Genomic DNA, 56,557 nt, shown 5'->3' with positions numbered 1-56,557 from the left:
TCGCCGATGTACTTGGACGAGTGGAAGTAGGTGATCGATGGGCGGATGCTCAGGAACAGCGCCTCGGCCTTCTTCAGGTCATCCGACTTGGTGGAATTGCTGGGCAGGCCCAGGTAGTGCAGCGCGGCCGGGAGCATTTCGGTCGGCGCATCGAGGAAGCTCACGCCGCAGCTCTTGAGCTTGGCGATGTTCTCGGGCTTGAACACGACATCCCACGAGTCGATCTTGTCCACGCCCAGCGCGGCCTTGACCTTCTCCGGGTTGTAGCCGATGCCGATGGAACCCCACATGTAGGGGAAGGCGTACTTGTTGCCCGGGTCGCTGGCGTCACCGACGGCCTTGAGCAGGTCCTCGTCGAGGTTCTTCCAATTGGGCAGCTTGGAGCGGTCCAGCTCTTCATAGACGCCGGCCTTGATCTGCTTGGCCAGGAAGTTGTTGGACGGGACCACGACGTCGTAACCCGACTTGCCGGCCAGCAACTTGGCCTCGAGGGTTTCGTTGCTGTCGAAGACGTCGTACTTGACCTTGATGCCGGTCTGCTTCTCGAACTTGGCGATGGTGTCCGGCGCGATGTAGTCCGACCAGTTGTAGACGTTCAACACCTTGTCTTCAGCCTGAACAGCGGTGGCCATGGCACCCATCAGGGCGGCGGTCAGCAGCGTCTTGCCCAATTTCTTCATGCGTTATGCTCCAGAATTTATTATCAAGCCATCTGTTCAGCAGCCAGGTCCCACGGGTCACGCGCTGGGCGACTGAAACAGCCGTTAGTCTGGCAAGTTACAAGGCGCTGTTTCAACCGAAGCAGGGCCTTGTAACGACTTAATGTCACCTCGCCAGCCTAGCAGACCGTCATTTGATCGCTTCGTACGTCAAATCCAGGCACTTGCGCGCCTTTTCCACCAGTTCGTCCACCTCTTCGCGGCTGATCACCAGCGGCGGCGCGATGATCATGGTGTCGCCCACGGCACGCATGATCAGGCCGTTCTCGAAGCAATGCGTACGACAGATCATGCCCACGCCCTTGCCCTCGTAACGGCTGCGGGTCGCCTTGTCCTTGACCAGCTCGATCGCGCCGAGCAGGCCCAGGCCGCGCACCTCGCCCACCAGTGGGTGGTCCTGCAGCTCACGCAGACGTTTTTGCAAGTAGGGTGCCACTTCCGTGCGCACCTTCTCGACGATCTGCTCGTCGCGCAGGATGCGCAGGTTTTCCAGGGCCACCGCCGCCGCCACCGGGTGGCCGGAGTAGGTGAAGCCGTGGTTGAAATCGCCGCCTTCGCTGAGTACCTGGGCCACGGTGTCACGCACGATCACACCACCCATGGGGATGTAACCGGAGGTCAGACCCTTGGCGATGGTCATCAGGTCAGGCTTGAGGTCGTAGTAGTCGGAGCCGAACCACTCGCCGGTGCGGCCGAAACCGCAGATCACTTCGTCGGCGACGAACAGGATGTCGTATTTGGCGAGGATCTCCTTGATCTTCGGCCAGTAGGTCTCAGGCGCAATGATCACCCCGCCGGCGCCCTGGATCGGCTCGGCGATGAAGGCGGCGACACTGTCCTCGCCGACTTCGAGAATCTTCTTCTCCAGCTGCTCGGCCGCCCACACGCCGAATTCGTCCGGGGTCATGTCGCCACCCTCGCCGAACCAGTACGGCTGCGGGATATGCACGATGCCCGGGATCGGCAGGCCGCCCTGTTCATGCATGCCGCTCATGCCACCGAGGCTGGCGCCGGCCACGGTGGAGCCGTGGTAGCCGTTGATACGCCCGATGATGGTCTGCTTGTTCGGCTTGCCCTTGAGTGCCCAGTAGTGGCGGACCATGCGCAGCACGGTGTCGTTGCCTTCGGAGCCGGAGCCGGTGAAGAACACATGGGTCATGCCCTTGGGCGCCACGTCGGTGATCGCCTTGGCCAGCTCCAGCGCTGGCGGGTGGGCGGTCTGGAAGAACAGGTTGTAGTACGGCAGCTCGCGCATCTGCTTCTCTGCCGCCTGCACCAGTTCTTCACGGCCATAGCCGACCGCCACGCACCACAGGCCGGCCATGCCGTCGAGGATCTTGTGGCCCTCGCTGTCCCACAAATGCACGCCCTGCGCCTTGGTGATGATGCGCGGCCCCTTCTCCTTCAGCTGCTTGTAGTCACTGAAGGGTGCAAGGTGGTGCTCGCCGCTCAGGGTTTGCCATTCACGGGTTTGCGGGTTGTTGACGCTCATGTGCTTCTCCATTGTCCGGCGGCCGCCGGGCAGGCGGCCTCAGGGTTGATCACACTGCAAACAGCAGGAACTCACGCTCCCAGGAACTGATGACTCGCTTGAAGTTTTCATGCTCGGCGCGCTTGGTGGCGACGTAGCCGGTGATGAATTTCTTGCCCAGGTACTGCACCAGGGCGCGGCTGTTCTCCATGCGCTCCAGGGCGTCCTCGATGGTCAACGGCAGGCGCAGATTGCGGCGCTCGTAGCCACGGCCCTGGACCGGCGCGCTGGCCTCGATGCCCTCGACCATGCCGATGTAGCCGCACAGCAGGCTCGCGGCGATGGCCAGGTAAGGGTTGGCATCGGCGCCTGGCAGGCGGTTCTCGACGCGACGGTTCTGTGGGCCGGCATCCGGCACGCGCAGGCCGACGGTACGGTTCTCCTCACCCCACTCGACGTTCACCGGCGCCGAAGTATCCGGCAGGAAGCGGCGGAACGAGTTGACGTTGGGGGCGAACAGCGGCAGTGCTTCGGGGATGAACTTCTGCAGGCCGCCGATGTGGTTGAGGAACAGCTCGCTCATGCTGCCGTCGGCGTTGGAGAAGATGTTCTTGCCGGTGGCCACGTCGACCACGCTCTGGTGCAGGTGCATGGCGCTGCCCGGCTCGCCGGTCATGGGCTTGGCCATGAAAGTCGCGGCCACATTGTGCTTGAGCGCAGCCTCGCGCATGGTGCGCTTGAACACCAGAATCTGGTCGGCCAGGTGCAGGGCGTCGCCGTGACGGAAGTTGATCTCCATCTGCGCCGTGCCGTCCTCGTGGATCAGCGTGTCGAGGTCCAGCTGCTGCAGCTCGCACCAGTCGTAGACGTCCTCGAACAGCGGGTCGAATTCGTTGGCGGCCTCGATGGAGAACGACTGGCGGCCGGTTTCCGGACGGCCCGAGCGGCCCACCGGCGGTTGCAACGGGAAGTCCGGGTCTTCGCTGCGCTTGGTCAGGTAGAACTCCATCTCCGGCGCGACGATCGGCTGCCAGCCCTTGTCGGCATAGAGCTTGAGGACTTTCTTGAGCACGTTGCGCGGCGACAGCTCGACCGGGTTGCCCTTCTTGTCGTAGGTATCGTGAATCACCTGGGCGGTTGGCTCGATGGCCCATGGCACCAGGAACACGGCTTTCTCGTCGGGCCGGCAGATCATGTCGATGTCGGCCGGGTCGAGCAGCTCGTAATAGATGTCGTCGTCGACGTAGTCGCCGGTCACGGTCTGCAGCAGCACGCTCTCGGGCAGGCGCATGCCCTTTTCGGCGATGAACTTGTTGGTGGGCGAGATCTTGCCGCGGGTGATGCCGGTCAGGTCGCTGATCAGGCATTCCACTTCGGTGATCTTGTGCTCTTTCAACCAATCGGTGAGCTGGTCGAGGTTGTTACTCATAAATACCTCAGGAGGCAATATGGCGCGGTTGACGGGAACCGGCGACCACTGACGCCAGGCGTCGGGCAAAGTCGGCGCGCGCGGCGCCGAGGGGCCTGGACAGGCCCGCGCCTTGATTCTGGATGCTGTGCATGGCTAAAGCAAAAGCCCCCGCGCAGGATGACGGTGGATACACGCCGTGGGAGCGTGTCCGTGGTGATAGCGAAGGGCAGAAAGAAAGGAAGTGTTGCGCTAAAGCGTTACGAGGTATGGCCTTTTCAGGAAAGCCGTCAATTATTGCGGCCAGCGAAGCCCCCTGCGGATGCAGGTGTGCAACGGCCGGAAGGCAACCGGGAGATGTGCCTGAACGCACCGTGCATGCGGTGCTGACAGGTCTCGACAGGCGGACCATGTGACCCTCGTATTATTGTGTTCTGGGTTGTTGCCGAGCTTAGCCTCGTTCATTTTTTTACACAACTCTTCCGTAAAAAATAAAACACGGCCTGCTCGGGATAACCCTTCAACACGAAAATAGCGGATAATGGCACGCCCCGATATGCGGCAAATCTGCCGTGGATGTGCCATTTAAGGGCATCAGGGAGCTGGCTTGACTTCACCTGGTCTTTCCGATTGACTGGGGTTGCAAGCCCCCCTTGATTGATATTTTTAACAACAAAGGTGTTGCATCATGTCGGTACCCCCGCGTGCCGTTCAGCTTAACGAAGCGAACGCGTTCCTTAAGGAACATCCTGAGGTTCTCTACGTTGACCTTCTGATTGCAGATATGAATGGTGTGGTGCGCGGCAAGCGCATAGAGCGCACCAGCCTCCACAAGGTTTACGAGAAAGGCATCAACCTGCCGGCCTCCCTCTTCGCCCTGGATATCAACGGCTCGACCGTCGAAAGCACGGGCCTGGGCCTGGACATCGGCGATGCCGACCGCATCTGCTACCCCATCCCGGGCACTCTCTCCAACGAGCCTTGGCAGAAGCGCCCGACCGCGCAGCTGCTGATGACCATGCACGAGCTCGAAGGCGAACCCTTCTTCGCCGACCCACGTGAAGTGCTGCGCCAGGTGGTGAGCAAGTTCACCGACATGGGCCTGACCATCTGCGCCGCGTTCGAGCTGGAGTTCTACCTGATCGACCAGGAGAACGTGAACGGCCGCCCACAGCCGCCTCGCTCGCCGATCTCGGGCAAGCGCCCACAGTCGACCCAGGTGTACCTGATCGACGACCTCGACGAATACGCCGACTGCCTGCAGGACATCCTCGAAGGCGCGAAGGAACAAGGCATCCCGGCCGACGCCATCGTCAAGGAAAGCGCCCCGGCGCAGTTCGAAGTCAACCTGCACCATGTCGCCGACCCGCTCAAGGCCTGTGACTATGCGGTACTGCTCAAGCGCCTGATCAAGAACATCGCCTACGACCATGAAATGGACACCACCTTCATGGCCAAGCCCTACCCGGGCCAGGCAGGCAACGGCCTGCATGTACACATTTCCGTGCTGGACAAGGATGGCAACAACATCTTCACCAGCGAGGATCCCGAGCAGAACGCCGCGCTACGTCACGCTGTCGGCGGTGTGCTCGAGACCCTGCCCGCTTCGATGGCGTTCCTCTGCCCGAACGTCAACTCGTACCGTCGCTTCGGCGCGCAGTTCTACGTTCCGAATGCGCCGAGCTGGGGCCTGGACAACCGCACCGTGGCCCTGCGCGTGCCGACCGGCTCGCCGGACGCCGTGCGCATCGAGCACCGCGTGGCCGGCGCCGACGCCAACCCGTACCTGATGATGGCGGCCGTGCTGGCCGGTGTGCACCACGGCCTGACCAACAAGGTCGAGCCGGGCGAGCCGATCGAAGGCAACTCGTACGAGCAGCTGGAGCAAAGCCTGCCGAACAACCTGCGCGATGCCCTGCGCGAGCTGGACGACAGCGAGATCCTGAACAAGTACATCGATCCGAAGTACATCGACATCTTCGTCGCGTGCAAGGAAAGCGAGCTGGAGGAGTTCGAGCATTCGATCTCCGACCTCGAGTACAACTGGTATCTGCATACCGTGTGAACGAAAACGCCGCCCTCAGGGGCGGCGTTTTTCGTTGGCCTTCCGGCGACTCCGCCACCCCTGTAGGAGCGGCCTTGTGTCGCTAAAGGGCTGCATGGCAGCCCCGGCGATATCAGCTTGATGCACAAATCCTGGGGGCGCTTCGCACCCCTTTCGCGACGCAAGGCCGCTCCTACAGGGGCCGTATTTGCTGTCAGAGCGGTTTCTCGAAGATCTTCGAGTTGCGCTGGTAGTTGTACAGCGAAGCCCGCGCCGCCGGCAGCCTTTCCACCTCGCTCGGCGAGAACCCGCGCTCACGGAACCAGTGCGCGGTGCGGGTCGTCAGCACGAACAGTGTCTTCAACCCCAGCTTGCGCGCCCGCGTCTCGATGCGCTCCAGCAGCTCGTCGCCGCGCCCGCCATGCCGGTACTCCGGATTCACCGCCAGGCACGCCAACTCCCCCGCCTGCGAATCGGCAATCGGGTACAGCGCCGCGCAGGCGATGATCATGCCCTCGCGCTCGACCACGCTGAACTGCTCGATCTCCCGCTCCAGTACTTCCCGCGAACGGCGCACCAGGACGCCCTGCTCTTCCAGCGGACTGATCAGCTCCAGCAGGCCACCGACATCGTCGATGGTCGCCTCGCGCACCACCTCGAACTGCTCCTGGGACACCAGCGTGCCGCCCCCTCCCCGGGTGAACAGCTCGGTCAGTAACGCGCCGTCCTCGGCGTAGCTGACGATATGGCTGCGCGCCACGCCACCCTTGCAGGCCTCGGCGGCGGCATCGAGCAATTCGGCCTGGTAATCGCTGCCCAGGCGCTGCAGGTGCGCAGTGATGTGCTGCGGGCGCAACTCCCGCACCAGCTGCCCATGCTCGTCCAGCAGGCCCGGCTCGGCACCGAACAGAAGCAGCTTGTCGGCGCCCAGCTCGATGGCGGCGCGGGTGGCCACGTCCTCGCAGGCGAGGTTGAAGATTTCCCCGGTGGGCGAATAGCCCAGCGGCGACAGCAGCACGATGGAACGCTCGTCGAGCAGGCGGTTGATGCCTTTGCGGTCGACCCGGCGCACTTCGCCGGTGTGATGATAATCGACCCCTTCGAGCACGCCGATCGGCCGCGCGGTGACCAGGTTGCCGGAGGCTACCCGCAAGCGCGAACCCTGCATCGGCGAGGCGGCCATGTCCATCGACAGGCGCGCCTCGATGGCCAGGCGCAGGGCGCCCACCGCATCGATCACGCAGTCCAGGGTGGCGGCGTCGGTGATACGCATGCCGCGATGGTAGTGCGGGGTCAAGCCGCGGGCGGCCAGGCGGCTTTCGATCTGCGGGCGCGAACCGTGCACCAGCACCAGGCGCACGCCGAGGCTGTGCAGCAGCACCAGGTCGTGGACGATGTTGCCGAAGTTGGGATGCTCGACGCCGTCACCGGGCAGCATGACCACGAAGGTGCAGTCACGGTGGGCGTTGATGTAGGGAGAAGCATGGCGCAGCCAGTTGACGTAATCGGGCATGACAGGGCCTGTGGATAAGTGAACGGAGAACGAAAAGGCGCACAACGTTCGAAAGTCATCGTCGGAACAGGCTTGCGGTCACGCGCGGTCTCCTCTAGGCAGAAACGAATCAGGTCAATGGACGTTTAATCCAGGCAGTAGTGCCGGATCAGGTCACGCAATAGACGCACGGTAGGCTCGATACGTGACATTTCAAGGTATTCGCCTGGCTGGTGGGCGCAGGCGATGTCGCCCGGCCCGAGCACGATGGTCTGACAGCCAAGCTGCTGAAGATAAGGCGCTTCGGTGCCAAAGGCCACCGCTTCGGCGCGATGGCCGGTGAGGCGCTCGGCCAGGCGTACCAGCTCGCAGTCGGCGACCTGCTCGAACGGCGGCACCTCGGGGAACAGTGGCGCATAGTCGATGCGCACCTCATGGCGCTCGGCCAGCGGCGCGAGCTTGCCACGGATCGCCGCGCGCAATTGCTCGGCGTCCATGCCCGGCAGCGGACGCAGATCGAACTCCAGGGCGCACTGGCCGCAGATGCGGTTGGGGTTGTCGCCGCCGTGGATGCAGCCGAAGTTCATGGTCGGCGTCGGCACGCTGAACTGCGGATTGCGGTACGTTTCCTGCCAGCTGCGGCGCAGCGCCATCAGCTCGCCCATCACCGCATGCATGGCCTCCAGGGCGCTGTGGCCCAGGCTCGGATCCGACGAATGGCCACTGCGACCGAGAATGTCGATACGGTCCATGAGGATGCCCTTGTGCATGCGGATCGGCTTGAGCCCGGTGGGTTCGCCGATCACCGCCGCCCGGCCGAGCGGCTGGCCGGCTTCGGCCAGGGCCCGGGCGCCGGACATCGAGCTTTCTTCGTCACAGGTGGCGAGGATCAGCAGCGGTTGCTTGAAATCGTGCTCGAGCAGCGGGATCACCGCGTCGATGACCAGGGCGAAGAAGCCTTTCATGTCGCAGCTGCCCAGACCGACCCAGCGGCCATCGACTTCGGTGAGCTGCAACGGGTCGCTGCTCCACAGCTGCGGATCGTACGGCACGGTGTCGCTGTGCCCGGCCAGCACCAGGCCGCCGGGGCCGGTGCCGCGGCTGGCCAGCAGGTTGAACTTGCCGGGGCTGACCTGCTGGATCTCGCAGGCGAAACCGAGATCGCCCAGCCAGCCGGCCAGCAAGTCGATGACCGGCCGGTTGGACTGGTCCAGCGCAGGCTGGGTGCAGCTGACGGACGGTGCGGCGATCAGGGCGGCGAACTGGTCTTTCAGCGACGGCAACGGCATGCGCGTACTCCTCGGAAGCGTGGACGCATCATAGCAATGCAGGCGCTTCACTTGGCAATTCGTGGGGCCATCGTGGGAGCGGGCTCGCTCCGCGATGAACGGCACCGGCTTCGTCGGTATCACCGGGCAAGCCCGCGCCCACGATGATGGCGCAAGTGCTGTAGACTGCTCGGCAACGATGCCCCTCCTTCCGAGCCCGCGATGCACAAAGAAACCGAACTCAAACTCCGCGCCAGTCGCGAGACCCTTGCCGCCCTGCGCGAGCACCCCCTGCTGAAGAAGCGCAACAAGTCCGGCTGGCAGACCCGCGAACTGCTCAACCAGTACTTCGACACCCCGGAGCGCGACCTGTCCGCCGCCCGTGTCGCCCTGCGCCTGCGCCGCGATGGCGAGGTCATCATCCAGACCCTCAAGTGCCGCGGCCAGAGCGTCGCCGGGCTGTCCGAGCGCAACGAGTACGAGTGGCACCTGGACAAGGTCAAGCTCGACCTGAAGAAACTCGACGCCAGTTGCTGGCCCGAGCAACTGGCCGAGCTGGACAAGAAGACCATCAAACCGCTGTTCACCACCGACTTCACCCGCGAATACGCCGAGATCTCCTGGGGCCGCGGCAAGGCCAAGGTAGTGATCGAAGCGGCCCTGGACCAAGGCTTCGTGATCGCCGGCAAGCGCAAGGAAGAAATCTGCGAGCTGGAGCTCGAACTGCGTGAGGGCGCCCCCGAGGCTCTGCTGGAACTGGCCGCCGAGCTTTGCGTCACACTGGCGCTGATGCCCTGCGATATCAGCAAGGCCGAGCGTGGCTATCGCCTGCTCGATCCGGACAGCTACGAGCTGGACTTGCCGGGCATCGAGCTGAGCGCCGAAATGCCGCTGGACGATGCCTACGCGGCCCTCGCCTGGCAGTTACTGGGCAGCAGCCAGCGCCTGGCCGAGCAGTATCGCCACAATGGCCACTGGCGCCTGCTGCAGGACTGGGTCCGCTGCCTGGCCGAACTGCGCGCCCTCACCGCCAGCCTGGGCCAGGCCGCGCCGCGTCCGACCACCCGCGCCCTGCGCGCCAGCCTCGATGCGCTGCTGGAAGACTGGCGCCCGCTGGTACTGGCCGGTAATGACGATGAGGACATCCGTCGCGCCGCGCCTGAACAGTTCGCCGAAGAGCTGGAAGATCCACGCTGGGGCCAGTTCTCGCTGGAGACCGCGCGCTGGCTGACCGCCCGTGCCTGGACCGCCGAGCGCAAGGGCCGTGGCGAGCGCCAGGGCAAGGCGCAGCTGGCCAGCTGGCTGCAGCACCTGCTGGGCGAGGAAGCCCGCGCCCTGAAGCTGCCGTTGTACGTGCAGCGCCCGGAGGACCTGGCCGAGCAGCTACCCCGCATCGAAGGCATCCAGACCTGGCTGCACCACGCCCGCCAGGTGCTCGACCTGCCGCAACTGGACCGCCTCTACGGTGAGCTGAACAAGCTGCACGATCTGGCCGAACAGCCACTGGTGGAAGAGGACAAGGAAGCGCTGCTGCAAGCCCGTATCGAGCAGGCCCGTGCCATCGAGCAGAACCGCGCCTGGAAGCACCTGCTCAAGGCGTGAGTCCGCACAGCCTACATCGCGGGGCACGCCCGCTCCTGCACGGTCCCGCAGGAGCGGGCTTGTCTCGCGATCGGCCCCTCAGGGTTTCAGCGGCAGGCTCGTTGTCGACTTGATCTCCGACAACGCCACGATCGAGTTCACTTCCTGGATGCCCGGCACATTCGACAGCTTTTCGAAGAAGAACCGCTCATAGGCCTCGATATCCGAGGTCACGATACGCAGCAGGAAGTCCACCGCCCCCATCAGCACATAGCACTCCAGTACCTCGGGAAAGCCACGGATCGCCTCGGTGAACTCGGCGAAGTTCGAGCGCCCATGGGCATTGAGCTTGACCTCGGCGAAGATCTGCGTGTTCAGCCCCACCTTCTTGCGGTCCAGCAAGGTCACTTGCCCGCGAATGATCCCTTCTTCCCTCAACCGCTGGATGCGGCGCCAGCAAGGCGACTGCGAAAGCCCCACACGTTCGGCGATCTGCGCGCTGGACAGCGACGCGTCCTCCTGCAGCAACTCCAGGATGTGCCGATCATAGGCATCCAGTCCGCCTTGCATAAATAAACCTCATATTGCTCGAAGTTAGAATTGAACAATTCGCAACATCCGCGAAACCACTGAATCATAGCGAAGAAATGCCGCTTACAGCGTGCAAGAATTCTCCCACTTTCGCGGAGATTCAGCATGAACGCACTCGAACGGCCCCTCACTTCGCCCCGTACCGATGCCTGGGCCGCCAACGCCGCTCACAGCACCGTGCACTACCACCTGCAGACCGAGGCCGAGCCAGACAGCCTGTGCCGGGTGCTCAACCTGTTCGCCTTGCAGTTCCTCACCCCACACAGCGTGCAGGTAAACCAGCACGACGACCTGCTGGACGTGACCATCGGCGTCGGCGGCCTGAGCTGGCATCGCGCCGAGGTGATCGCCCAGAAGCTACGCAATCTGGTCTGCGTGACCGACGTCAGCCTCGACAACAGGCCCCACCTGGCGGAAGTCTCGACCTGCTGAGGGCGTGCGCACGCAAGATCCCGAAATCCTTTGCTCTGCTGTCATGGCCCGGCCCGGCTAGCCTTGTCCAGGCAACTCTTCACCTGGCAAGGATGCCGCCATGTTCGCCAACGCCGCTCATGATCTCGACCTCAACCGCCTGCTCGATGCGCTGCTGGCCGAGCAACGGATTGCCGCCAGCGATGCCCTCAAGGCCCTCGAACGGGTCAAGACACATGCCAACGATCATCCGCTGGAGCTGATCGCCGAACTCGCCCTGCCGGACCCACTTCGGCCTGGCCAACTGCTGGACCTGGACACGCTGTGTCGCTGGCTGGCACATCAGGTTGGCCAGCCCTACCTGCATATCGACCCACTGCAGGTCGACCTGACGCAGGTCGCCAACCTGATGTCCGCCGCCTTCGCCCAGCGCCACGGCATCCTGGTCGTGGCCATGGACGAAGGCAGCATCACGGTCGCCAGCGCCCAGCCGTACCAACGTGAATGGGAGGCCGACCTGAGCCACAGCCTGGGCAAGGTTGTCCATCGGGTACTGGCCAGCCCGCGGCAGATCCGCCAGCTGAGCTCGACCTTCTCCGACCTGGCCCGCTCGGTGCGTGGCGCCAGGCACCCGCCGGCGCCCCACCTGGGCGAGCTGGAGCAACTCCTCGAACTGGGCGCCAGCCACGCCCAGGCCGGCGCTGACGATGCCCACATCGTGCATATCGTCGACTGGACGCTGCAGTACGCCATCGAGCAGCGCGCCAGCGATATCCACCTGGAACCCCGCCGCGAACACGGCAACCTGCGCCTGCGCATCGACGGCCTGCTGCATGCGGTGTACGCCTTCCCGGCGGGCGTCGCCCTGGCGATGGTCAGCCGCCTGAAGCACCTGGCGCGGATGAACGTCGCGGAGAAGCGACGGCCGCAGGACGGCCGCCTGAAGAGCCGACTGCCCGGCGGCGCCGAGGTGGAACTACGCCTTTCCACGCTGCCCACGCCCTATGGCGAGAAGCTGGTGCTGCGCCTGTTCGATCCGCAACAGCGGCATGAAACCCTCGCACACCTGGGCCTGGACGGTGAGTTGCTGGGGCAATGGCAGGCACTGCTGCAACAACGCCAGGGCATCCTGCTGGTGACGGGCCCCACCGGCTCGGGCAAGACCAGCACGCTGTACGCCAGCCTCAGGCACCTGGCCACCCCTCAGGTGAACCTGTGCAGCATCGAGGACCCCATCGAGCGCCTGGAGCCCTCGATCAATCAGTTGCAGGTCCAGCCCAGCCTGGACCTGGACTTCGCCAATGGCGTGCGCGCCTTGCTGCGCCAGGACCCGGACATCATCATGATCGGCGAGATCCGCGACCGCGAAACCGCTCAGGTGGCGGTACAGGCGGCCCTCACCGGGCACCTGGTGCTCTCGACCCTGCACACCAACGATGCCTGTAGCGCAATCACCCGCCTGCAGGAGCTCGGGGTCGCGGACTACCTGATCAAGGCCACGCTGATCGGCGTCATGGCCCAGCGCCTGATACGCACCCTGTGTACCGGATGTCGCGATGCCCCAGCAGGCGACGGCCAGACCTGTCGCCAGTGCCGGGGTACGGGCTTCCATGGACGCACCGGGCTGTTCGAACTGCTCAGGGTCAGCGCCCGCTTGCGCGAACGGATCACCCCGGACACGGACCTCGCCGCCCTGCAGCAGCAGGCTCGCGCGGATGGCCTGCGCGATCTGCGGTGCTGCGCGCGGGACAAGATCGAACAGCGCCTGACCTGCGCGCAAGAGGTGATGCGTGTCTGTGGATAAGTGAGAATTCCCCTGTATGGCCGGGAACTTGGCGGTGAGAAAAGGGATCGAATCGGCATCTCAACAGCCCTCATCGACCGAGGTGATTCATCATGCGTTTCAAAACAGCCATCGCAGCCACCCTCCTGTTCTCGCTGCCCATTGGCTCCGCCATGGCCGATGGGTTCTGGCGTAACGTCATCTCCTCCGGTGCGACCACCGCCTCGACCTACCTGACCTTCAAGGACCACAAGCTGATCGTTGCCGCCCAGGATGACGCCGGCAGCTTCGTCGCCAGCGACGGCGCTATCCGCGGGCCCTTCCTGGAAGCCGCGATCCGCCAGGTGCGCGCGGACAATCCGGGCGTGCAGGCCAGCGACATGGAACTGGCCAATGCGATCCTGGCCAAGAACGCCGTTGCCGAGTAACCGCTACCCATCGCGTCATTTTCTTCGCGGGTAAACCCGCTCCCACAGGGATCACCGCTCCTCGCAAGGCTCGGTGATCAACCTGTGAGAGCAGGTCCGGGAGAACGGCAAACGCCACCTCAGCGATACGCCTCCACCGGCACGCACGCGCAGAACAGATTCCTGTCCCCATACACGTTGTCGACCCGGTTCACCGCCGGCCAGTACTTGTGCTGGCGTGTGTGCGCACTGGGGGCGATGCCCTGTTCGATGCCGTATGGCCTGTCCCACGGCGCCAACACATCGGCCAGGGTGTGCGGCGCATGCTTGAGTGGATTGTCCTCGGCGGGCCAGTTGCCCTCCTGCACCTGGGCGATTTCCGCGCGGATCGCCAGCATCGCCTCGACGAAACGATCCAGCTCGGCCTTCGACTCGCTCTCGGTCGGCTCGACCATCAAGGTGCCCGGCACCGGGAACGACATGGTCGGCGCATGGAAGCCATAGTCCATCAGGCGCTTGGCCACATCCTCCTCGGTGATGCCGGTAAGCGCCTTGAGCGGGCGCAGGTCGAGGATGCATTCGTGGGCCACCCGCTGGTTGCGCCCGCGATAGAGCACCGGGAAGGCATCGCGCAACTGGCTGGCCAGGTAGTTGGCCGACAGGATCGCCACCTCGCTGGCATCGGCCAGTTGCGGCCCCATCATGGCGATGTACATCCAGCTGATCGGCAGGATGCTGGCACTGCCCCAGGGCGCGGCGCTGACGGCGCTGTTGTTCGGGTCCAGGCCCGGCACTGGAACCACCGGATGACTGGCGACGAACGGCTTGAGGTGGGCGCGGATGCCGATCGGTCCCATGCCCGGGCCACCTCCGCCATGCGGGATGCAGAAGGTCTTGTGCAGGTTCATGTGCGACACGTCGGCGCCGATGTCCGCCGGTCGCGCCAGCCCCACCTGTGCGTTCAGGTTGGCGCCATCCATGTAGACCTGGCCCCCGTGCTGGTGGATCACCTCGCAGATCTCGCGAATGCCCTCTTCGTACACCCCATGGGTCGACGGGTAGGTGACCATCAGGCACGACAACCGCTCGCCCGCGGCGTGAGCCTTGGCTTTCAGATCATCGAGATCGATGTTGCCCTGCTCGTCGCACTCGACGATCACCACCTCCATGCCAGCCATCTGCGCCGACGCCGGATTGGTGCCGTGGGCCGATGACGGGATCAGGCACAGGGTGCGCCCAGGCTGGTGGCGGCTGCGGTGGTAGCGGGTGATGGCCATCAGCCCGGCGTATTCGCCTTGGGCGCCAGAGTTGGGCTGCATGCAGATGGCGTCGAACCCGGTGATGGCGCACAACCAGCTTTCCAGCTCGTCGATCATCGCCTTGTAGCCCTGCACCTGGGCCGCCGGGGCAAAGGGGTGCGGCTGGGCGAACCCAGGCCAGGTGATGGGGATCATCTCGCTGGTGGCGTTGAGCTTCATGGTGCAGGAGCCCAGCGGGATCATCGACTGGTTCAGGGCCAGGTCTTTGTTCTCCAGCTGCTTGAGGTAGCGCAGCATCTCGGTCTCGCTGTGGTGCAGGTTGAACACCGGGTGCTGGAGGAACGGTGTGCGACGCACCAGCGCGCCGGGTATGCCTTCGGGCAGGGCCTGCTGGTCGAGCGCGGCGATGTCCAGGCCATGATCGACGCCGAGGAAGATGTCGAGCAGCTTCAGCACCGTGGCTTCATCGCAGGTTTCGTCCAGGCTCACCCCAAGGTGGCCGCGCCCGAGGATGCGCAGGTTGACGCGGGCATCCTCGGCGCTTTCGATGATCGCCGCCTGGGTGCCGCCGACATCCAGCGTCAAGGTGTCGAAGAAGTGCTGATTGAGGCGTCTGATGCCCTTGGCTTCGAGGCCTGCGGCAAGGATGAAGGTCAGCCGGTGCACGCGCTGGGCGATTCGCTGCAGGCCCTCGGGCCCGTGGTAGACCGCGTAGAAACCGGCGATGTTGGCCAGCAGCACCTGGGCCGTGCAGATGTTCGAGTTGGCCTTCTCGCGGCGAATGTGCTGCTCGCGGGTCTGCAGGGCCATGCGCAGCGCGGTGTTGCCACGCGCATCGCGGGATACGCCGATGATGCGCCCGGGCATGGCCCGCTTGAAGTCGTCGCGACAGGCGAAATAGGCCGCGTGCGGCCCGCCGTACCCCATGGGCACGCCGAAGCGTTGCGTGGAGCCGAGCACCACATCGGCGCCCAGCTCGCCGGGCGGGGTGAGCACCACCAGGCTGAGGATGTCGGCGGCGACGCAGGCCAGGGCCTGCTGGGCATGCAGCTGCTCGATCAGCGGACGCAGGTCGCGGACCTCGCCGTGGGTATCCGGGTACTGGAGCAATGCGCCGAACACCGAGTGCTTGTCCAGGTTGTCCACGGAATCGACGATCAGCTCGAAACCGAAGCCCTCGGCGCGGGTCTTGAGCACCGACAGGGTCTGCGGGTGGCAGTGCTCGTCAGCGAAGAACGCGTTGCTCTTGCTGCGCGCCACCCGCTTGGCCAGGGCCATGGCTTCGGCGGCGGCCGTGGCTTCGTCGAGCAGCGAGGCATTGGCCAGGGGAAGGCCGGCAAGGTCGATGACCATCTGCTGGAAGTTCAGCAATGCCTCCAGGCGCCCCTGGGCGATCTCTGGCTGATAGGGAGTGTAGGCGGTGTACCAGCCGGGGTTCTCCAGCACGTTGCGCAGGATGACGGTGGGCGTGATGGTGGCGTGGTAGCCCATGCCGATCAGGCTTGTCCACAACTGGTTCTGCGCGGCGTAATCGGCGAGCCTGGCCAGCGCGGCCTGTTCATCGAGGGCCGGCGGCAAGTCGAGCGGGCGGTTGAAGCGGATGCCCGGCGGCACCGTCTGCTCGATCAGCTCGCCACGGCTGGCGACGCCAAGGGCCTCGAGCATGGCCTGCTGCTCCTGGGCATCGGGCCCGAGGTGGCGACGCAGGAAGGGGTTGGTCTCTTGCAGCTGACGCAGGGATGGCGACTGGGACATGGCGATCATCTCTTCCTGGACCAGTTCTCGTGGAGACTTACAAGTCTAGGAAGGGATCGGCGATGTTGCGGGAAAACTTGCTTTTACAATGCTGGCTTCATCGCGGGACAAGCCCGCTCCCATGCATGGGCACGTCAGGGGAGCGGGCTTGCGCGATTCTTACTCGCCGATGGCGGCTTTGTAACCGGCGGCATCCAGCAGCTTGTCCAGCTCGGACGGGTTGCTCGGTTTCAGCTTGAAGATCCACGATTCGTAAGAATCTGTGTTGAGCAGCTCCGGGCTGTCGGCCAGCTCTGCGTTGACGGCAATCACTTCACCGCCGACCGGTGCGTAGATGTCCGAGGCTGCCTTCACCGATTCCACCACGCCAGCGGCGTCGCCAGCGGCGAACACCTTGCCGACTTCGGCCAGCTCGACGAACACCACGTCACCCAACGCTTCCTGGGCGTGGTCGCTGATACCCACGGTCACGCTGCCGTCGGCTTCCAGGCGGGCCCACTCATGGCTTTCGGCAAAACGCAGGTCGGCGGGGATATTGCTCATGTCTTGTCTTCCTCGATTGGGTCAGCGGTCGGCCCGCCGTTAAGTGTTCAGATCAGGATCTTGCCGTGGCGCACGAAGGTCGGCTTGACCACCCGCACCGGGTACCACTTGCCGCGGATTTCCACCTCGGCGCGGTCGCCGGTCGCCATGGGCACGCGTGCCAGGGCAATGGACTTGCTCAGCGTAGGCGAGAAACTACCACTGGTGATCTCCCCTTCGCCAATCCCGGATACACGGACCACCTGGTGGGCGCGCAGCACGCCACGTTCCTCCAGTACCAGGCCGACCAGTTTTTCCTTCACGCCCTGCTCGATCTCGCCAAGCAGGCCGGCGCGGCCGATGAATTCGCGGCCAGCCGGCTCCCAGGCGACACTCCAGCCCAGGTTGGAGGTCAGCGGAGTATGGGATTCGTCGATGTCCTGGCCGTACAGGTTCATGCCGGCCTCCAGGCGCAGGGTGTCACGGGCGCCCAGGCCGCTCGGGGCGATGCCGGCGCCGACCAGGTCGTTGAAGAAGGCCGGGGCCTGTTCGCCGGGGAGGATGATCTCCAGCCCGTCCTCGCCGGTGTAGCCGGTGCGAGCGATGAACCAGTCGCCCTCGGCGACGCCTTCGAAGGGGCGCAGCTCACGAATGAGCGCGGCGCGCGAGGCGCTGAGCAGCGCGGCGACCTTTTCCCGAGCCTGGGGGCCTTGAATCGCGAGAATGGCCAGTTCCGGACGCGCCCTGAAACCGACCTTGAAGCCATCGCTGTGCGCCTGCAGCCAAGCCAGCACCTTGTCGCGGGTGGCGGCGTTGGCCACCAGGCGGTAGCCGTCCTCGGTGCGGTAGGCGATCAGGTCGTCGATGACTCCGCCATCGGCGTTGAGCAGCGGGCTGTAGAGCGCCTTGCCGGGGCTTTCCAGACGCGTCACATCGTTGGCCAGCAGGCGTTGCAGCCAGGGCGTGGCGGCACAGCCATCGATATCGATCACGGTCATGTGGGAGACATCGAAGACCCCGCAGTCGCTGCGCACCTGATGGTGCTCCTCGACCTGCGAGCCATAGTGCAGGGGCATGTCCCAACCGCCAAAATCGACCGTCTTGGCGCCGAGCGCCAGGTGCAGGTCATACAAAGGCGTACGCTGTCCCATGGGTTTCTCCTTCCGGGCGTGGCGAGGCGGCGGCGGTCAGCGATGTTTACCCATCACCTCTTCTTGTAGGATCCGCCGCTGCGAATGCCGCGCATTGTAGCGGCAAGGAGACGGCGTGGCACCCTCAACGCGGATATCCCGGACGATGTGCCGAGCGACGGATCAGGCCGATCACCGGCAGCAGTCCGACCAGCACCAGGCTCAATGCCGGCAACGAAGCCCGCGCCCATTCGCCTTCGCTGGTCATCTCGAACACGCGCACGGCAAGGGTGTCCCAGCCGAAGGGACGCATCAGCAAGGTCGCCGGCATCTCCTTGAGCACATCGACGAACACCAGCAAGGCAGCGCTCAGGGCGCCGGGTGCCAGCAACGGCAGATACACCTTGAAAAACAATCCCGGGCCACTGACCCCGAGGCTGCGCGAAGCCTCCGGCAGTGAAGGACGGATGCGTTCCAGGCTGTTTTCCAGCGGGCCGTAGGCCACGGCGATGAACCGCACCAGATACGCCAGCAGCAATGCCCAGAGACTGCCCAGCAGCAAGGGCCTGCCCGCTCCACCCAACCAGTGGGACAGCGGGATCACCAGCTCATTGTCGAGGTAGCTGAACGCCAGCATGATCGACACGGCCAGTACCGACCCGGGCAACGCATAACCCAGGTTGGCCAGACCCACGCCGGTGCGGATCCCCCGGGTTGGCGCCTGGCGCCGGGCAAAGACCAGCAGCATGGCCACACTGACGGTGATCAGCGCGGCCATGCCACCGAGGTACAGGGTGTGCATGACCAGGCCGAAGTAGCGCTCGTCCAGATCATGTCGCCCGCGCTGCCAGAACCACGCCAGCAGCTGCAGCAGCGGGATGACGAAGGCACAGGTGAACACCAGCAGGCACCAGGCGCTGGCGGCCAGCGCCTTGATCCCACGCAGGTGGTAGAGCGCCTGGCCCCGAGGGCGCTCGTTGCCGCTGTGGTTGGCACCACGCGCACGGCGCTCGCCGTACAGCACCAGGATCACCGCCAGCAACAGCAGGCTGGCCAGCTGCGCCGCGCTGGACAGGCTGAAGAAGCCATACCAGGTCTTGTAGATGGCGGTGGTGAAGGTATCGAAGTTGAACACCGCCACCGCGCCGAAATCAGCCAGTGTTTCCATCAGCGCCAGGGCGATACCGGCGCCGATGGCCGGCCGCGCCACGGGCAGCGCGACGCGCCAGAATGCCTGCAACGGCGACAGCCCGAGCACCCGAGCAGCCTCCATCAGGCCCTTGCCCTGGGCCAGGAAGGCATTGCGCGCCAGCAGGTAGACGTAGGGGTAGAACACCAGCACCAGTACCGTGATCACACCGCCGGTGGAACGCACCCGGGGCAGGCGCATGGGGCCGAACACTTCGCGCAGCGCCGTCTGCACCGGGCCGGCGAAGTCCAGCAGGCCGACGAAGACGAACGCCAGCACATAGGCCGGAATGGCGAACGGCAGCATCAGTGCCCAGTCCAGCCAGCGCCTGCCGGGAAACTCGCAGAGGCTGGTGAGCCAGGCCAGGCTCACCCCCAGCACGGTCACGCCGATGCCGACGCCCAGCACCAGGGTCAGGGTGTTGCCCAGCAGGCGGCTCATCTGAGTGTCGAGCAGGTGCGACCAGATCTGCGCATCGACCGACTGCCAGGACAGCAGCAGGACGCTCAGTGGCAGCAGCACCAGGGCGGCGGTCAGGAAGACCGGAAGGTACCAGCGGCGTTGGGGGGTGTGGGGCAAGACAGGACTCTCGGTTGCAGGTTGCGACCGCTTTGCGGTCGTTCGCGACTAAAGCCGCTCCCACAGGAACCGCACATACCTTGCCGGCAGCGCACGACCTGTGGGAGCGGCTTTAGCCGCGAAGGGGCCCAGAAGGGCCCCGGAAGGATAAGCCGTGGAACTCAGTTCCAGCCAGCCCGATCCATCAGGCGAATGGCCTCGGCCTGGCGCTTGCCAGCGACTTCCACCGGAATGCTGTCGGCCTTGAAGCTACCCCAGGCCGCCACTTCCGCCGATGGTTTTACCTTGGGGTTGGCCGGGAATTCCTGGTTGATGTCGGCGAACAGCTTCTGTGCCTCTTCGCCAGTCATCCACTCCACCAGCTTTTTCGCCGCCTCCGGATGCGGCGCGTGCTTGGTCAGGCCGATACCCGAGAGGTTGACGTGCACGCCACGGTCGCCCTGGTTGGGCCAGAACAGCTTGACCGGCAGGTCCGGCTTCTCCTTGTGCAGGCGGCCGTAGTAGTAGGTGTTGACGATGCCCACGTCGCACTGGCCGGCGGCAATGGCGTGCAGCACGGCGGTGTCGTCGGAGAACACGTCGGTGGACAGGTTGTTGACCCAGCCCTTGATCAGCTTCTCGGTCTCGGCCTCGCCATGGTTCTCGATGAGGGTGGCGGTCAACGACTGGTTGTAGACCTTCTTCGCCGTGCGCAGGCACAGGCGGCCTTCCCAGTTCTTGTCGGCCAGGGCTTCGTAGGTGGTCAGTTCGGACGGTTTGACCCGTTCGGTGGAATAGGCGATGGTCCGCGCGCGCAGGCTCAGGCCGGTCCACTCGTGGGATGAAGCACGGTACTGCGCCGGGATGTTCTGGTCGATGATGGTCGACTTGATCGGCTGCAGGATGCCCATCTGCTCGGCTTGCCAGAGGTTGCCGGCATCGACGGTGAGCAGCAGATCGGCCACGCCGTTCTCGCCCTCGGCCTTGATGCGCTGCATCAGCGGGGCTTCCTTGTCGGTGATGAACTTGATCTTGGTGCCAGTCTTGGCGGTGTAGGCGTCGAACACCGGCTTGATCAGCTCGTCGATACGCGAGGAGTACACCACCACTTCGTCCGCCGCCTGGGCGGTGCCGCCGAACAGGGTGAGGGCCAGGGCAGCCAGTAGGGGTTTGCGGGGCAACATGGGGAGTACTCCTCGCCGATATGAGAGGTGCAAATGGTAGTGGTTCCCATTTTGCGACTCATCTGCCGAGCAGTTACCGGATGTTGCAAACAATCGCGGGGCAAGCCCACTTGCCCCGCGACCAGGCCCTCAGGCCCTGGCCAACTCGGGCAGGTCCCCGGACAACCCCAGGGCCTGACGCACGAATACCGCCTTGGCCTCCGGCATCTGCTCCACCAGCTTCAAGCCGCTGTTGCGCAACCAGCGCAACGGCAGCGGATTGGCCTGGAACAACCGCTCGAAGCCTTCCATCGCCGCCATCAAGGCCAGGTTGTGCGGCATGCGCCGGCGCTCGAAACGGCTCAGCACCTTCACATCCGCCAGGCGCTCGCCACGCTCGCAGGCTCGCACCAGCTCCTCGGCCAGCACCGCGGCGTCCAGAAAGCCCAGGTTGACCCCCTGCCCCGCCAGCGGATGGATGGTATGCGCCGCGTCGCCGATCAGCGCCAGCCCTTCCTGCACGTAGCGCTTGGCATGTCGCTGGCGCAGCGGCACGCACAGGCGTGGATCCGCCTCCAGCACCTCGCCCAGGCGCCCCTCGAAGGCACGCTCCAGGGCCTGGCAGAACGCCGCGTCGTCCATCGCCATGGCCTGCTCGGCCTGCTCCGGCGTGGTCGACCAGACGATCGAGCACCAATCCTGGCGCCCCTCGCGCGCCAACGGCAGGAACGCCAGCGGGCCTTCGTCGGTGAAGCGCTGCCAGGCCGTGGCCCGATGCGCCTCGCTGCAGCGCACGCTGGTGACGATGGCGTGGTGCAGGTAATCCCATTCACGGGTCTCGCAGCCCGCCAGCCGGCGCACCGCCGAGTTGGCGCCGTCGGCGGCGATCACCAGCGGCGCGCGCAACTTGCGGCCGTCGGCCAGGGTCAGCAGCCACTCATCACCGGAACGGCGCAGCTGTTCCAGCCGAGCATTGGCCAACAGGCCGACATCGCTGTCATGCAAACGCTCCAGCAGGCCATCCTGGACCACCCGGTTCTCGACGATATGGCCCAGCACCTGGGCGTGCACGCTGGCCGCCGAGAAATGGATCTCGCCAGTGCCGCTGCCATCCCAGACGCGCATGTCCGTATAGGGCGACACGCGGCGCCGGGCGATGCCGTCCCAGGCGCCCAGGCGCTCGAGGATGCGCTGGCTGGCCGCCGACAGGGCGCTGACCCGCGGTTCGAACGGCGCCTCGTCATCGAAGGGTTTGACCGACAGCGGGCCGCCATCGAGCAGCAACACGTCCAGGCCGCTGTGGCGCAGGGCCAGGGCCAGGGCGCTGCCGACCATACCGGCACCGACAATCAACAGATCTGCGCGCATTTCCATGCCTTACGCCTGCCTCGCTTGCGGCTTGAGCCGCACATATAGGGTCTTGTCGACCCGCGCCACCAGCTCGCCGGCGTCATCGCGGATCTCCACCTGCAACCGGGGCAGGTACTTCTTGCCGTTGGCGGTCTGCTGGCGGATCTCGTCCAGCAGCGCGTCATCGACGTGGAATTCGGCATGCACCGGGCCCTTGCCCGGCGAGATGAAATCGATGCTGGCGGCCTTGTCCCAGACGACGTAGTCGCGCCCCAACTGCTCGATCAGCAGCAACATGTAGAAGGGATCGACCATCGAATACAGGCTGCCACCGAACTGGGTGCCGACGTAGTTGCGATTCCACCGGGTCAGTTTCATCCGCACCTTGACGCTGCGCATGTCCGGACTGATTTCCTGGATACGGATGCCCGCGCCCAGGTAGGGCGGGTAGAGGTTCAGCAGCCAGCGCAGCATGCGCGCTCGCCGGGCCAGCCGGCGCGCGTCGCTCATGCCTGCCCTCGCGGGTCTGGCCGGGTGCCCAGGCCCATGGCCTGGCGGGCGAACCAGCTTCTTGCCGGTGGCAGCAGGTCCAGGCCGAGCAGGCCGATGTTGCGTCCGGCCGTCATTAGCGGCTGGTTGCTGCCGAACAGCCGGGTGACCTGGTCGGAGAAGCCGATGGTCAGGGCCTGGTCGAGGCGCTGGCGCTGCTGGTAACCCTGCAGCGTGGCCAGATCACCCGGCTGCTGCGGCCCGGCCAGCAGCGCGTCGGCCAGCGACTGCACGTCGCGCAGCGACAGGTTGAAACCCTGGCCGGCGATCGGGTGCAGGCTATGGGCGGCGTTGCCGAGCACCACCAGGTGCGGGCGCACCTGCTCTTCGGCCTCGACCAGCGCCAGCGGATAGAGATGGCGGGCGCCCACCTGGCGCAACGCGCCAAGGCGGTAGCCAAAGGCATCCTGCAGCTCGCGCAGGAAGCTGCGCTCGTCGAGCTCGGCCAGGCGCCTGGCGTCCATGCCCTGGCGGGTCCAGACCAGCGCGCAGCGGTTGTCCGGCAACGGCAGCAAGGCCATCGGCCCCTGCTCGGTGAAACGTTCGAAGGCCTGGCCACCGTGGGCCTCGCCTGGGGTGATATTGGCGATCAGCGCGCTCTGGTCATAGGGCGTGCGGCGCACATGGATACCCAGTTGCTCGCGCAGGCCGGAGCGGCCACCGTCGGCCAGCACCGCCAGGTCGCATTCGAGCGAGGTGTCGTCGTCCAGTTGCAGGCGATAGCCGCCAGCGATGGCCTGCAGCGCCTGCACCTCGGCCGGGCAGCGCCAGCTGACCACCTCGCCGTCGATGGCCTGCCACAGGCATTGGCCGAGCCAGGCGTTCTCCACCACGTAGCCGAGCGCCGGCACCCCCTCTTCCAGGGCATCCAGGCGGGTGGCGCCGAAGCGGCCACGGTCGGACACCTGGATCTGCCGGATCGGCTCGGCGCGGCGGCTGATGGTCTGCCACAGCCCCAGTTGTTCGTAGATCTGCCGGGTGCCGTACGAAAGCGCCGAGGAACGCGCGTCATAGCTGGGCTGGAAGCTGTCGCCCGGGGCGAACGGCTCGATCAGCAGAATCTTCCAGCCACGGGCCTTGGCTCCGGCCTGCAAGGCCAGCGCCAGGCTGGCACCGACCAGGCCGCCGCCGATGATTGCCAGGTTCACACGGCTCATGCGGCGTCCTTGCGGGCGTCGCGCATCAGCGCCTCGATCTCGGCGACGGTCTTGGGTACGCCTGAAGTGAGAATTTCACAGCCTTTGCGGGTGACCACCACGTCGTCCTCGATCCTTACGCCGATACCGCGCCACTTCTTGGCGACGCTCTGGTTGTCGGCGGCAATGTAGATGCCCGGTTCGACGGTCAGCGCCATGCCCGGTTCGAGCACGCGCCACTCACCGCCGACCTTGTATTCGCCCACATCGTGCACATCCATGCCCAGCCAGTGCCCGGCGCGGTGCATGTAGAAGGCGCGATAGGCCTCGCTGTCGATCAGCGCCTGGACTTCGCCCTTGAGCAGCCCCAGCGCCACCAGGCCCTCGGTGATCACCCGCACGGTGGCCTCGTGGGCATGGTTCCAGTGCTTGCCCGGGGCGATCTCGGCGAACGCGGCCTCCTGGGCTGCGAGCACCAGCTCGTAGATGGCCTTCTGCTCCGCCGAGAAGCGTCCGCTGACCGGGAAGGTGCGGGTGATGTCGCTGGCGTAGCAGTCGATCTCGCAACCGGCGTCGATCAGCACCAGGTCGCCGTCCTTGAGCGGCGCGTCGTTCTCCTGGTAATGCAGGATGCAGCCATTGCGCCCGGCGGCGACGATCGAACCGTAGGCCGGCATCTTCGCCCCGCCCTTGCGGAATTCGTAGTCCAGCTCGGCCTCCAGGCTGTACTCGTGCAACCCGGCGCGGCAGGCCTGCATGGCGCGCACGTGGGCGCGGGCGGAGATCGCCGCGGCCTCGCGCATCACCTTCACTTCCGCCGCCGATTTATACAGGCGCATATCGTGCAGCAGGTGATCCAAAGCAACGAACTCGTTCGGTGGCTGGGCACCGAGGCGGGCCTTGGAGCGGATCACGTTGATCCAGTCCATCAGCCGGCGATCGAACTCAGGGTTGCTGCCCATGGCGCTGTAGACCCGCTCGCGGCCTTCGATCAGGCCCGGCAGGATCTCGTCGATGTCGCCGATGGGGAACGCGTCGTCGGCGCCGAAGTCACGGATCGCCCCTTCCTGGCCGGCACGCAGGCCTTCCCACTGCTCACGCTCGGGATTGCGCTCGCGGCAGAACAACACGTACTCGCCGTGCTCGCGCCCCGGGATCAGGGCGATCACCGCCTCGGGCTCGGGAAAGCCGCTCAGGTACTGGAAATCGCTGTCCTGGCGATAGACATGCTCGACGTCGCGGTTGCGGATGGCGACCGCGGCCGCCGGCAGGATGGCGATGCTGTTGGGGACCATCTGCGCCATCAGCGCCTTGCGCCGACGGGTGTACTCCGCCTTGGGTATGTGGCTCATGGGCAAACGACCCCGTTCGGATCAGTGCAGCGAGGGCTTGGGCGCGGGCGCTTCTGGCTTGGCCAGCTCCGTGTACAGCAGCAGCGGGGCCACGCGCAGGTACTCCATGACCTCCATGTAGTCGCTTTCGCCGTCTTCGGATTCTTCCAGGGCTTCCTGGACCTGCGAGATGGCCACCAGGTCCTGAAGCACCTCCTTGGCGTCAGTGGACAGGTCCTTGCCACCGGCGTTCAAGCCGAAGCCGCTGATGAAGCCCTGGCACCACTGGCCCAGCGCGGCAGCGCGGTCGGCCAGCGCGGCGTCATCGGTAGGCAGCAGCAGGACGATGGCGACGTCCTCGCCGGTGAGCTCGGCCTTGACCATCTCTTGCAGGCCGACCAGCGCCTTGCGAACGGTGTCGCCCGGCTCGGTCTCGAGCAGCTGGGCCGCGTCGGCCAGCCAGGCGTCGGCGTCGAAGCCGGCGCCGGCGCAACTGCGACCGATCAGCAGGCCGTGCAGCTCGGCGGGAGAGACAGGATGACCGTTGCTCGAGAGCAACGCGGCGAATGCGGTGTAGGGCGATTGGGTATTGGGCATGGGCTGCTAGGCGCCAGACGGCGCAATGACTAGAATGGAGGCCTTGTATCCTAGCACCGGCAGGCGCGCCAAGACCATCGGCACTGGCCGTCTCGCCCTTGGGGCAGGCATGATCGCCAGGTGAGTCAAGGAATCGAGTGCAACCCATGCAAGAGAACGACCTGCAAGCGCTGATGAGCCGGTTCGAGCTGCTGATCGAACGGGTCGAGCAACTAAAACGGCAAAACGCACTCTTAGTAGCTCAGGAAAAATCCTGGCGCGAGGAGCGCGCCCACCTCATCGAAAAGAACGAGATCGCCAAACGCAAGATCGAATCGATGATCCTGCGCCTCAAGGCCCTGGAGCAAGACTCATGAGTTCAAGCAATAGCGTCACCGTCCAGATCCTCGACAAGGAATACTCGATCATCTGCCCGCCCGAGGAACGCAACAACCTGGTCGGTGCCGCCCGCTACCTGGACGGCAAGATGCGCGAGATCCGCAGCAGCGGCAAGGTGATCGGCGCCGACCGCATCGCCGTGATGGCCGCGCTGAACATCACCCACGAACTGCTGCATCGCCAGGACCAGCCGCAAGCTTCCGGTGCCGGCACCACCCGCGAACAGGTGCGCGACCTGCTGGACCGGGTCGACCAGGCACTGTCCGACGATCCGGTTAGCAAAAAAGACTGAGATTGGTATACTGGCGCCACTCCCTGGGGGATGCGCCAGTCGGTTATGTCCCTGAGCCGATACGCACAACCACGGGGGTTGCACGCTGGGGCCGGTGTGCATGTCCGCCCGACGGAAAGCCTTAACGCCCCCTGCAATCTCCACCTTGAACTTTCGGGTTCAAGGGCTACACCGATAGCGGTCTTGTCGGGGAGCCTGCCTTCAGAACGGCCCGCCTCATACGGCGGGCTTTTCGTTTTCCCTGGGATCGCCCGTGCCATGACCGACACCGCGCCGCTCACCCGCCCCCAGCTTCGCCGCCTCCTGCGCAACGCCCGTCGCGCACTCACACCCGCCCAGCAACGCCAGGCAGCCATAGGCCTTTATCGCCAGTTGGCGCAGGACCCGCTGTTCCGCCGCGCCCGACATATCGCCCTGTACCTGCCCAATGACGGTGAAATCGACCCCCGCCTGCTGCTGCGCGAGGCGCACAAGCGTGGCAAGCGGGTCTACCTGCCGGTGCTGCACGCCTGGCCCCGCACGCGCATGGTGTTCCAGCGTTTCGAACAAGGCGAGAAGCTGCGTCCCAACCGCTTCCGCATTCCGGAGCCGGTGATCGAGCGCAAGCGGCAACGGCCGATCTGGTCGCTGGACCTGATCCTGCTGCCGCTGGTCGGATTCGATGAGGTGGGCGGGCGCCTGGGCATGGGGGGCGGCTTCTATGACCGCAGCCTGGCCTATCAGGCCCGGCGCAAGGCCTGGAAAAAACCACTGCTGCTGGGGCTGGCCCATGAGTGCCAGAAGGTCGAGCGACTCAACCAGTCAAGCTGGGATGTACCGTTGCAGGGCACGGTCTCCGACCGTGGCTGGTACCTGGCGCCGAAGTGAACCGGCCCGGGAAAGGGGATCAGCGGTGCTGTTGTTGTGCCGGATCGGCCGGCATCTGCTGGTAGGCGGCGTCCAGCTTGCGCTCCCAGAAACCCTGGGCGTAACCGGTGGTGACCACGCCCAGGCCGAAGATGAAGGCGAGGATCCAGAGCAGGTCCGGTTTACGTTGTTTCATCGAAGATTGCCCCCCTAGGCAAACTGTCCATGCTCGGCGGCTTTCTGGGTGGCTGCCGGAGCGTCTAGCTTTAAAATCGGCGCATTTTCCGACAACGTGAGGCGACACGCAAACCTTGGCGCCAACCGACTGTCGGTTTCATGCAACGATTTATTTCAAACTCTTTCAGGAGCAGCATCCATGGCCTACTGGCTGATGAAATCCGAGCCCGACGAGCTCTCCATCGAAGCCTTGGCGCGCCTGGGCACCGCCCGCTGGGACGGGGTGCGCAACTACCAGGCGCGCAATTTCCTGCGGGCCATGGGCGAGGGAGACGAGTTCTTCTTCTACCACTCCAGCTGCCCGCAACCGGGCATCGCCGGTATTGCTCGCATCACCACCGCCGCCTATCCGGATCCGACCGCCCTGGACCCGACCAGCCACTACCACGACGCCAAGGCCAGCGCCGAAAAGAACCCGTGGAGCGCGGTGGATGTGGAACATGTGCGAACTTTCGGCCAGGTGCTCGGCCTGGGCCTGCTCAAGCAGCAGGCGGCGCTGGAGGAACTGCCGCTGGTACAGAAGGGCAGCCGCCTTTCGGTGATGCCGGTCACCGCCGAGCAGTGGACTGCCATCCTCGCGCTGGCCAAGCGCGCGTAGCGCCGCGCGGGGTCATCACTGCACGATCAGGTTGTTGAACAGCAGGTCCTCGACGATCGGCTTGCCTTCTTCGGCCTCCATCACCTGCTGCACCTGCTTCAAGGCGTCCTGACGGAGCTTTTCCTTGGCCTCGACGTTGCTCATGTTGTCCACGCCCTGCTGGGTGAACAGCGCCACCAGCTGGTTGCGGATCAGCGGCTCGTGGTGCTTGACCGCGGTGGCGGCGGCATCGCCGGTCACCCGCAGGGCGACGTCGGCCTTGTACACGCGCAGCCTGGGCCCGCCGTCGAGGGCATAGTTGCCGACGAAGGGCGGCGAGAGGGTGATGTAGGCGACCTTGGGCTCGCCTTCCTTTTCCTCGGCCATCGCCGTCACTGGCAGCATCAGGGCCAGCGCCATCAGGATCCACGCTTTCACGAACTCACTCCTCAATACGGTGGGCGCCAGCTTACCCAGCGCGCCAGGCAAACCCAAGCCCGGGCTTATGCCGGCTCATCAGGGCCGACCATGCTCGTTGACCCTCAGGGTGGCCCTCCTACACTTATCGGCCACCACTCGCAAAGGAATAGCCCTGATGAAAGCCTTGTTGTGCAAAGCCTTGGGCCCGGCACGGGACCTGGTCCTGGAAGAGGTCGCCGCGCCTGTGCCGAAGAAGAACGAGATCCTGCTCGACGTGCGTGCCGCCGGGGTCAACTTCCCCGACACCCTGATCATCGAGGGCAAGTACCAGTTCCAACCGCCGCTGCCGTTTTCGCCGGGCGGCGAGGCCGCCGGCGTGGTGGCCGCGGTCGGCGAGAAAGCCGGGGCATTCAAGGTCGGCGACCGGGTCATGGCCCTGACCGGCTGGGGCGCCTTCGCCGAGCAGGTGGCGGTGCCGTTCTACAACGTCCTGCCGATCCCGGCGGGCATGGACTTCACCACCGCCGCAGCCTTCGGCATGACCTACGGCACCTCGATGCATGCGCTCACCCAGCGCGGCCAGCTCAAGGCCGGTGAGACCCTGCTGGTGCTCGGTGCCTCCGGTGGCGTGGGCCTGGCGGCGGTGGAGATCGGCAAGGCCCTGGGCGCGCGGGTGATCGCGGCGGCCAGCAGCGCCGAGAAGCTGGCCATCGCCAAGGCTGCCGGCGCCGACGATCTGATCGACTACAGCCAGGCCAGCCTCAAGGATGAGATCAAGCGCCTGACCGGCGGCCAGGGTGTGGACGTGATCTACGACCCGGTCGGTGGCGCGCTGTTCGACCAGGCCGTGCGTGGGCTGGCCTGGAACGGACGGTTGCTGGTGGTAGGATTCGCCAGCGGCACGATCCCGCAGCTGCCGGTGAACCTGGTGCTGCTCAAGGGCGCGGCGGTGCTCGGGGTGTTCTGGGGCGCCTTCGCCCAGCGCCAGCCGCAGGACAACGCCGCCAACTTCAGCCAGCTGTTTGCCTGGCATGCCGAGGGCAAGCTGAAGCCGCTGGTGTCACAGACCTATGCACTGGCCGAAGGTGGTGCGGCGATCGAGCGCCTGGCGCAACGACAGGCGGTGGGCAAGCTGGTGGTGACGGTCCGCTAGCGGATCGTCCACGAGGCAGGTGCCACGTACCGCGGCGCCTGCTTCGCGGCTGCAGCCGCTGCCACAGCCCCCCAGCAACGCTTCTATTCATATTCCTAAACGGTAGTTCATAAACTTTTTCTAAACGAATAGGGTATATAGACCGGACCACCGGACCAGCAAACGTCGGTCGCCATCGAGGCGACGTCTTCAACTTTGTGAGGTAAGGAATGGTCAGGATCACAATCACCCCAGTGGCCAACGCCAGGGCATTGAGTGCAGCCAAGGAGCGGTACTGATGTCCAGCCAGCCAACCCCCCAATTCCACAGCGACGTCGACAGCTCGCCGCTCCTGCTGCCAGCCAAGGTGCTGCGCTCCGACACAGAGGCCCTGCAGGCCGCCCGCGAGCTGGCCGAGGTAGCCCGCCAGCAGGCTGCAAAACGCGACCAGCAGCGCAAGCTGCCCTGGGCCGAGATCGAGCAGTTCACCCGCAGCGGCCTGGGCAGCATCAGCGTGCCCAAGGCCTACGGCGGCCCCGAAGTGTCCTTCGCGACCATCGCCGAAGTGTTCCGCCTGATCAGCGCCGCCGACCCGGCACTGGGGCAGATCCCGCAGAACCAGTTCGGCATCCTGCAGCTGGTACGCCTGACCGCCAGCGATGCACAGAAGGAAGCGATATTCCGCGCCGTGCTCGACGGCTGGCGCATCGGCAACGCCGGCCCCGAGCGCGGCACCAAGGACACCCTGACGCTCAAGGCGCGCATCAGTCGCGACGGCGACGGCTATCGCATCAGCGGCGAGAAGTTCTATTCCACCGGCGCCCTGTTCGCCCACTGGGTGGCGGTCAAGGCCCTGGACGACGAAGGCCGCCAGCGCCTGGCGTTCGTGCGTCGGGGCAGCCCGGGGCTGCGCATCGTCGATGACTGGTCCGGCTTCGGCCAGCGCACCACCGCCAGCGGCACCGTGCTGCTCGACCAGGTGTCGGTAGAGGCCGACCTGGTCGTCGACAACTGGCGTCACCGCGAGCTGCCCAGCATCCAGGGTGCGGCCTCGCAGCTGATCCAGGCGGCCATCGATGCCGGTATCGCCGAAGCGGCCATCGACGACGCGATCAGCTTTGTCCGGGAAAAATCCCGGCCATGGATCGAAGCCAAGGTCGAGCGCAACAGCGACGACCCTTACGTGATCGCCGACATCGGCCGCCTGAAGCTCGACCTGCACGCCGCCGAGGCGCTGCTGCGCAAGGCTGCCAGGGTGCTCGACGAGGTCAACGCAGCGCCCGTCGACGATGCCGCTGCCGCGCGTGCCTCGATCGCCGTGGCCGAAGCCAAGGTGCTCACCACCGAAATCTCGCTGCTGGCCAGCGAGAAGCTGTTCGAGCTGGCCGGCAGCCGCGCCAGCCTGGCGGAGTTCAACCTCGACCGGCACTGGCGCAACGCCCGGGTGCACACCCTGCACGATCCGGTGCGCTGGAAGTACCACGCCGTCGGCGCCTACCACCTCAACGGCACCCTGCCCGCCCGCCATTCCTGGATCTGATAACGGCCCATCACGGGGCAGGCCCGCTTCCACGCCCCCGTGGGAGCGGGCCTGCCCCATGATGGGGCCTGGAGAGCACAATGACTGCATCCCTCATCAACTCCGACGCCCAGGCCCTGGCCGTCGCTGACGAACTCGCCCGGCAGCTGCGCCATGACAGCGCCGCGCGCGACCGCGAACGCCGCCTGCCCCACGCCGAGCTCGAACACTTCGTGCAGACCGGCCTGTGGGGCATCAGCGTGCCCAAGGCCTACGGCGGCGCCGGTGTGTCCAGCGCCACCCTGGCCAAGGTCGTCGCCCGTATCGCCCAGGCCGACGCCTCGATCGGGCAGATCCCGCAAAACCACTTCTACGCCCTGGAAGTGCTGCGGGTGAACGGCACACCAGAGCAACAGCGACGCCTGTACGCCGAAGTCCTCGCCGGCCGCCGATTCGGCAACGCCCTGGCCGAGCTCGGCACCAAGAACGCCCACGAACGCACCACCCGCCTGACCCGTGATGGCGAGCATTTCCGTATCGATGGCCGCAAGTTCTACTGCACCGGCGCAATCTACGCCCAGCGCATCCCGACCCTGGTGATCGACGAGCAGGGCGAGTCGCACCTGGCCTTCGTGCCCGCCGACAGCCAGGGCATCGAAGTGATCGACGACTGGAGCGGCTTCGGCCAACGCACCACCGGCAGCGGTTCGGTGGTGTTCGACAATGTGTTCGTCCGCGCCGAGGATGTGGTGCCGTTCCAGAGCGCCTTCGAGCGTCCGACCACGGTCGGCCCGCTGGCGCAAATCCTCCACGCCGCCATCGACACCGGTATCGCCCGCGCCGCCTTCGAGGACGCCCTGCACTTCGTGCGCACCCGCAGCCGCCCTTGGGTAGACGCCGGCGTCGACAAGGCCAGCGACGACCCGCTGACCCTGAAGAGCTTCGGCCACCTGGCGATCCGCCTACACGCCGCCGAGGCCCTGCTGGAGCGCGCCGGGGAAATCCTCGACAGCGCCCAGGCGGACAGCAACGCCGAGACCCTCGCCGCCGCCTCGATCGCCGTGGCCGAGGCCCGGGCGATCAGCACCGAGATCTCCCTGGCCGCCGGCACCACGCTGTTCGAGCTGGCCGGCAGCCAGGCCACCCTGGCCGAGCACAACCTCGACCGCCACTGGCGCAACGCCCGGGTGCACACCCTGCACGATCCGGTGCGCTGGAAGTACCACGCCATCGGCAACTACTACCTCAACGACGAGAAGCCGCCACGCCGGGGGACCATCTGATGGCCCGCGAGATCCTGCTCAACGCCTTCAACATGAACTGCATCGGGCATATCAACCACGGCCTGTGGACCCATCCACGGGACACCTCGACCCAGTACAAGACCCTGGAATACTGGACCGACCTCGCCCGCCTGCTCGAGCGCGGGTTGTTCGACGGGCTGTTCATCGCCGACATCGTCGGCACCTACGACGTCTACGGCCAGTCGCTGGAAGTGCCGCTCAAAGAGGCCATCCAGCTGCCGGTCAACGATCCGCTGCTGCTGGTCTCGGCCATGGCCGCGGTGACCCGACACCTGGGCTTCGGCCTTACCGCCAACCTCACCTACGAGGCGCCCTACCTGTTCGCCCGGCGCCTCTCCACCCTCGACCACCTGAGCAATGGCCGGGTCGGCTGGAACATCGTCACCGGCTACCTCGACAGCGCCGCCCGGGCCATGGGCCTGGAGCAGCAGCCCGAGCACGACCGCCGCTACGACCAGGCCGACGAATACCTGCAGGTGCTGTACAAGCTGCTCGAAGGCAGCTGGGACGACGACGCCGTGGTCGCCGACCGTGAACGTCGCATCTATGCCAATCCGAGCAAGGTGCGCAAGGTCGAGCACCACGGCGAGTTCTACAAGGTCGAGGGCTATCACCTGTGCGAACCCTCGCCCCAGCGCACCCCGGTGCTGTTCCAGGCCGGCAGCTCGGCGCGCGGGCTGGCCTTCGCCGGCAATCATGCCGAGTGCGTGTTCATCAGCGGCCAGGACAAGGCCGCGACCCGCGCCCAGGTCGACAAGGTGCGCGCCGCGGCACAGGCGGCCGGACGCGATGCGCAGGCGGTCAAGGTATTCATGGGCATCACGGTGATCGTCGCCGCGAGCGAAACCGAAGCCCGGGCCAAGCACGCCGAATACCTGCGCCATGCCAGCCCGGAGGCCGGCGTGGCGCACTTCGCCAGCTCTACGGGCATCGACTTCTCGCGGTACGGGCTGGACGAGCCGATCGGCTTCGCCCAAGGCAACGCGATCCAGTCCGCCACCCGCCAGCTGCAGGACAACGCCTGGACCCGCCGCCGTCTGCTCGAACAGCATGCCCTGGGCGGCCGCTACGTGGTCCTGGTCGGCGACCCGGAGCAGGTCGCCGAGCAACTGATCGCCTGGATCGACGAAACCGGCCTGGACGGTTTCAACCTGACCCGCACCGTCACCCCGGAAAGCTTCGAGGACTTCATCGACCTGGTGGTCCCTGCCCTGCAACGCCGTGGCCGCTACAAGACCGCCTACGCCGAGGGCAGCCTGCGCCAGAAACTGTTCGCCAGCGCCGACGCCCACCTGCCCGCCGACCACCCCGGCGCGACCTACCGCCACAACCCTGTCCCTGCCCCGACTGGAGCCCTGCACCATGCTTGAGAAACTGTTCCGGCCCGTCGCGGCCATCGCCCTGGGCCTCGGCCTGTCCACCGCCGCCTTCGCCGCCGAACCGCTGAAGATCGGCACCACGGCCGCTTTCGCCATCCCGCTGGAGGCGGCGGTGGAAGAGGCGCACAAACAAGGCCTGGAAGTGAAGCTGATCGAGTTCAGCGACTGGATCGCGCCGAATGTCAGCCTCAACAGCGGCGACATCGACGTGAACTATTTCCAGCACATCCCCTTCCTGGAAAACGCCAAGGCCGCCGCCGGCTTCGACCTGGTGCCGTACGCGCCGGGGATCATCAACAACGTCGGGCTGTACTCGAAGAAATACAAGAGCTTCGCCGAGCTGCCCGAAGGTGCTAGCGTGGCCATCGCCAACGACCCGATCAACAGCGGCCGAGGCCTGCAGCTGCTGGCCAAGGCCGGGCTGATCACCCTCAAGCCGGGGGTCGGCTACAAGGCCACCGAAGACGACATCGTCGCCAACCCGAAGCACATCAGGATCCTGCAGGTCGAAGCGGTGCAGCTGGTGCGTGCGTACGACGACGCCGACCTGGTCCAGGGCTATCCAGCCTACATCCGCCTGGCCAACAGCTTCGACGCCACCTCGGCGTTGCTGTTCGACGGCCTGGAGAACAAGGAGTACGTGATCCAGTTCGTCATCCGCCCGCAGGAGAAGAACGATCCGCGCCTGGCCAAGTTCGTCGACATCTACCAGCACTCGCCGGTGGTGCGCGCCGCCCTGGACAAGGCCCACGGCAAGCTCTACCAGGCCGGTTGGGAAGGCTGACATGAGCCAGGCCAGCGCCCTCAGGGCGCCCGCTGCAGCCGTCGAGCCCTTCAAGGCCGAGGAAACGCCCCTGCGCCCCGAGGTCAATCGGGCGCATATCCGCTTCATCGGCCTGGGCAAGACCTATCCGGGCCAGCCCCTGCCAGCACTGCAGGGCATCGACCTGAACATCCGCCGTGGCGAGATCTTCGGCATCATCGGCCGCAGCGGCGCCGGCAAATCGTCGCTGCTGCGCACCATCAATCGCCTGGAGCAGCCAACCCAGGGCCGTGTGCTGATCGACCAGGTGGATATCGCGCCGTTCGACGAGGGCCACCTGGTGGCCCTGCGCCGGCGCATCGGCATGATCTTCCAGCACTTCAACCTGATGTCGGCCAAGACCGTGTGGCAGAACGTCGAGCTGCCGCTCAAGGTGGCCGGCGTGGCCAAGGCCGAGCGCCAGCGCAAGGTGCGCGAGCTGCTGGAGCTGGTCGGCCTGGCGGAGAAACATCACGTGTACCCGGCGCAACTGTCCGGGGGCCAGAAGCAGCGCGTCGGCATCGCCCGGGCGCTGGTGCACGACCCCGAGATCCTGCTGTGCGACGAAGCCACCTCGGCACTCGACCCGGAAACCACCGCCTCGATCCTCGAACTGCTGCGCGACATCAACCAGCGCCTGGGGCTGACCGTGGTGCTGATCACCCACGAGATGGCGGTGATCCGCGACATCTGCCACCGCGTGGTGGTGCTCGAGCGTGGCGAGATCGCCGAACAGGGCGAAGTCTGGCAGGTGTTCGGCACCCCGCGCCATGAGGTCACCCGCACCTTGCTCGCGCCTTTGCAGACCAAGCTGCCGGCAGCCTTGCAGGCCAGCCTGCGGCCCCAGCCGGTCAGCCGCGACGCGGCCGTGGTACTCAAGCTCGACCTGGTCGGCGAACCAGAGTTGAGCGCGCTGTTCGCCGACCTCGGTGGCCATGTGCGCCTGCTCCAGGGCGGCGTCGAAACCATCGGCGAACAGGCCCTCGGGCAACTGATCCTGTCCGTGCGCGGCTCGTCGCTGGACGCTCGTCAACTGCTGGAACGCGCCCGCCGCTGGGCCGCGCAGGTGGAGGTGCTGGGCCATGTGGATTGATCGCCTGCTGCAAGGCTTGCTCGACACCCTGCTGATGGTCGGCGTGTCGTCGCTGGTCGCGTTGATCGTCGGGGTGCCGATGGCGGTACTGCTGGTGACCAGCGACAAGGGCGGGATCTACGAGGCTCCCGCGCTGAACCGCGTGCTGGGAGCCATCGTCAACCTGTTCCGCTCGATCCCGTTCCTGATCCTGATGGTCGCGCTGATCCCGTTCACCCGCCTGGTGGTCGGCACCACCTATGGGGTCTGGGCCGCCGTGGTGCCGTTGACCATCGCCGCCACGCCGTTCTTCGCGCGCATCGCCGAGGTCAGCCTGCGCGAAGTCGACCATGGCCTGATCGAAGCGGCGCAGGCCATGGGCTGCAGGCGTTGGCACATCGTCTGGCATGTGTTGCTGCCAGAGGCGCTGCCCGGCATCGTCGGCGGGTTCACCATCACCCTGGTGACGCTGATCAACTCGTCGGCCATGGCCGGGGCGATCGGCGCCGGAGGGTTGGGGGACATTGCCTATCGCTATGGCTATCAGCGTTTCGACAGCCAGATCATGCTGACCGTGATCGTGATGCTGGTGGCGTTGGTGGCAGTGATCCAGCTGGGCGGGGACCGTCTGGCCAAAGGTTTGAACAAGCGTTGAAGTATTACTGGTGTAGGAGCGGCCTTGTGTCGCGAAAGGGCCGCAAGGCGGCCCCGGCGATCTTTGCATCAACGCTGAAATCCTGGGGCCGCTTCGCAGCCCTTTCGCGACACAAGGCCGCTCCTACAACGGTATGCACAAGGCTCAGCCCCAGTGCAGCTCCGTCGCCGGCACCGGTCGCCCGAACCAGTACCCCTGCCCCAGCTGGCATTGCTGCTCCAGCAGGAACCGCGCCTGCTCGGCCTGCTCGATGCCCTCGGCGTGCACCTGCATGCCCATGCTGCGTGCCAGGGCGATGATCACCCGCACGATGGCGATGTCGTCTTCGTCATGGGGCAGCCCGGCGACAAAGCCCTGGTCGATCTTCAGCTTCTGCACCGGCAGCCGCTTGAGCCGCAGCAGCGACGAGTAACCCGTGCCGAAATCGTCGATGGCCAGGTTCAGCCCGAGCTCACGCAGGCGGTGCAATTGCTCCAGCGCCACCTCCGGGTCCTCCATCACCGCGCTCTCGGTGACCTCCAGCTCCAGCAGGGCCGGGTCCAGGCCGGTGTCGACCAGCACGTCGGCCACCTGGCGATAAAGATCGCGCTGGCCGAACAGCCGGCTGGAGATGTTCACCGCGACGAACGCCAGGCGGCGGCCTTCGGTCTGCCACTGCACCATCTGACGACAGGCCTGCCCCAGGACCCAGGCGTCGATCTCGGCGATCAGCCCGGTGCGTTCGGCAATCGGGATGAACTCCTGCGGCGAAACCAGGCCGCGCAGAGGGTGCTGCCAGCGCACCAGCGCCTCGACACCGATCATCCTCGAGGTGAACAGGTCGTGCACCGGCTGGAAGAACACCCGCAGCTCCTGCTGTTCCAGCGCGCGACGCAACTCACCGGCCGTCTCCACCCGGTGCTGGGCGTGGGCGGTCAGCTCCTCGGTGTACAACGCGTAGCAGGCGCGGCCGCTGCTCTTGGCCTTGAACAGCGCCGAGTCGGCGTTGCGCAGCAACTGCTCGGCGCCCAGGGCATCGCTGGGGAACAGGCTGATGCCGATGCTGGCACTGGTGAACAGGCGGTTGCCTTCGCAGCAGAACGGCTCCCTCAGGCGCTCGATGATGGTCTGCGCCAGCTTGCCGGCCTGGCCGACCTGCTGGCAGTTCTCGGCCAGCACGGCGAACTCGTCACCGCCCAGGCGGGCCAGGGTCACGCCGTTGCCCAGCACTTCGCGCAGGCGCTCGCCGACCAGCTTGAGCAACTGGTCGCCGATGGTATGGCCCAGGCCATCGTTGATGCTCTGGAAATGGTCGAGGTCGAGCAGCAGCAACGCGCAGCCGCGCTTGTTGGCCTGCGCCGCGGCCAGCGCCTGCTCGATTCGGTCGTTGAACAGCAGGCGGTTGGGCAGGCCGGTCAACGGGTCGTGATGGGCGAGGTAGGCCAGTTCTTCTTCGCTGTGCTTGATCGCGCTGATGTCGCTGAACACCGCCACGTAATGGCTGAGCTCGCCGCTGTCGTCGCGGATGGCGCAGATGGTCTGCCACTGCGGGTAGATTTCACCACTCTTGCGGCGGTTCCAGATTTCGCCGCTCCACTCGCCCTTCTCCGCCAGCGCGGCATAGATCTGCTGGTAGAACGGCGCGCCATGGCGGCCGGACTTGAACTTGCTCGGACGCTGGCCGATGACCTCTTCCTGCTGGTAACCGGTGATGCGCATGAACGCTCGGTTGACGTGGACGATCAGGCCGTTGCGATCGGTCACCAGCACGCCTTCCAGCGTGCTGTCGAACACCGCCGCGGCCATGCGCAGGCGTTCGCGATCCTCGCTGCGCAGGCGCGCGCCGACGCCGATGAAGTTGAGCAGGCGGGCACGAGACACGAAGATCAGCAACGCGCTGACCAGCACCCAGACCACCACGTTGATCTGCCGGCCCACGGTCAGCGCCAGCGGGTCCTCGGACATGCTGTGCAGTACCAGCTCGGACAGCGCCAGCCAGAGCAACGAAAGCACCAGGTAGAGCCCCGCCATGCGCAAGGCGTCGCGAACGGAAACAGACATGTCGGGTGGATGAGCCCATGGGAAATGAGTGGGCATTATAAGGGCTGAAACATGCCGTGACTTCCTATCAAAAAGGGCGACTGGTTTTATTTCCCCGCCAAGGGATAATGCGAGCGCTGTTCCCCCTGAGTTTTCGAGGGTCTTTCCCGTTATGTGGTATTACGGTTTGCTCGACTTGTCGGCCTGGCAACTGGTCGCCGTCACCCTGCTGATGACCCATGTCACCATCGTCAGCGTCACCATCTACCTGCACCGCTACTCGGCTCACCGTGCCCTGGAGCTGAACGCGGGCCTCAAGCATTTCTTCCGTTTCTGGCTGTGGCTGACCACGGCGCAGAACACTCGCGAGTGGACCGCCGTCCACCGCAAGCACCACGCCAAGTGCGAAACCCCCGACGACCCGCACAGCCCGGTGCACAAGGGCCTGGGCACGGTGCTGCGCAAAGGCGCCGAACTGTACCGCGAAGAGGCGCGCAACGAGGAAACGCTGCGCATCTATGGCAAGAACTGCCCGGACGACTGGATCGAGCGCAACGTCTATTCACGCTTCAAGCTCGGCGGCATCGTCTTGATGGCCGTGATCGACCTGCTGCTGTTCGGCACCATCGGCATCACCATCTGGGCGGTGCAGATGATATGGATTCCATTCTGGGCCGCCGGCGTGGTCAACGGCCTGGGCCACGCGGTGGGTTACCGCAATTTCGAATGCCGCGATGCCGCCACCAACCTGGTGCCCTGGGGCATCATCATCGGCGGCGAGGAGCTGCACAACAATCACCATACCTACCCCAACTCGGCGAAGCTCTCGGTGCGTCGCTGGGAGTTCGACATGGGTTGGATGTGGATCCGCCTGCTGAGCCTGTTGCGCCTGGCCAAGGTGCAGCGCGTGGCGCCCATTGCCCACCGGGTCGAGGGCAAGGCATCGCTGGACATGGACACCGCCATGGCCATCCTCAACAACCGCTTCCAGATCATGGCCCAGTACCGCAAGCTGGTGATCGCGCCACTGGTGAAGCAGGAGCTGGACAAGGTCGACGCTTCGGTGCGCCACCGCTTCCGCCGGGCCAAACGCCTGCTCTCGCGGGAGACCAGCCTGCTGCAGGATCGCCACCACCTGCGGATCGAGTCGATGCTGGCCCACAGCCAGGCACTCAAGACCATCTACGAAAAGCGCCTGGCCTTGCAGCAGATCTGGGCCCGTACCAGCGCCAACGGCCATGACATGCTCGCCGCCATGAAGGAATGGGTACACGAGGCCGAGGCCAGTGGCATCCATTCGCTGCGCGACTTCGCCGCGCAACTCAAGACCTACTCGCTGCGCCCCGCCAACGCCTGACCGCCGTTGATCGGCATGCCCCGCAACGGGGCATGCCGACCGGAACTTCCCCCTCCGTTCCCGACTCAAACTCGGCACATCGCCCGCGTGGCGGGCCGCGTCGTGGCCGCCCGCCCAACGTCGAGAACCGTTCCGTGCTCATGGCCAAAGACCTTCCCCCCACGCTCACCGGCACTCCCCGCCCCGAGGCTGCCCAGACGTTGCTTGCCCTGCTCCACGCCCAGGGCGAGGTGGCCCGCCTGAGCGAACGCGAGCAGCTGTACAGTTCACTGCTCGACAGCGTCAATGCCGTGCTCTGGGCCTTCGACTGGGAAACCCGCCAAGTGCTCTATGTCAGCCCCGCCTACGAGCGCATCTTCGGTCGCCCGGCCAGCCTGGTGCTGGCCGACTACAACGAATGGCGCGACGCCATCTACCCGGACGATCTGGAGTACGCCGAGCGCAGCCTGGCCCAGGTGCTGGTCAAAGGCACCGTCGAAGACCGCGAATACCGCATCCTCAACGGCGCCGGCGAGGTGCGCTGGCTCAGCGACAAGTGCTACATCAACCAGCAGCGTGAGGGTGACCAGCGGGTGATCATCGTCGGTATCGCCGAGGACATCACCGAAAAGAAGCAGCTCGAAGGCGAGCTGCAACGCCTGGCCACCACCGATGTGCTCACCCAGAGCAGCAATCGCCGGCACTTTTTCGAATGTGCCCAGCAGGCCTTCGACAGCGCCCGCGAGGACGGCACGCCGATGGCCTTCCTGCTGCTGGACATCGACGACTTCAAGCACATCAACGACACCTACGGTCACCAGGAAGGCGACCAGGTACTGCAGCGCATCGCCGACAGCGGCAAGGCCGTGCTACGGCGTGGCGACCAGTTTGGACGGATCGGTGGCGAAGAGTTCGCCGCGGTGTTCCCGGGTTGCACCGCACAGGTAGCGGAGCAAATCGCCGAGCGCTTGCAGCGGGAGATCCAGCGGTTGAGTTTCAGTCATGGCGAGCAAACTTACGGAGTCACCGTGAGTCAAGGGCTGACTGGGTTACTGGATGAGGACGAAACGCTGGACAGCCTGTTCGCCCGGGCGGACGCGGCCATGTACCGCGCCAAGCGCCAGGGCAAGAACCAGATCGTGAAAGGCTGACCGAACTATCGCAAGTAACTGGCTCGACTCACTTCGCGGCTGCTGCGCACCACTCGTAGTCGATCGGGCCGCTACGTGGCCCTGCCAGTATCCCTTCAGGTTCTTTTTCCCGACCCTCCTTGAAGCCAACTTCGAGAAAGTGCCGCTGCTGATCGGTGATTTCACCCGCCAGGGCGATAGCCTGGGCTGTGTAGCGCTCGATCAATGCAGCCCTTCTGGAATCTTTCGAATAGCTCATGGGCACCTCTGATATCGGGAAAGTACTTTGCAGGCTCATTGCCGCAACAGGTATCACGAGACTTCCAGCTCTATCGCGGGCGAAGCCAAGCGACTGGTACAGGGGTTCGGCACCCGGGTCTGGCTGCTGAACCTCGATTCGCGAGCACTTGAGCATCCTTGCATACTCCGCGACCGCCAACAGCGAGAGCGACGCCACCAGCCCCCTCAACGGGTTCGCCGGGCCTGGCTTGCCCTCCAGCAGGATAATCTTGATACAACGCCTGCTGTTCCGGGGACTGGCATAGCAGAGTCCACAGAGCTCTCGCGCAGACCACAACGACAGGTCGAAACCTTTACGATCACATTCCATCCATCGTGGCACCTCTTCCCAAGGGAAATGGTGAGTCTGCTCGCCCCATAGCTGAAAAGCTTCGACTGCCCTGTGGCCTATGGGCTCGAAACACACCGTGTCGACGTCAAGCCCAGGCCTGGGCACACATTGACTGACGCAGAATGCTGCTTGAGTGAGCTTTCGCGCTTGAGATCGATAGACCTGATAGCGCAGAACACGGAGTCTGTAAGTGCTCATCCTCAGCCGCAACCTTCCTGCCATTCCGTTGGTGGAGTGGCTGGAAAACTACCCCTGAAGGGTTTCCGTGGATACGAACAGTCGTCCGCATTACCTGTAGGAACGATCCCAAGCCTGATAACCCCGACGATCCTCCGATCAGGCCTGACGTTCGTCGTCCTCTGCTGGCTCGGCATCAGCAACCGGCGCAGTGATCGGGGCAACCTCCAGCTCGCGCTCGGCCGCTCGACGCTCGGCCTCCTCCCGCGCAACCGCCTCAGGGTCCACCTTGCGCAGTCGCGACAACTCCCCCAGCCCAAGCTTGAGCAAGCGCGCGGTCTTGCTGCCGGCGACTTTCTCCAGGCCCTCGCTGGACTGCAGGGTGGCCAGCTGGCCGGCCAGGTTCATGGCCAGAATCTCGCGGGAATAGACACCACCGCCCAACTGATACACCGCCGCGATCAACTCGCGCAGGTTCAGCGGCAGGCGCCAGCGGGTACGCAGCGCCGAACCGAACGGCGCGCCGAACTCGTTGAGCGACAGCTGTACCTGGTCTTCGTCCAGCTCGCCACCGGCCAGACGCCACTCCTGCAGGGTCCTCAGCACCGCCAGGTCGCCCAGGCAGTGCAGCAGCCCGGCGCAATAGCAGCGCCCTTCATCCACCTCGAGCATGCGCGCTAGGGTGCGGGCGTACTCGGCGGTGTGCAGGGAAAGGTTCCAGTAATGCGCGGCATGGCGCGCCAGCAGCGGATCGCTCAAGCGGGCGCTGCGCTTGAGCGTCAGGCCGAGGATGAGGTTCATGCTCTGGGTGCTGCCCAGCTTGTTCAGCGCCTGGAGCAAAGTCTGCACAGGGGCCTCGCGGTGCAGGGCGGCACTGTTGGCGGCGGCGATGAGCACGCCGGTGATCTGTGGGTCGTTGCGCACCTCCTCCTCGAGCACCTTGAGGTTGAGGCCATGGGGGTTCAGGGCACGCTTGACCGCTACCTTGACGTCGGCGAACAGCGGGCCACCATCGGCCGTGGCCCGGCGCTGCTCGAGGTAGGCCGGCAGACGGACCCCGGGTTGCAATGGCGGCACCGGGCAGGCGATCTGCTCTCCTACCTCGAGCAGCAGGTTTTCCAGGCGCCTGCGCAGGCTCTCGAGATCGAGGGGCTTGCTCAGGTAGGCGGTGGGTTGCAACGGCAAGGCTTCACGCACGCTGGCGCTGTCGGTGCGGTTGCTCATGAGGATGAATGGCAGGCCAGGTCTGTCGCCCTTGGCGCGGACCTTGCGCAGCAGGTCCAGGCCATCGAGGCCGGACAGTTCACGGGCGGCAATGATCAGGTCGGGCTTGGTCGACAGGGCGCTCAACGCCTCGGTGCCGTCGGCACAGACCTGCAGGCGGGCGTCGCAACGCACGCTGAGCAACATTTCGCTGAGCATGTCACGCACCCAGGGGTCGCCTTCGGCGATCAGTACGCAAGGGGGTACGGGGTTGGCAGTGCTCATGAGCGAGTCTCCAGATATGACGCGCGATCCTTCGCAGCTTCCACGGAATCCTCGTACAACCTTAGCGCCAAGGTCCTACAAAGGGCACAAAAAAACCCGCCGAGGCGGGTTTTTTCTGTAACGCGTCACATCAGGCGAGTTCGGCGAAGCACTCTTCGATGATCGCCAGGCCCTTGTCCAGCAGTGCATCTTCGGCGGTCAGCGGCACCAGGATCCGCAGGACGTTGCCGTAGGTGCCACAGGACAGCAGGATCAGACCCTTGTCGCGCGCCTTGGCCACGACCTGGGCAACGGCGGCGGCGTTCGGGGTGTGGGTGCCTTTCTCGAAGACTTCCACCGCGATCATCGAACCCAGACCACGGACGTCGCCGATGATCGGGTGCTTCTGCTGGATTTCACGCAGGCCGGCAGTCAGGCGCTCGCCGACAGCCTTGCTGCGGTCCAGCAGTTTCTCTTCCTCGAACACCTGGATGACGGCCAGGGCCGCGGCGCAGGCGATCGGCGAACCGGCGTAGGTGCCGCCCAGGCCGCCCGGGGCGATGGCGTCCATGTACTCGGCCTTGCCGCACACACCGGCCAGCGGGAAGCCGCCGGCGATGGACTTGGCGAAGGTGGTCAGGTCAGGCGCGACGCCCATCTGCTCCATGGCGAAGAAGGTGCCGGTACGGCCAGCGCCGGTCTGCACTTCGTCGGCGATCAGCAGGATGCCGTGCTGGTCGCACAGGGCGCGCAGGCGCTTCATCAGCTCTTTCGGCGCGGGCAGGAAGCCGCCTTCGCCTTGTACCGGCTCGAGGATGATCGCGGCGATGTCGCGCGGCTCGGCGTCGTTCTTGAAGATGCGCTCGACCGAGGCGATGGCGTCATCGACGCTGATACCGTGCAGCTCGCTCGGGAACAGGGCGCGGAAGATGCCGCCTGGCATCAGGCCCATGCCAGCGGAGTACGGCACGACCTTGCCGGTCAGGCCCAGGGTCATCATGGTGCGGCCGTGGTAGCCGCCGGTGAAGGCGATCACGCCGGCGCGGCCGGTGGCGGCACGGGCGATCTTCACGGCGTTTTCGACGGCTTCGGAGCCGGTGGTGACCAGCAGGGTCTTCTTGTCGAAGTCACCTGGGACCAGCTTGTTGATCTTCTCGCACAGCTCTACGTAGGGCTCGTAGGCCAGCACCTGGAAGCAGGTGTGGCTGACCTTGGTCAGCTGCTCTTGCACGGCGGCGACCACTTTCGGGTGCAGGTGGCCGGTGTTCAGTACGGCGATGCCGCCGGCGAAGTCGATCAGTTCGCGGCCTTCGACGTCGATCACGGTCGAGTTCTTCGCGGTGTCGACGAAGATCGGGTGGATCTGACCGACGCCACGTGGGACGGCGGCTACACGGCGTTGCATCAGGGATTCGTTGGTCTTGCTCATGGTGCCCTCATTCGCGCCGACGCTGACGGCGCTCTTATTCGGGGGTGGCTGGATGTGCTCACGCGCAGTATTCGTTGATCGACTGTCGCGAACGCCCTGGCCACCAGGTACAACGGTGTCAAAAAGACCAGCGAGGCGTCGCTCTCGCGCCCCGCTGGCAGAGGTAAAGCCCTTAGCGCATCAGACGCTGATGCACAGGTATTTGATTTCGAGGTAGTCCTCGATGCCGTACTTGGAACCTTCACGGCCCAGGCCCGAGGCCTTGATACCGCCGAACGGCGCCACTTCGTTGGAGATCAGGCCGGTGTTGATACCCACCATGCCGTACTCCAGGGCCTCGGCGACGCGGAACACGCGGCTCATGTCGCGGGCGTAGAAGTACGAGGCCAGGCCGAACTCGGTGTCGTTGGACATGGCGATGACTTCGGCCTCGTCCTTGAAGCGGAACAGCGGCGCCAGCGGGCCGAAGGTCTCTTCCTTGGCGACGGCGGCGCTCGATGGCACGTCGACCAGGATGGTCGGTTCGAAGAAGTTGCCTTCGATCAGCTTGCCGCCGGACAGCACCTTGGCGCCCTTGGCGACGGCGTCCTCGATGTGCTCCTGGACCTTGGCGACGGCCTTGCCATCGATCAGCGGGCCAGTGGTGGTGCCTTCTTCCAGGCCGTTACCGATCTTCAGCTTGGCGACAGCGGCCTTGAGCTTCTCGGCGAACGCGTCGTAGACGCCGTCCTGCACGTAGATACGGTTGGCGCAGACGCAGGTCTGGCCGTTGTTGCGGTACTTGGAGATGATCGCGCCCTCGACCGCCTTGTCCAGGTCGGCGTCGTCGAACACGATGAACGGGGCGTTGCCACCCAGCTCCAGGGAGACCTTCTTGATGTCCTTGGCGCATTCTTCCATCAGCTGTCGACCGATTTCGGTCGAGCCGGTGAAGGACAGCTTGCGTACCAGGGAGTTGCCGGTCAGTTCGGAGCCGACTTCGCCGGCGCTGCCGGTGATCACGCTCAGCACGCCAGCCGGGATGCCGGCACGGGTGGCCAGTTCGACCAGGGCCAGGGCGGAGTACGGGGTCTGCGAAGCGGGCTTGAGCACCATGGTGCAACCGGCGGCCAGGGCCGGGCCGGCTTTACGGGTGATCATCGCGGCCGGGAAGTTCCACGGGGTAATGGCGGCGGTGACGCCGATCGGCTGCTTGATGACGATCAGGCGCTTGTCCGGCTGGTGGCCAGGGATGACGTCGCCATAGACGCGCTTGGCTTCCTCGGCGAACCACTCGATGAACGAGGCGGCGTAGGCGATCTCGCCCTTGGCCTCGGCCAGCGGCTTGCCCTGCTCGGTGGTCATCAGACGGGCCAGGTCGTCCTGGTGCTCGATCATCAGCTCGAACCAGCGACGCAGCTTGCCGGCACGCTCTTTGGCGGTCAGTGCGCGCCAGGCCGGCAGGGCCTTGTCGGCGGCCTCGATGGCACGGCGGGTCTCGGCGGCGCCCATCTTCGGCACGGTGCCGATCACTTCGCCGGTGGCCGGGTTGGTCACCTTGATGGTCTGACCGCTGTCCGCATCCAGCCATTCACCGTTGATGAAGGCCTGCTGGCGGAACAACTGAGCGTCTTTGAGCTGCATGTCGGCTTCCCTTAACTGCGCCGTGGCACGGCATGGCGCGAATTATTGATTGTTGAAAAGGCGCCCCCATGCGGGGGCGGCCGTCACAAATTCATGCACCAGGGTGTTCGACGCCTGGGTGCTGAGCGTTTGAAATCTCAAACGGAATGCTAAGCGGGGGCTGGGGTGTTGGACAATAGGCTGTTCGAAAAAAAGAACGAATGGTTGAACACCCCCCTGACAAGCGGCCCAATCGCGGGGCAAGCCCGCTCCCACAAGGAGCGCAGGGTTCCTGTGGGAGCGGGCTTGCCCCGCGATTGGGCCGTAAGAGGTTAGACCATCGGTCAGAAGGAAGGGGTCAGAACGCCTTGTCGAGGTCGATTACCAGGGCCCGGTAGCCCACGCTCCCCGGCTGGCGACTGTGCACTTTCAGCTCCACCGCCACCTCCTGGGTCCCCCGACGCACTTCATTGAGCACGGTGGTGGTCAGCTTCTCGGGCGTCAGGAAGTTCACCGATGCCGAGTAGATGAACTGGGTGTCGGTATCCGCTCGATACGCCACCACCGAAGTGATCGGGCTGTACCACTCGTCACCGCGCTCCTTGCCGTACTGCCACACTTGCTCGACCGTGCCCTTGGCCTCGTCGATCCTGTACTCCACCGCCCGGCTGTAGTTGCCGGTCAACTGGGTCGGGGCGAAATCACGGCCCCAGCCATTGTCGAACACGGTCAGCGTGCCGCGCCCAGTAAGCCAGGCGGTGTGCTGGGTCCAGGACCATTCGAAGCCCTCGCCCTGCGGCTTGAGCACCTTGTCCTGCAGGCGCGCCGGCCAGCCCTGGGGCGCGGCGAGAATCCACTTCACCTGCTTGTCGCGGCCGATCTTCACCACACCCTGGTGCCGTGCTGAAACGATGATGCTGTCGTCATCGGCGTCGTAGTCGATGGCATTGACGTGGGCCCAGTTGCGCCCGGTACCCACGCCCGGGGTGTCGCCGAACGGCAGGTCGCCCTCGGCCAGCTCGTTGGCCAGCCGGTCGTCCTGCTTGCGCACGCCGTCCGGCAGCTGGATCGCGGCCTTGCCCAGGGTTTCCAGCAACTCGCCGCGATAGGGGTCGAGGATCTGGTTCAGGTCCCAGAAGTCCAGCACGTCGCCGGCCTCGTTGACCTCGATGATATGGTCGCGGATCGAGCGCACGCGCTTGCCGTCGGGGCGGCGATAGTCGCTGGTGCCCACCCGCAGCAGGTAGCTGCCGTTCACCGTCTCGCGGATCTCGTGGGAGAAGTCGGCGAACTTGTCCGGCAGGCTGCGCTGCCACACCTTGCGGCCCAGCAGGTCGTACTTGGAGTAGGTCTGGCCCTGGCCCCAGATCAGCTTGCCGTCGCGGGTCTGGTGGAAGCCCATGGTGCCGCCCAGGCCGTCGCGGTGGTTGGAATCGTGGATCTGCTCGATGTCCAGGTACCAGCGCACGTCACCGTTGCTGTCGGCGATCCAGTTGTTGCCCACCGAGTCCCACTCGGCGGCGCCGCCCAGGCCGTTCCACTTGAAGGCGCGCCCGCCGGGAATCTCGGCCAGCAGGTGGTTGAACAGGTACAGGCGTTGCTCGAAACCGGACGCAACCTTGACCGGCTCCACCTTGGGCAGCGCGGCGGTCTGCTTGGCCACCACCGGCAGGCGTACCGCCGGCGCGTAGATTTCGTAACGCTCGCGGATGCGCTCGCCCTCGAGCTTGTAGCTCACCTCCACCTGATTGACGTGATCCGGGTACAGACCGAACACCGGGATACCGCCGTAGGTCCACAGCGAGCGGTCGGACACGTCGTAGGCGATATCGACACCGCGCTCTCCGCGGCCCAGCACCCGCACATGGGCGGCGCTCAGGGTGCGCCCGCCGTCACGGATGATCGCGGTCAGCGGTGCCAGGCGATACGGGTTGACCACCACGTCGCCGAGCAGGGCTTCGTCGCGGTCGGGCACCTTGGCGGTCAGGCAGGCGCCTTCGGGCAGGTCATGTGGTTGGGTCTTGGCATTCATGGCAAAGCTCCTTGTGCTCAGAAGTCGTAACGGGCGGTGGCGCCCACGGTGCGCGGAGTCCCCAGCACGCCGGCATAGCCACCGTTGGCGGAGTTCCACAGGCTGGTGAAATAGGTCTTGTCGCCGGCGTTCTTCACCCACAGCGACAGGTCGAGCACACCATCGCCCTGGTCCAGGCGCACGCCGGTGGACAGGTTGACGATGGCGTAGCTGGGTATCTGGCCGTACTCGGAGTCGTCGATGGTGCCGACGGCCTTCGAGCGGAACGCGTAGCTGGCGGTGACGTAGGGCTCGATCCGATCGGTGAGCTGCCACTTGTACTGGCCGTTGAGATTGGCGATGTACTTGGACGCGCCGACCACCTGGTGGCCGGTGAGATCGCAAGTGGCCGCCGCGTTGGCCAGGCTCGTTTCAGGCGGGCACGGCGCATCCTTGTAGTCGGTGTAGCGCACGTCGTTCCACGAACCGTTGAAGTTCAAGGTCAGGCCACGGATCGGCAGCGCCGTGGCTTCGAACTCCAGCCCGCGCGAACGCACGCTGCCGGCGTTGGCCAGGTACTGCACGCGGTTGACCTGGTCATAGACGTTGGCCTGGTAGCCATGCACCTCGGTCCAGAACAGGTTGGTGTTGAGCTGCAGGCGGTTGTCCAGCAACGTGCTCTTGATCCCGAGCTCGGCGTTGTTGGCGCGCTCGGTACCGACCAGCAGCGAGTCGGTGCCCAGGCGCGGCGCGGCGCCGACGGTGAGGTTGACGCCACCGGACTTCTCGCCGTGGGACAGACTGGCATAGCCCAGCACTTCGTCGCTGAAGCGGTAGCTCAGGCTGAGCAGCCCGGACGGCGCGAAGCTGTACTGGCTGAGGTCGCCCGAGTCGTAGGCACCTACCCGGCCCTGACGCGCAGTGGCCGCGGCTCCCGTCACCGCGGCGCCTCCGGCAGGCGCATCGCGGGTCACCCAGGCGCTTTTCTCTTCGTAGGTGCCACGCACCCCGGCGGTGAAATCCAGGCGCTCGGTCAGGTGCCAGGTGCCCTGGGCGAACAGCGCATAGCTGTCGGTATCGATATGGCCGTTGCCGAGGGTGGTGACGTTGGCCAACGCCCCGGCAGGCGTCAGGTTCCAGATATCGGCCTGCGGGCCGTAGTAAGTGAACGACTTGTTGTCCAGATCCTGCTTGAAGTAGTAGGCACCGAGCACGTAGTCGAAGAAGCCGCCGGTGGGCGAGGCCAGGCGGATTTCCTGCGAGTACTGCTTGTCGCGTACCGACACCCCGGCGTTGTAGGCCGCCGCCACGTTGAGGCCATCGTCGTTGCGCGGAGTGAAATCCCACCAGCGGTAGGCGCTGATCGAGGTCAGGGTGAAATCGTTGGGCAGGGTCCAGTTGGCCTCCACCGAGGTGCCGCCCTGGAACACCTTCACCATCTGGTCGGCGTCGAAATTGACCTTGCGGTCCTTGCCCGACACCAGGGTCGCCCCGGCCTGGGCGGCCAGGCTCTCGTAGCGGTTCACGCCATTGATGGTCGGGCCGGTGCTGTAGAGGCTGAGGATGCCGTTGTCGGAGCTTTCTTCGTTGTACTCGCCGATCCAGCGCACATTGAAGGTTTCGCTGGGTTTGAACAGCAATTGGGTACGGAAACCCTGGCGCTTGCCGCCGTTGAGGTCGTGGCCGTTGTAGACGTTCTTCACGTAGCCGTCGTCCTCGGTGTGATAGGCGCTGATGCGCCCGGCGAGGGTGTCGGTGAGCGGCCCGGAGAAGCTGCCCTGGGTCTGCCAGTAGCCATCTTCGCCCAGCGACGACTGCACGCTGCCCTCCTGATGGAAGGTCGGCTTGCGCGTGGTGATGTTCAACACCCCGGCGGTGGTGTTCTTGCCGAACAGCGTGCCTTGTGGGCCACGCAGCACCTCCAGCTGCTCGACGTCGAGCAGGTCGAACACCGCCATGCCCGGGCGGCCCAGGTAGACGTTGTCCAGATACACACCGACGCTGCCTTCCAGGCCATCGCTGGCTGGATTGTTACCCAGCCCGCGAATGGAAATGCTCGACTGGCGGGCATGCACGTAGGACACGTTGGTGCTCGGCACCAGTTGCTGCAGGTCCTGCACCCGGTAGATGCGCTGGGTTTCCAGGGTTTCGCTGCCGAGCACGCTGATCGGGGTAGGCACGCTCTGGGCGGTTTCCTCCCGGCGCCGGGCATTGACGGTGACGGTACCGAGCTTGGCTTCCTGCTCGGCGACCGGCGTGGACGGCGGCTCCTCGGCGAAGCTGCCGCTGGCGGCGGCCAGCAGCACCCCGGCCGCCAGGGGTTGCAGGGCGAACGACGACGCGCGCGCCGGCCAACGGGAAAGTCGGGACATGCAGATGCTCCTTGAGGCATGGGCCCAGGCGAGCATTTCCGTTGGCGGAACCGAATCGCGGTCAGGCGGGCTTATATTCTTTTAAGAGATATAAATATTTGTAATTCATATTTTGTGGAATAAGTGACTCCCTTTATAAGATTCCCAACCCTTCCCAGCAAATGCATTCCACCGAAAGTTTCCATGTAGAAAATGCATATCGACCTGCGCCAGCTCCGCCATTTCATCGCCCTTGTCGAACATCGCAGCTTCGTCGGCGCGGCAGCGGCGGTGAACCTCTCGCAATCGGCCTTCAGCCGCAGCATCCAGACGTTGGAGCACAACGTCGGCTGCCGCCTGGTCGACCGCGCCAGCAAGGAGTTGGCACCGACCCGCCAAGGGCTGCTGGTGCTGGAGCATTCACGACGGCTGGTGCATGGGGCACACAACCTGGTCAACGAGATCAATCAATTCAATGGCGCCACCACCGGCGTGGTGCGCTTCGGCTGCGGACCGGCGCCAGCCGGTGGGCTGGTCCCCCGGGCGGTGGCGCGCTTCGTCGCCGAATACCCGGCGGCACGCACCTGCTTCCAGGTGGACAACTGGCAGGCACTCAATCGCCGGTTGGTCGCCGAGGAGATCGAGTTCTTCGTCGCCGACACGCGCCAGTTCGAGGCGGACCCGGACTACCAGGTGCACAAGCTGACGCCGCAGCGCTGGCACTTCTGCTGCCGGGCCGGGCATCCGTTGACGACACTTCCAGACGTGCGGGCGAGGGATCTGTTCGACTATCCGCTGGCCACCACTTTCCGCCCGCCGAACATCCGCAAGATCCTCGGCGAGCTCAGTGGGCGGCAGGATTTCCTGCCCAGCGTGGAGTGCGAGCACGGTTATGCGTTGCTCAATGTCGTACTGCACTCGGACACCATCGGCATCGCCTGCAGTGCGAACCTGCGGCCCCATGAAGGGCTGGTCGCGCTGAAGCTGGTGGACCTGGCGCCGGATCAGGAAGAGGCGTTCTACACCCGCTATGGGGTGGTGAGCCGGGTGGGGTATGGGTTGTCGGCGCTGGCGCAGGGGCTGGTGAGGCAGTTGGTGGCCTGTGACGCCGAGTTGTAGCGAATAGGGGCTGCTACGCAGCCCTTTCGCCGGCAAGCCGGCTCCCACAAGAGAGCCATGATTGTTGTGGGAGCCGGCTTGCCGGCGAAAGGGCCGCAGAGCGGCCCCAGCGATCTCAGCCTTTGCGCGTGGTCCGGCTCAGTTGTCCGTCGACGCCCACCGGCACCTCGCCGGCCAAGGTCACCCGGCGCACGACACGCGGCTGGGTGCCGTAGTCATCCACTGCGTAATGCTGCGTCGCGCGGTTGTCCCAGATCGCCACGTCCCCCGCCTGCCAGCGCCAGCGCACGGTGTTCTCCAGACGTGTGACATGCCCCTGCAGCAGCGCGAACAGGTGCTGCGAGTCCGCCAGCGAATAGCCCTTGATGCGCTTGACGAAGTGCCCCAACTGCAGCGCCCGCTCGCCGCTGACCGGATGCACGCGCACCACCGGGTGCTCGGTCTCGTACACCGTCGAGGTGAACACCTTGCGGTAGCGCTCCAGCTTGTCCGGGTCGACATCCGGCTTCACGCTGGCGTAGTCGTACTCGTTGCTGTGCACCGCCCACAGTTGGTCAGCCAGTTCGCGCAGCGGCTCGGGCAGCTCCTGGTAGGCCGTGGCGGTGTTGGCCCAGACCGTGTCGCCACCCGAGGCGGGGGCCACCACGCTGCGCAGGATCGAGGCCTTGGGATAGGCGTCGACGAAGGTCACGTCGGTGTGCCACGAGTTGGCCCGCTGGCCCTCGGCGCCATCGAGCTGGAGCAGGTAGCTGGTGCCATCGACCACCGGCACCGTGGGGTGGGCGATGGGCTCGCCGAGCAACTGGGCGAAGGCCTCCTGGCCGACATCGTCCAGATGCGTCTGCCCACGGAAGAAGATCACCTTGTGCCGTACCAGCGCGGCCTGGATGGCATCGATGGTGGCCGGATCGAGGTCAGCGGACAGCTCGATGCCGCGGATCTCGGCGCCGATGCGCCCGGCAACGGGGTGGATGTCGAGTTCGAAGGTTTGCGGCGCGGTGGCCAGTGCAGCGTTGCTCATGGTCGTGCTCCTCACGGTTGTTGTCGGGTCAGCGGGCGGCCTGGACGGCCTGGTCCTGTTGCTGGGCGGCATCGATGAAACGGGGGTCGATCCAGTCGGCCACCTGGAAGCCGCGACGGATCAGGCGCTCCTTGACGGCCAGGTCCACGCCCTGTTGCAGCAGGCCGACGAAGCCGGCATCCAGGCGCGAGTCGAAGTAATCGGCGAGGTTCTCCTGGGCAAGGTCGTCGCGCAGGATCGCCTTCGGCCAGTTGGCGGTGTTCGCCACCAGGTCCACATAGGCCTCACGGTTGCGTTCATCGCGCAGCCACTTCACCGCCTGCTCCTGGGCGTTGACCACGCGCTGCACCAGATCGGGGTGCTGGCGGATGAACTCACCGGTGCCGAGCAGCACCGCCTGGGTGCTGCCGGCGCCCTTGAGGTCGCGAGAGTTGACCGGCAGCTCGACCAGCCCGCGCTCGCGCAGCGACAGCAGGCTGGACAGGCCCCAGGTGGCGTCGATCTGCTTGGCGGCCAGGGCGGCGTTGGCCGCGTTGAAGTCGAGGTTGATGACTTTCAGCTCACGTTCGGACAGCCCCTGGCTGGCCAGGGCGCTGGCGAACGACAGCTGGTTGGCGGTGCCGCGAAACACCGCCACGCGCTTGCCCTTGAGGTCCTGCAGGCTGTGGATGCCCGAGCCGGGCACCACGCCAAGGTAGCTCTTCACCCCACGCACCCCGGCCGACAGCACGCGGGTGTCGAGGCCGTTGGCCTTGCCGATGATCGCGGCGAGGTCGCCCAGGTAGGCGAAGTCCGCCTGGCCGTTGGCCAGAGCCTCGTTGACCACGGGGCCGGCGCCCTTGAAGAAGCGCCAGTCGATGCGGATGCCGTCCTTGGCGAACGCTTTCTCCAGCAGTTGCTGGTCGCGCAGCACATCCACCACGCCGCCGGCGCTGGGTTTGCTGCCGGCGCTGAGGTCGGGCACGGCGATACGGATCACGTCGGGCTGGGCGGCATGGGCAACCATCGGCACAGCGCTCAACAAGGCGGCGAGCAACGGGCTGAGCAGATGGCGGAAGGCGGTTTTCATGGCAAGGCTCCTTGGCAGGCTGCCACCGGCGATGGCCGGCGCTATGGGCCAGAAGCTAGGCAGGTCGGGTTAGAACCTACAAAGATCAAAACTTCATTTTTTAGTAACCAGAAGACATAAACCAGGTGCCATGCGGGCCTGCGGCAGGCTTGCAGGAAACGCATGGAAAATATGAGGAAAACGCAACAGGGCGGGGCTTTCGCATGCATCGGGCGCATGCTCTTATCTCTTGAATACTATTTATGTGAAATTTTTATTCCATAAATGAATAAACAAGGAACGGTTTGGGAGATGCCTCGATGAGCGAAGTCTTGAGCACAAGTCTGCGGCGCCTGTGGGGGCCGCTGCGCGGCCCTTTCGCGACGCAAGGCCGCTCCTGCCTGCCGGGGATCGTGCCGCTGGCGGTGGCGGCACTGTGGGTAGTCGCCAGCCGTGAGCACTGGATGAGCGAGCAGATCCTGCCCGCTCCCGCGCTGGTCTGGCAGAGCGCGCTGGAGTTCGGTTCCGGTGAGCTCTGGGGCCACCTGTGGATAAGCCTGCTGCGCTTGCTCTGGGGCCTGCTGGCAGGCATCAGCAGTGGCCTGCTGCTGGGTACCTGGCTGGGCGGATCACGACGGGCACGGACACTGGTGCTGCCCACCTTCGTCGCCCTGGCGCAGATCCCGACCCTGGCCTGGATTCCACTGTTCATGCTGTTCTTCGGCATCGGCGAGCTGCTCAAGCTGGTGGTGCTGGTCAAAGCCGTGGTGGTACCGGTCACGCTGCATACCCTGGTCGGCGTGCGCGACGCCCAGCCCAAGCTGCGCGAAGCCGCCGCCGCCCTGCGCCTGCCGCCTCACCTGCTGTTCCTGCGCCTGCTGCTGCCTGCCGCGCTGCCGGCATTTCTCGCGGGTGTGCGCCTGGCACTGGCCACCGGCTGGACCTCGTTGCTGGCGGTGGAGCTGCTGGCCTCAAGCGAAGGCATCGGCTACCTGATGGTCTGGGGGCGACAGCTGTTCATGCTCGACCTGGTGTTTCTCTGCATCCTGCTGATCGGTCTGGTCGGCGCACTGATGGACCGTGGCTTCTCGCGCCTGGAACGCAGCCTGCTGTACTGGCCGCAGCCGCCCACCGGCGAGCAGGCACGCGGCGACATCCCGCGCGGCTGGCAGAGCCTGCTGCTACCGGCCGCGCTGCTGGTGCTGTGGCAGGCGGCCAACAGCTTTGGCTGGGTCGATGCCAACATCCTCACCTCACCGCTGGACGTGCTGCGCAGCCTGTATGCCGGCCTGCTGGACGGCTCACTGCCCGAGGCCCTGCGCCTGAGCCTGCAGCGCACCTTGGCCGGACTGCTGCTCGGCGGTGGCGCAGGCTTCGCACTGGGCCTGCTGCTGGGCCTGTCGCACCACTCCGAGCGCCTGCTCGGCCCGAGCCTGTCGGCGCTGCGCCAGGTGGCGCTGTTCGCCTGGGTGCCGCTGCTCACCGCCTGGTTCGGCCTGGGCGAGGGCGCCAAGCTGGTGTTCGTCGCGCTGGCGGCGTTCTTCCCGCTGCTGATCGCCACCCAGCGGGGCATCGCCAGCCTGTCGCCACAACTGGGCGAAGCGGCGCAGGCGCTGCGCCTGGACCTGCCGCATCGCCTGCGCCTGCTGGTGCTGCCCGGCGCCGCCCCGGCGATCTTCGCCGGCCTGCGCCTGTCGTTGATCTACGCCTGGCTCGGCACCATCGGCGCCGAATACTTCATGCCTTCGGACGGCGGCATCGCCAGCCTGATGATCGGCGCCCAGCAGTTGTTCCGCATGGACCAGGTGATGGCCGCCATGGTCCTGATCGGCCTGGTCGGCGCCCTGCTCGGCCACCTCGGCCAACGCCTCGAATCGCGCGCCACGCGCTGGAGATCCGCATGAACGCCTTCATCACCCCGGCCCTGCACGCGGCCAATCAACCCGATGCCACGCCCGCCCTGGTCAGCTTCGAGCAGGTCGGCAAGACCTTCAGCGTCGATGGCCAGCCATTCGAGGCGATCCGTCATTTCGACCTGTCGATCAACGAGGGCGAATTCATCGCCATCGTCGGCGCCTCTGGCTGCGGCAAGTCCACCCTGTTGCGCCTGCTGGTCGGCCTGGATACCGACTACAGCGGCACCATCCGGGTCGACGGCCAGCCGGTCGGCGGCATCGGCGGCGAGCGCGGCATCGTGTTCCAGGAGCCTCGCCTGTTCCCCTGGCTGACGGTGGCGCAGAACATCGGCCTGGGCTTGGTCAACGACAGGCTCACCCAGGGCGAGCGCGCCCGGCGCATACACGAATACGTGCAGTTGGTCGGGCTGGTCGGCTTCGAGTCGGCCTACCCGCACCAGCTCTCCGGCGGCATGGCACAGCGTGTGGCGATCGCCCGCGGCCTGGTGGCCAGCCCCAGGATCCTGCTGCTGGACGAGCCGTTCGGCGCCCTCGACGCCCTGACCCGCCAGCAACTGCAGGATGAGCTGCTGGCGATACGTGAACGCGCGGGGATCACCATCCTGCTGGTCACCCACGATGCCGAGGAAGCGACCTACCTGGCCGACCGGGTGGTGGTGCTGGAGCCAAGGCCAGGGCGGATCAAGGCGGTGGTGGAGGTCGACCTGCCGCATCCGCGCCAACGTACCGGTGTGGCGTTGCATGGATTGCGCGAAAAGGTGTTGCACCAGATCACCGGCGATGGCGGCTATCTGCAGCCGGTGGTGCGACGGGTGGAGGGACTGCGGCCGGAGCTGATTGCCCTCTGAAACCGGTTGAGGCTTGCCTCGCGATGGCTTCAACCCAGCGCCCGCAGGTAATCCCAGGGGTAGATCCCGCGCTCATGCCCATCGCTGAACACCAGCTGCAGCCCATACCCCTGCGTCTCGATCCG

Annotated in this window: 49 protein-coding genes and 1 other RNA gene (2 of these 50 running past the window's edge); 22 read left to right on the top strand and 28 right to left on the bottom strand. The window is 65.6% G+C overall.

Annotated features, from left to right (window positions below):
• The 3 genes from N7422_RS12625 to N7422_RS12615 form a co-directional block, all read right to left on the bottom strand.
• A protein-coding gene (locus N7422_RS12625; protein ID WP_279806851.1) for a polyamine ABC transporter substrate-binding protein crosses the window boundary here: on the bottom strand, positions 1 to 680 show its 5' portion. It extends 418 nt beyond the left edge of the window; the window shows 680 of its 1,098 coding nt (coding positions 1-680); the start codon lies at positions 678 to 680; the stop codon falls past the left edge of the window.
• A 169-nt stretch (positions 681 to 849) separates the two neighbouring features.
• Positions 850 to 2,211, bottom strand: coding sequence for an aspartate aminotransferase family protein (locus N7422_RS12620; RefSeq protein ID WP_279806850.1), 1,362 nt, complete (start codon positions 2,209 to 2,211; stop codon positions 850 to 852).
• A 49-nt stretch (positions 2,212 to 2,260) separates the two neighbouring features.
• A complete protein-coding gene (locus N7422_RS12615) occupies positions 2,261 to 3,619 on the bottom strand; it encodes a glutamine synthetase family protein (protein WP_279806849.1) in 1,359 nt (452 codons plus the stop codon).
• Positions 3,620 to 4,286: 667 nt separating this feature from the next.
• Between N7422_RS12615 and N7422_RS12610 the strand changes: the two genes are divergently transcribed.
• On the top strand, positions 4,287 to 5,663 hold the full coding sequence (locus N7422_RS12610; protein WP_279806848.1) for a glutamine synthetase family protein: 1,377 nt from the start codon (positions 4,287 to 4,289) through the stop codon (positions 5,661 to 5,663).
• 193 nt (positions 5,664 to 5,856) lie between these two features.
• Here the strand turns inward: N7422_RS12610 and argA are convergent, their stop codons facing one another.
• Together argA and argE are read right to left on the bottom strand one after the other, a co-directional pair.
• Positions 5,857 to 7,155 carry an amino-acid N-acetyltransferase gene (gene argA / locus N7422_RS12605; RefSeq protein ID WP_279806847.1) on the bottom strand — a complete coding sequence of 433 codons (1,299 nt, stop codon included), beginning with the start codon at positions 7,153 to 7,155 and terminating at the stop codon, positions 5,857 to 5,859.
• 125 nt (positions 7,156 to 7,280) lie between these two features.
• Positions 7,281 to 8,423 (bottom strand): acetylornithine deacetylase, encoded by a 1,143-nt coding sequence (argE, locus tag N7422_RS12600; RefSeq protein ID WP_279806846.1) that lies wholly within the window; start codon positions 8,421 to 8,423, stop codon positions 7,281 to 7,283.
• A 201-nt stretch (positions 8,424 to 8,624) separates the two neighbouring features.
• Between argE and N7422_RS12595 the strand changes: the two genes are divergently transcribed.
• Positions 8,625 to 10,004, top strand: a complete 1,380-nt coding sequence (locus N7422_RS12595) for a CYTH domain-containing protein (protein WP_279806845.1) — start codon at positions 8,625 to 8,627, stop codon at positions 10,002 to 10,004.
• A 78-nt stretch (positions 10,005 to 10,082) separates the two neighbouring features.
• On the opposite strand, the gene N7422_RS12590 is transcribed toward N7422_RS12595, so the two are convergent.
• Entirely contained in the window at positions 10,083 to 10,553 is a 471-nt protein-coding gene (locus tag N7422_RS12590; RefSeq protein ID WP_279806844.1) for an Lrp/AsnC family transcriptional regulator, read from the bottom strand.
• Positions 10,554 to 10,679: 126 nt separating this feature from the next.
• On the opposite strand from N7422_RS12590, the gene N7422_RS12585 reads away from it, so the two are divergent.
• The 3 genes from N7422_RS12585 (at position 10,680) to N7422_RS12575 (ending at position 13,196) form a co-directional block, all read left to right on the top strand.
• Complete coding sequence (locus N7422_RS12585; RefSeq protein ID WP_279806843.1) at positions 10,680 to 11,006, top strand: hypothetical protein; 327 nt, start codon at positions 10,680 to 10,682, stop codon at positions 11,004 to 11,006.
• Positions 11,007 to 11,106: 100 nt separating this feature from the next.
• On the top strand, positions 11,107 to 12,789 hold the full coding sequence (locus N7422_RS12580) for a GspE/PulE family protein (protein ID WP_279806842.1): 1,683 nt from the start codon (positions 11,107 to 11,109) through the stop codon (positions 12,787 to 12,789).
• Positions 12,790 to 12,881: 92 nt separating this feature from the next.
• On the top strand, positions 12,882 to 13,196 hold the full coding sequence (locus tag N7422_RS12575; protein ID WP_279806841.1) for a DUF2388 domain-containing protein: 315 nt from the start codon (positions 12,882 to 12,884) through the stop codon (positions 13,194 to 13,196).
• 119 nt (positions 13,197 to 13,315) lie between these two features.
• Here the strand turns inward: N7422_RS12575 and gcvP are convergent, their stop codons facing one another.
• The 10 genes from gcvP to N7422_RS12525 all read right to left on the bottom strand — a co-directional run bounded on the left by gcvP (position 13,316) and on the right by N7422_RS12525 (position 25,714).
• The gene (gene gcvP / locus N7422_RS12570; RefSeq protein WP_279806840.1) at positions 13,316 to 16,189 is read right to left on the bottom strand and encodes an aminomethyl-transferring glycine dehydrogenase; all 2,874 of its coding nucleotides are present in this window, start codon (positions 16,187 to 16,189) and stop codon (positions 13,316 to 13,318) included.
• A 159-nt stretch (positions 16,190 to 16,348) separates the two neighbouring features.
• The gene (gcvH, locus tag N7422_RS12565; protein ID WP_279806839.1) at positions 16,349 to 16,732 is read right to left on the bottom strand and encodes a glycine cleavage system protein GcvH; all 384 of its coding nucleotides are present in this window, start codon (positions 16,730 to 16,732) and stop codon (positions 16,349 to 16,351) included.
• A 47-nt stretch (positions 16,733 to 16,779) separates the two neighbouring features.
• Positions 16,780 to 17,862, bottom strand: a complete 1,083-nt coding sequence (gene gcvT, locus N7422_RS12560) for a glycine cleavage system aminomethyltransferase GcvT (protein WP_279806838.1) — start codon at positions 17,860 to 17,862, stop codon at positions 16,780 to 16,782.
• Positions 17,863 to 17,986: 124 nt separating this feature from the next.
• On the bottom strand, positions 17,987 to 19,609 hold the full coding sequence (locus N7422_RS12555) for an iron ABC transporter permease (RefSeq protein ID WP_279806837.1): 1,623 nt from the start codon (positions 19,607 to 19,609) through the stop codon (positions 17,987 to 17,989).
• Between the two features lie 161 nt (positions 19,610 to 19,770).
• Positions 19,771 to 20,772 (bottom strand): extracellular solute-binding protein, encoded by a 1,002-nt coding sequence (locus N7422_RS12550; RefSeq protein WP_279806836.1) that lies wholly within the window; start codon positions 20,770 to 20,772, stop codon positions 19,771 to 19,773.
• Between the two features lie 129 nt (positions 20,773 to 20,901).
• Positions 20,902 to 22,119 (bottom strand): 2-octaprenyl-3-methyl-6-methoxy-1,4-benzoquinol hydroxylase, encoded by a 1,218-nt coding sequence (locus N7422_RS12545; protein WP_279806939.1) that lies wholly within the window; start codon positions 22,117 to 22,119, stop codon positions 20,902 to 20,904.
• Positions 22,120 to 22,128: 9 nt separating this feature from the next.
• Positions 22,129 to 22,611 (bottom strand): DUF4442 domain-containing protein, encoded by a 483-nt coding sequence (locus N7422_RS12540; protein WP_279806835.1) that lies wholly within the window; start codon positions 22,609 to 22,611, stop codon positions 22,129 to 22,131.
• The gene (gene ubiH, locus N7422_RS12535) at positions 22,608 to 23,807 is read right to left on the bottom strand and encodes a 2-octaprenyl-6-methoxyphenyl hydroxylase (RefSeq protein ID WP_279806834.1); all 1,200 of its coding nucleotides are present in this window, start codon (positions 23,805 to 23,807) and stop codon (positions 22,608 to 22,610) included. The genes N7422_RS12540 and ubiH overlap by 4 nt, the downstream gene beginning before the upstream one ends.
• Positions 23,804 to 25,138, bottom strand: a complete 1,335-nt coding sequence (gene pepP, locus N7422_RS12530) for a Xaa-Pro aminopeptidase (RefSeq protein WP_279806833.1) — start codon at positions 25,136 to 25,138, stop codon at positions 23,804 to 23,806. Before pepP ends, ubiH begins: the two co-directional genes overlap by 4 nt.
• A 21-nt stretch (positions 25,139 to 25,159) precedes the next feature.
• Complete coding sequence (locus N7422_RS12525; protein WP_279806832.1) at positions 25,160 to 25,714, bottom strand: YecA family protein; 555 nt, start codon at positions 25,712 to 25,714, stop codon at positions 25,160 to 25,162.
• A gap of 146 nt (positions 25,715 to 25,860) precedes the next feature.
• Between N7422_RS12525 and N7422_RS12520 the strand changes: the two genes are divergently transcribed.
• From N7422_RS12520 to N7422_RS12505, 4 genes are all read left to right on the top strand, one after another.
• A complete protein-coding gene (locus N7422_RS12520; protein WP_217841242.1) occupies positions 25,861 to 26,070 on the top strand; it encodes a TIGR02449 family protein in 210 nt (69 codons plus the stop codon).
• Positions 26,067 to 26,384, top strand: a complete 318-nt coding sequence (locus N7422_RS12515; RefSeq protein ID WP_279806831.1) for a cell division protein ZapA — start codon at positions 26,067 to 26,069, stop codon at positions 26,382 to 26,384. The genes N7422_RS12520 and N7422_RS12515 overlap by 4 nt, the downstream gene beginning before the upstream one ends.
• A 17-nt stretch (positions 26,385 to 26,401) precedes the next feature.
• Positions 26,402 to 26,581, top strand: a non-coding RNA gene (gene ssrS, locus N7422_RS12510) — 6S RNA.
• Positions 26,582 to 26,642: 61 nt separating this feature from the next.
• Positions 26,643 to 27,251 carry a 5-formyltetrahydrofolate cyclo-ligase gene (locus N7422_RS12505; protein WP_279806830.1) on the top strand — a complete coding sequence of 203 codons (609 nt, stop codon included), beginning with the start codon at positions 26,643 to 26,645 and terminating at the stop codon, positions 27,249 to 27,251.
• A gap of 19 nt (positions 27,252 to 27,270) precedes the next feature.
• Here the strand turns inward: N7422_RS12505 and N7422_RS12500 are convergent, their stop codons facing one another.
• Entirely contained in the window at positions 27,271 to 27,426 is a 156-nt protein-coding gene (locus N7422_RS12500; protein WP_279806829.1) for a hypothetical protein, read from the bottom strand.
• 180 nt (positions 27,427 to 27,606) lie between these two features.
• On the opposite strand from N7422_RS12500, the gene N7422_RS12495 reads away from it, so the two are divergent.
• Complete coding sequence (locus N7422_RS12495) at positions 27,607 to 28,065, top strand: EVE domain-containing protein (RefSeq protein ID WP_279806828.1); 459 nt, start codon at positions 27,607 to 27,609, stop codon at positions 28,063 to 28,065.
• A gap of 15 nt (positions 28,066 to 28,080) precedes the next feature.
• Here the strand turns inward: N7422_RS12495 and N7422_RS12490 are convergent, their stop codons facing one another.
• A complete protein-coding gene (locus tag N7422_RS12490) occupies positions 28,081 to 28,482 on the bottom strand; it encodes a flagellar basal body-associated protein FliL (RefSeq protein WP_279806827.1) in 402 nt (133 codons plus the stop codon).
• A gap of 157 nt (positions 28,483 to 28,639) precedes the next feature.
• Between N7422_RS12490 and N7422_RS12485 the strand changes: the two genes are divergently transcribed.
• From N7422_RS12485 to N7422_RS12455, 7 genes are all read left to right on the top strand, one after another.
• Complete coding sequence (locus tag N7422_RS12485; protein ID WP_279806826.1) at positions 28,640 to 29,617, top strand: NADPH:quinone oxidoreductase family protein; 978 nt, start codon at positions 28,640 to 28,642, stop codon at positions 29,615 to 29,617.
• Between the two features lie 277 nt (positions 29,618 to 29,894).
• On the top strand, positions 29,895 to 31,136 hold the full coding sequence (locus N7422_RS12480) for an SfnB family sulfur acquisition oxidoreductase (RefSeq protein WP_279806825.1): 1,242 nt from the start codon (positions 29,895 to 29,897) through the stop codon (positions 31,134 to 31,136).
• Positions 31,137 to 31,216: 80 nt separating this feature from the next.
• Positions 31,217 to 32,398, top strand: a complete 1,182-nt coding sequence (locus N7422_RS12475) for an SfnB family sulfur acquisition oxidoreductase (protein ID WP_279806824.1) — start codon at positions 31,217 to 31,219, stop codon at positions 32,396 to 32,398.
• Positions 32,398 to 33,789: an LLM class flavin-dependent oxidoreductase gene (locus N7422_RS12470; RefSeq protein WP_279806823.1), complete on the top strand. Its 1,392-nt coding sequence runs from the start codon at positions 32,398 to 32,400 to the stop codon at positions 33,787 to 33,789. The genes N7422_RS12475 and N7422_RS12470 overlap by 1 nt, the downstream gene beginning before the upstream one ends.
• Positions 33,782 to 34,582, top strand: a complete 801-nt coding sequence (locus N7422_RS12465) for a MetQ/NlpA family ABC transporter substrate-binding protein (protein ID WP_279806822.1) — start codon at positions 33,782 to 33,784, stop codon at positions 34,580 to 34,582. The genes N7422_RS12470 and N7422_RS12465 overlap by 8 nt, the downstream gene beginning before the upstream one ends.
• A gap of 1 nt (position 34,583) precedes the next feature.
• Entirely contained in the window at positions 34,584 to 35,693 is a 1,110-nt protein-coding gene (locus tag N7422_RS12460; RefSeq protein WP_279806821.1) for an ATP-binding cassette domain-containing protein, read from the top strand.
• The gene (locus N7422_RS12455) at positions 35,683 to 36,327 is read left to right on the top strand and encodes an ABC transporter permease (protein ID WP_279806820.1); all 645 of its coding nucleotides are present in this window, start codon (positions 35,683 to 35,685) and stop codon (positions 36,325 to 36,327) included. The genes N7422_RS12460 and N7422_RS12455 overlap by 11 nt, the downstream gene beginning before the upstream one ends.
• A gap of 144 nt (positions 36,328 to 36,471) precedes the next feature.
• Here N7422_RS12455 and dibA read toward each other — a convergent pair whose 3' ends face one another.
• Complete coding sequence (gene dibA, locus N7422_RS12450; RefSeq protein WP_279806819.1) at positions 36,472 to 38,367, bottom strand: phosphodiesterase DibA; 1,896 nt, start codon at positions 38,365 to 38,367, stop codon at positions 36,472 to 36,474.
• Between the two features lie 151 nt (positions 38,368 to 38,518).
• Here dibA and desA point away from each other — a divergent pair, with 151 nt between their 5' ends.
• Both desA and N7422_RS12440 read left to right on the top strand, forming a co-directional pair.
• Positions 38,519 to 39,703 (top strand): delta-9 fatty acid desaturase DesA, encoded by a 1,185-nt coding sequence (gene desA / locus N7422_RS12445; RefSeq protein ID WP_279806818.1) that lies wholly within the window; start codon positions 38,519 to 38,521, stop codon positions 39,701 to 39,703.
• A gap of 140 nt (positions 39,704 to 39,843) precedes the next feature.
• Positions 39,844 to 40,833 carry a sensor domain-containing diguanylate cyclase gene (locus N7422_RS12440; RefSeq protein WP_279806817.1) on the top strand — a complete coding sequence of 330 codons (990 nt, stop codon included), beginning with the start codon at positions 39,844 to 39,846 and terminating at the stop codon, positions 40,831 to 40,833.
• Between the two features lie 28 nt (positions 40,834 to 40,861).
• Here N7422_RS12440 and N7422_RS12435 read toward each other — a convergent pair whose 3' ends face one another.
• The 6 genes from N7422_RS12435 to N7422_RS12410 all read right to left on the bottom strand — a co-directional run bounded on the left by N7422_RS12435 (position 40,862) and on the right by N7422_RS12410 (position 50,501).
• Entirely contained in the window at positions 40,862 to 41,422 is a 561-nt protein-coding gene (locus N7422_RS12435) for a hypothetical protein (protein ID WP_279806816.1), read from the bottom strand.
• Positions 41,423 to 41,779: 357 nt separating this feature from the next.
• Positions 41,780 to 43,108: a response regulator gene (locus N7422_RS12430; protein ID WP_279806815.1), complete on the bottom strand. Its 1,329-nt coding sequence runs from the start codon at positions 43,106 to 43,108 to the stop codon at positions 41,780 to 41,782.
• Positions 43,109 to 43,238: 130 nt separating this feature from the next.
• Entirely contained in the window at positions 43,239 to 44,516 is a 1,278-nt protein-coding gene (gene gabT, locus N7422_RS12425) for a 4-aminobutyrate--2-oxoglutarate transaminase (protein ID WP_279806814.1), read from the bottom strand.
• A gap of 180 nt (positions 44,517 to 44,696) precedes the next feature.
• Positions 44,697 to 46,139 carry an NADP-dependent succinate-semialdehyde dehydrogenase gene (gabD, locus tag N7422_RS12420; RefSeq protein ID WP_279806813.1) on the bottom strand — a complete coding sequence of 481 codons (1,443 nt, stop codon included), beginning with the start codon at positions 46,137 to 46,139 and terminating at the stop codon, positions 44,697 to 44,699.
• Positions 46,140 to 46,476: 337 nt separating this feature from the next.
• Complete coding sequence (locus N7422_RS12415; RefSeq protein WP_279806812.1) at positions 46,477 to 48,150, bottom strand: aryl-sulfate sulfotransferase; 1,674 nt, start codon at positions 48,148 to 48,150, stop codon at positions 46,477 to 46,479.
• A 17-nt stretch (positions 48,151 to 48,167) separates the two neighbouring features.
• Positions 48,168 to 50,501: a TonB-dependent receptor gene (locus N7422_RS12410; protein ID WP_279806811.1), complete on the bottom strand. Its 2,334-nt coding sequence runs from the start codon at positions 50,499 to 50,501 to the stop codon at positions 48,168 to 48,170.
• A gap of 192 nt (positions 50,502 to 50,693) precedes the next feature.
• Between N7422_RS12410 and N7422_RS12405 the strand changes: the two genes are divergently transcribed.
• Entirely contained in the window at positions 50,694 to 51,599 is a 906-nt protein-coding gene (locus N7422_RS12405) for a LysR family transcriptional regulator (protein WP_279806810.1), read from the top strand.
• Positions 51,600 to 51,714: 115 nt separating this feature from the next.
• Here the strand turns inward: N7422_RS12405 and N7422_RS12400 are convergent, their stop codons facing one another.
• On the bottom strand, positions 51,715 to 52,620 hold the full coding sequence (locus N7422_RS12400; RefSeq protein WP_279806809.1) for a TauD/TfdA family dioxygenase: 906 nt from the start codon (positions 52,618 to 52,620) through the stop codon (positions 51,715 to 51,717).
• A 28-nt stretch (positions 52,621 to 52,648) separates the two neighbouring features.
• Complete coding sequence (locus tag N7422_RS12395; RefSeq protein WP_279806808.1) at positions 52,649 to 53,689, bottom strand: ABC transporter substrate-binding protein; 1,041 nt, start codon at positions 53,687 to 53,689, stop codon at positions 52,649 to 52,651.
• A 299-nt stretch (positions 53,690 to 53,988) separates the two neighbouring features.
• Here N7422_RS12395 and N7422_RS12390 point away from each other — a divergent pair, with 299 nt between their 5' ends.
• Together N7422_RS12390 and N7422_RS12385 are read left to right on the top strand one after the other, a co-directional pair.
• Positions 53,989 to 55,572 (top strand): ABC transporter permease subunit, encoded by a 1,584-nt coding sequence (locus N7422_RS12390; RefSeq protein WP_279806807.1) that lies wholly within the window; start codon positions 53,989 to 53,991, stop codon positions 55,570 to 55,572.
• Positions 55,569 to 56,432, top strand: coding sequence for an ABC transporter ATP-binding protein (locus N7422_RS12385; protein ID WP_279806806.1), 864 nt, complete (start codon positions 55,569 to 55,571; stop codon positions 56,430 to 56,432). Before N7422_RS12390 ends, N7422_RS12385 begins: the two co-directional genes overlap by 4 nt.
• Positions 56,433 to 56,461: 29 nt before the next feature.
• Here N7422_RS12385 and N7422_RS12380 read toward each other — a convergent pair whose 3' ends face one another.
• Positions 56,462 to 56,557: the 3' portion of a DUF971 domain-containing protein gene (locus N7422_RS12380; RefSeq protein ID WP_279806805.1), read on the bottom strand. 180 nt of this gene lie beyond the right edge of the window; 96 of the gene's 276 nt are visible here — the last part of the coding sequence; its start codon lies off the right edge, out of view; the stop codon is at positions 56,462 to 56,464.

The sequence above is a fragment of the Pseudomonas sp. GD04091 genome (genome assembly GCF_029836165.1).
Classification (GTDB): Bacteria; Pseudomonadota; Gammaproteobacteria; order Pseudomonadales; family Pseudomonadaceae; genus Aquipseudomonas.
Note: the sequence above shows the minus strand (reverse complement) of the source record. Positions and strands in the feature narration are given on the sequence as shown.

Excerpts from the sequence above, each read along its gene's own strand:
- N7422_RS12525 (WP_279806832.1), bottom strand. The coding sequence starts at position 25,714 with ATGCCCAATACCCAATCGCCCTACACCGCATTCGCCGCGTTGCTCTCG.
- N7422_RS12550 (WP_279806836.1), bottom strand. The coding sequence starts at position 20,772 with ATGTTGCCCCGCAAACCCCTACTGGCTGCCCTGGCCCTCACCCTGTTC.
- gabD (WP_279806813.1), bottom strand. The coding sequence starts at position 46,139 with ATGCAGCTCAAAGACGCTCAGTTGTTCCGCCAGCAGGCCTTCATCAAC.
- N7422_RS12440 (WP_279806817.1), top strand. The coding sequence starts at position 39,844 with ATGGCCAAAGACCTTCCCCCCACGCTCACCGGCACTCCCCGCCCCGAG.
- N7422_RS12595 (WP_279806845.1), top strand. The coding sequence starts at position 8,625 with ATGCACAAAGAAACCGAACTCAAACTCCGCGCCAGTCGCGAGACCCTT.
- N7422_RS12470 (WP_279806823.1), top strand. The coding sequence starts at position 32,398 with ATGGCCCGCGAGATCCTGCTCAACGCCTTCAACATGAACTGCATCGGG.
- N7422_RS12500 (WP_279806829.1), bottom strand. The coding sequence starts at position 27,426 with ATGAAACAACGTAAACCGGACCTGCTCTGGATCCTCGCCTTCATCTTC.
- N7422_RS12480 (WP_279806825.1), top strand. The coding sequence starts at position 29,895 with ATGTCCAGCCAGCCAACCCCCCAATTCCACAGCGACGTCGACAGCTCG.
- N7422_RS12415 (WP_279806812.1), bottom strand. The coding sequence starts at position 48,150 with ATGAATGCCAAGACCCAACCACATGACCTGCCCGAAGGCGCCTGCCTG.
- N7422_RS12435 (WP_279806816.1), bottom strand. The coding sequence starts at position 41,422 with ATGGAATGTGATCGTAAAGGTTTCGACCTGTCGTTGTGGTCTGCGCGA.
- dibA (WP_279806819.1), bottom strand. The coding sequence starts at position 38,367 with ATGTCTGTTTCCGTTCGCGACGCCTTGCGCATGGCGGGGCTCTACCTG.
- N7422_RS12615 (WP_279806849.1), bottom strand. The coding sequence starts at position 3,619 with ATGAGTAACAACCTCGACCAGCTCACCGATTGGTTGAAAGAGCACAAG.
- ubiH (WP_279806834.1), bottom strand. The coding sequence starts at position 23,807 with ATGAGCCGTGTGAACCTGGCAATCATCGGCGGCGGCCTGGTCGGTGCC.
- N7422_RS12385 (WP_279806806.1), top strand. The coding sequence starts at position 55,569 with ATGAACGCCTTCATCACCCCGGCCCTGCACGCGGCCAATCAACCCGAT.
- N7422_RS12400 (WP_279806809.1), bottom strand. The coding sequence starts at position 52,620 with ATGAGCAACGCTGCACTGGCCACCGCGCCGCAAACCTTCGAACTCGAC.
- N7422_RS12590 (WP_279806844.1), bottom strand. The coding sequence starts at position 10,553 with ATGCAAGGCGGACTGGATGCCTATGATCGGCACATCCTGGAGTTGCTG.
- gcvP (WP_279806840.1), bottom strand. The coding sequence starts at position 16,189 with ATGTCCCAGTCGCCATCCCTGCGTCAGCTGCAAGAGACCAACCCCTTC.
- pepP (WP_279806833.1), bottom strand. The coding sequence starts at position 25,138 with ATGAGCCACATACCCAAGGCGGAGTACACCCGTCGGCGCAAGGCGCTG.
- argE (WP_279806846.1), bottom strand. The coding sequence starts at position 8,423 with ATGCCGTTGCCGTCGCTGAAAGACCAGTTCGCCGCCCTGATCGCCGCA.
- N7422_RS12520 (WP_217841242.1), top strand. The coding sequence starts at position 25,861 with ATGCAAGAGAACGACCTGCAAGCGCTGATGAGCCGGTTCGAGCTGCTG.
- gcvH (WP_279806839.1), bottom strand. The coding sequence starts at position 16,732 with ATGAGCAATATCCCCGCCGACCTGCGTTTTGCCGAAAGCCATGAGTGG.
- N7422_RS12410 (WP_279806811.1), bottom strand. The coding sequence starts at position 50,501 with ATGTCCCGACTTTCCCGTTGGCCGGCGCGCGCGTCGTCGTTCGCCCTG.
- N7422_RS12460 (WP_279806821.1), top strand. The coding sequence starts at position 34,584 with ATGAGCCAGGCCAGCGCCCTCAGGGCGCCCGCTGCAGCCGTCGAGCCC.
- desA (WP_279806818.1), top strand. The coding sequence starts at position 38,519 with ATGTGGTATTACGGTTTGCTCGACTTGTCGGCCTGGCAACTGGTCGCC.
- N7422_RS12430 (WP_279806815.1), bottom strand. The coding sequence starts at position 43,108 with ATGAGCACTGCCAACCCCGTACCCCCTTGCGTACTGATCGCCGAAGGC.
- N7422_RS12575 (WP_279806841.1), top strand. The coding sequence starts at position 12,882 with ATGCGTTTCAAAACAGCCATCGCAGCCACCCTCCTGTTCTCGCTGCCC.
- N7422_RS12545 (WP_279806939.1), bottom strand. The coding sequence starts at position 22,119 with ATGCGCGCAGATCTGTTGATTGTCGGTGCCGGTATGGTCGGCAGCGCC.
- N7422_RS12610 (WP_279806848.1), top strand. The coding sequence starts at position 4,287 with ATGTCGGTACCCCCGCGTGCCGTTCAGCTTAACGAAGCGAACGCGTTC.
- N7422_RS12620 (WP_279806850.1), bottom strand. The coding sequence starts at position 2,211 with ATGAGCGTCAACAACCCGCAAACCCGTGAATGGCAAACCCTGAGCGGC.
- N7422_RS12485 (WP_279806826.1), top strand. The coding sequence starts at position 28,640 with ATGAAAGCCTTGTTGTGCAAAGCCTTGGGCCCGGCACGGGACCTGGTC.
- N7422_RS12585 (WP_279806843.1), top strand. The coding sequence starts at position 10,680 with ATGAACGCACTCGAACGGCCCCTCACTTCGCCCCGTACCGATGCCTGG.
- N7422_RS12515 (WP_279806831.1), top strand. The coding sequence starts at position 26,067 with ATGAGTTCAAGCAATAGCGTCACCGTCCAGATCCTCGACAAGGAATAC.
- N7422_RS12455 (WP_279806820.1), top strand. The coding sequence starts at position 35,683 with ATGTGGATTGATCGCCTGCTGCAAGGCTTGCTCGACACCCTGCTGATG.
- N7422_RS12390 (WP_279806807.1), top strand. The coding sequence starts at position 53,989 with ATGAGCGAAGTCTTGAGCACAAGTCTGCGGCGCCTGTGGGGGCCGCTG.
- N7422_RS12465 (WP_279806822.1), top strand. The coding sequence starts at position 33,782 with ATGCTTGAGAAACTGTTCCGGCCCGTCGCGGCCATCGCCCTGGGCCTC.
- N7422_RS12540 (WP_279806835.1), bottom strand. The coding sequence starts at position 22,611 with ATGAGCGACGCGCGCCGGCTGGCCCGGCGAGCGCGCATGCTGCGCTGG.
- N7422_RS12395 (WP_279806808.1), bottom strand. The coding sequence starts at position 53,689 with ATGAAAACCGCCTTCCGCCATCTGCTCAGCCCGTTGCTCGCCGCCTTG.
- N7422_RS12495 (WP_279806828.1), top strand. The coding sequence starts at position 27,607 with ATGGCCTACTGGCTGATGAAATCCGAGCCCGACGAGCTCTCCATCGAA.
- N7422_RS12405 (WP_279806810.1), top strand. The coding sequence starts at position 50,694 with ATGCATATCGACCTGCGCCAGCTCCGCCATTTCATCGCCCTTGTCGAA.
- N7422_RS12580 (WP_279806842.1), top strand. The coding sequence starts at position 11,107 with ATGTTCGCCAACGCCGCTCATGATCTCGACCTCAACCGCCTGCTCGAT.
- N7422_RS12475 (WP_279806824.1), top strand. The coding sequence starts at position 31,217 with ATGACTGCATCCCTCATCAACTCCGACGCCCAGGCCCTGGCCGTCGCT.
- argA (WP_279806847.1), bottom strand. The coding sequence starts at position 7,155 with ATGCCCGATTACGTCAACTGGCTGCGCCATGCTTCTCCCTACATCAAC.
- gabT (WP_279806814.1), bottom strand. The coding sequence starts at position 44,516 with ATGAGCAAGACCAACGAATCCCTGATGCAACGCCGTGTAGCCGCCGTC.
- gcvT (WP_279806838.1), bottom strand. The coding sequence starts at position 17,862 with ATGGGACAGCGTACGCCTTTGTATGACCTGCACCTGGCGCTCGGCGCC.
- N7422_RS12505 (WP_279806830.1), top strand. The coding sequence starts at position 26,643 with ATGACCGACACCGCGCCGCTCACCCGCCCCCAGCTTCGCCGCCTCCTG.